The organism is Gemmobacter serpentinus, from assembly GCF_008973825.1.
Lineage (GTDB): Bacteria > Pseudomonadota > Alphaproteobacteria > Rhodobacterales > Rhodobacteraceae > Gemmobacter > Gemmobacter serpentinus.
Genome location: NZ_WCHR01000021.1, coordinates 1 through 55,345, shown reverse-complemented (window position 1 = coordinate 55,345; position 55,345 = coordinate 1). Strand labels below are relative to the sequence as shown.

Here is a 55,345-nt window from a genome sequence, read left to right as displayed (position 1 = left end):
CAGAAGCCGGTGCCAAAGCGCGCCTTTGCGGCCTCGGGCATCGGCTGGCGCGCGCCGCGCCACAGCCCGATGGCCATCCACAGCAAATAAAGCCCGCCAAAGATCTTCAGCGCCAGATAAAGCATCGGCACGATGGTGAAGATCACCGTCAGCCCCAGAATGGCGAACAGCCCCCAGAGCGAGGCCCCGAAGGCCAGTCCGATCCCATAGGGCAGCGCCACGTCGCGGCCGCGTGCAAAGGCGGTTTGCGTCGCCGCGATGATCGCAGGGCCCGGCGACAGGATCGCGAGCGTCATGCTCGCGATCAGGATCAGGAATGGCTCAATCCCGCCCATCAATGATCCTTGCGCCCGGTTACGACATCGATATCGGGCGCATCCACCGCCTTCATGCCGACAACATGATAGCCCGCATCCACATGCAGGTTCTCGCCGGTGGTGCCCGATCCCAGATCGGACAGCAGATAGAGCGCGGCCTTGCCGACCTCTTCCTGCGTCACATTGCGGCGCAGCGGCGAATTCAGCTCGTTCCATTTCATGATATAGCGGAAATCGCCGATGCCGGAGGCGGCCAGCGTCTTGATCGGGCCGGCGGAAATCGCGTTGACGCGAATACCGTCCTTGCCCAGATCTTCGGCCAGATATTTCACCGATGCCTCCAGCGCCGCCTTGGCGACGCCCATCACATTGTAATGCGGCATGACCTTTTCGGCACCGTAATAGGTCAGCGTCAGCAGGCTTCCGCCGGGGGCCATGATCGCGGCGGCACGCTGGCACACAGCGGTAAAGCTGTAGACCGAAATATCCATGGTCATCGAGAAGTTGCCGCGCGATGTGTCGACATAGCGGCCGCGCAGCTCGTTCTTGTCGGAGAATCCGATGGCGTGCACGACAAAGTCGATCTGGCCCCAGATTTCCTTGATGCGGTCAAACAACCCGTCAAGCGAGGCTTCGCTTGCCACATCGCATTCGATGAAGGTGGAGGAGCCGATGCTTTCCGCCAAGGGCTGCACGCGCTTGAGCAATGCATCCCCCTGATAGGAAAATGCAAGTTCCGCGCCTTGGGCGGCACAGGCCTGGGCAATGCCCCAGGCGATAGACTTGTCATTCGCAAGCCCCATGATGAGGCCGCGTTTGCCCGCCATCAGTCCAGAAGCCATGAAATCCCTCAATTCTCGCGTGGTCTGGCGTGCAGGTGTAGGGCAATGCGCGCAAGGCATCAAGGGCGCGTGGCGCGGGTATCGAAAGCCGCCGCCTTTGCCCCCCTAGTGGCTTGCAACTGGCGCGGGGGCGGGTGCAATCTCGCCCTCGGGGCGGGGCCGGGTTGCCTTGTCCGCCGCAAGGAGGTGCGTTTTGGACAGATCGGGAATTTTCGCGGGCGACAGCCCCTTCGTGCTGGCGCAAAGCTGGCTGGCCGAGGCCACCGCATCCGAGCCGAACGATCCCAATGCCATCGCGCTGTCCACCGTCGATGCGCAGGGGCTGCCGAACAGCCGAATGGTTCTGCTGAAGGAGATCGAGACCCGCGGCGAGGGCGGCGGTGCATTTGTCTTCTACACCAATTACGGCAGCGTGAAGGCCCAGGAGATCGAGGCCAGTGGCAAGGCGAGTTTCGTGATGCACTGGAAATCGCTGCGCCGCCAGATCCGGGTGCGCGGTCTGGTCTCGCGAGAGGATGGACCGCAGGCGGATGAATACTATGCCAGCCGCAGCCTGCAATCGCGGTTGGGGGCCTGGGCCTCGCGACAAAGCCAGCCTCTGTCATCGCGAGGGGCGCTGATGGCCGAGGTGGCGCGCCAGACCGCCAAGCAGGGCCCGATCCCGCGCCGCCCGCCGTTCTGGGGAGGCTATCGCATTCGACCTCTGGAGGTGGAGTTCTGGGCGGATGGGTCCTTCCGGTTGCATGACCGCTTCCGCTGGGTCAGGCAAGACCTGTCCAGTGGCTGGAATATTGAACGTCTCAGCCCATAAATTTCACGCTTCGTGAAATTTCGTTGTCATACATCCATGCATTTTCGCTTGAATACGCCGACCGATTAACGGATTGACTATGTGAAGGGTCAAACTGGGGAACGGCTCTGACTATGTCTGAAGAAACGATCGCCATGCCGCGTGAGGTGCATGGCAAAGTGAAATGGTTTGATCCCGCCAAAGGGTTCGGCTTCATCGTCGCCGATGAAGGGGGTGCAGATATCCTTCTGCACGCGAATGTGTTGCGCAACTATGGGCAAAGCACGGTCGCGGATGGGACGGGTATTGCGGTCAAGGTGCAGAACACGCAGCGCGGGGTTCAGGCAGTGGAGGTTCTGACCATCGAACCCCCCGCCGGAGTGGCCTTTCCGTTGGGTGAAGATCACGCCATGGCCACGCCTGAGGAAATCGCCGCGCGCCCGATGGAACCGGCGCGCGTCAAATGGTTCGACAAGGGCAAGGGCTTCGGCTTTGCCAATGTCTTTGGCCGCCCCGAGGATGTCTTCATCCATATCGAGGTGCTGCGGATGTCCGGCTTTGCCGATCTGGCAGCGGGGGAGGCTGTTTGCCTGCGTATTATTGATGGGAAGCGCGGTCGTATGGCCGTTCAGGTCGTGTCGTGGGAAGCCGCCGCGCGCAAGTAAAGCTGGGATTGGCGCTGGCGCTCTTGCTGCCGGTGCCTGTCCTTGCGGAAGTTTGCGACCCGGATCGGGTCGATCTGCGCGGAGCCTTTGGCTCCGCGCGCTTTCGCGTTGAGGTGGCCGATGATGCGGCAGAGCGTGCGCAGGGCCTGATGTTCCGCGAGGCGATGGCTGCCGGGGCGGGTATGCTTTTCGTTTATGACAGCCCGCAGCGCCCCTATTTCTGGATGAAAAACACGCTGATCCCGCTCGACATGATCTTTGTCGATGAGACGGGTGTGGTCACACGGGTGCATGAAAACGCCGTGCCGCATGACGAGACGCCGATTGATGGCGGCCCGGATGTGCGCTTCGTTCTGGAGATCAATGGCGGACTTGCTGCCCGTCTGGGCATCGCGCCGGGGGATCAGTTGCGTCATCCGACGATCACGGCGGGTGTGTGGTCCTGCGCTGTCGAATAGGTCTTTCCTTCCGCAGATCAAGCGGCTACAGAGACCGCAGTCGGGGCGTAGCGCAGCCTGGTAGCGCGACGGTTTTGGGTACCGTAGGTCGCGAGTTCGAATCCCGCCGCCCCGACCATCTTCCCAATCAAGCTTGAATATGCCAGCGACCGGGCCCATTGCTGCGGCGCGGGCCGATTATTCTGCCTGTGTGTATTTGCGTTTTGCAGCGCAGATTCGCGCTTCGCGAAATTTTTTCATTCGAGATATGCCTAGAATTTGTGCATATGGATGGGTTTCGCACTTTGTTGGAAAATTTCGGCAGTGTTTCGCCCAGCGGGTTTTGGAATGAAGGCAATGTCCTGCGTTGTGCGGGGGCGGCGCAGTTCCTAGATTGGGTCTGCATTTCTGTCCCGGGATACGCCATGCGCCCTCTTGCCCCACGCCGTCAACGGCGCTTGCCAGATTGGCTTTCGCAATGACTGCGCAACCCAGGATCAAATTGCATCTTCCGGCCCATATGCTGGACCATGGTGCTGCAAGGATGCCCGTCTTTTACGGTCGGGTCACGGCGGGGCTGCGCAGCCTTGGCGCGACGGTGGATCTGGTCCATCGCGACATCTATGCGCTGCAGGCCGGGCCGCAGGGGGCCGATATCGATCTGGTTCATGCGACCGCGGTCGGACGGGCGCAGGCGCTGACGCTGGGCACCGCCTATCTTGACCGCTTTCATTACATGGACCCGGACGGGATTTTTTTTGAAAGCACGCTGGCCCGGGCGCGGTTCCGGCCCGAACAGATCCCGCAGCCGCAGGCGCAGCAGTTTCTGGCGCAGTTGCGCGATCAATATGTGACACCGCGCCGGTCGCGCCATGTCCAGCCAGAGGCGGTAGAGACCTTCGGTCAGGGTCATATCGCGCTGTTCCTGCAAGATCTGTCTGACCCGGTCGAACGTGCCCGAAACATGACTGCGCCCGAGATGGTCGAGGCGGTGCTGGCCCATCGTGACGGGCGTGATCTGGTGGTGAAGCCGCATCCGCGCAACAGCGGCCCGGAAAGCGAGGCGATCCTGCGGCGGCTGCAGGGGGTGCCGGGGGTGCGGATCAGCCATGCCAATCTGCATGACATCCTTGCAGGGGCGGCGGTCTCCGTCTCGATCTCGTCTTCGGTCGGGCTGGAGGGGATGCTGCACGGCGTGCCGGCGGTCTTCTTCGGCGCGACCGACCTGCATCATGCCGCGGTGACGGTGCAGCGCGCCGCAGACTGGCCCGCCGCCTTGCAGACCGCGCTCGGCACCGACTGGCCCCATGCGCAGTTCCTGCTTTGGTTCCTCAGGCGGCGCAATCTGGATGCGCGCCGCCCCTTCATGGACCGTGTGCTGGAACGGATCACCCATGTCGGCGGCGATCTGGCGGCGCTTGGCCTGCCATCCCAGCCGCCTGAAGGGTTTAGGGTCTAGGCCATTTGCAAAAGGGCCGGTGCTGATTGGTCCTTTCGCGCTTACCGGAGAATGGAACAGCCGCGATCAGATCTGCCGAGATCAGATCTGCACCAGCAGAAAATCGCCGCCCTTGTCAAAATTCAACGAGTTGGGGGCCACATCCAGCAGGGTCAGCGTCATGCCAAGCAGGCTGACCTCACAATCCCCCTTGGCATAGCGAAAGCGGATCGCGACATCGCTGGGATCGCTGTCCCCAAGCTGGATCTGCACCTTGTCGACACCGCTGACAAAGTCGGTGATCGTGTCATTGCCGTGGCCCACTCGCAGCACAAAGGTATCGGCCCCAGCCCCGCCTGTCAGCCGGTCATCCTGTGTGCCGCCAATGATGGTGTCGCGGCCAAGTCCCCCCATCACCGTGTCGCGGCCGTCATCGCCGCGCAGCATGTCATTGCCAGCCTCGCCACTGAGCCAGTCATTGCCAAAGCCGCCCAGAAGGCGGTCGTTGCCCTCTTTGCCGTTCAGGCGGTCATTGCCCTGGCCGCCGATCAACTGGTCATTGCCCGCATCTCCGGTGAGGCGGTCATTCCCTGCATCCCCGCGCAGGGTATCGTCTCCGCCGCCGCCACGGAGATTGTCATTACCGTTCCCGCCATAGATCGCATCGTTCCCGCCCCGGCCCAGCACGAGATCCGCGCCGCCGAAGCCGCGCAAGCTGTCATCGCCTGCGCTGCCGGTGACACTATCGGCCCCACCCAGAAGGGCCTGCATGAAGGCGATCTCGGGTCCGTTGAAGCGGTCAAACAAGGTGGAGGCCACATCCAGGACAAGCCCGGTGATGCTGGTCTGCATCACACCGCCCGTGCTGTCGGTGATCCGGACTGCGCCCAGTTCCCCACCCGAAAGCGTGAAATGCAGTGGGCCGCCGGTTGAGGCCGTCATGACCTCCAGCCCTATGCCATAGAAGGTGGTCGTGCGGCCCCCCAGCGTATAGGCGACGCTGCTGTCATAGGTGACGCCCGCAATCGGGATCGCGATATCCGTGGTGACCAGAACATCCGTGGTCGCAGCCGGCAGCGCGGCGAGGCCGAAACCCAGCATGTTTGCCGGGGTCATAATTTTTACAGAGGCAGCAGGGGCTGGCATCTTACGCTCCAAGACAAAAACCGATGAACCAAATGTTGAAAAGGCTACGCCTCAATCGGAGATTCGCATAGGGTCCGATCATACGGGGTTGGCCCCGGCCTGTTGCGCGTCATCTTGGCTTCGGCCGTCTCAGATTGGGTTTGCGCAGGTTCGGGCGTCGCGGGGCATGTCGGCTCGGGTTCGGATTCTTCCGCCTCCAACCTGTTCCGCATCGGTCTGATCGCGGCGGTCAGACCAGCTCTTTTACCGCCTCCATCGCCACATAGGTGGAGGTGGCGGCGACATGGGGCAGGGCGCTGATCCTTTCGGCCAGCACCCGGCGATAATCGGCAATATCGGCGGTGCGCACCTTCAGAAGATAATCAAAGCGGCTGGCAATCATATGGCATTGCTCCACCTCGGGGATGGCGCGCACCGCACGGTTGAAGGCCTGAAGCGCCGCCTCGCGGGTATCCGACAGCCGCACCTCGACAAAAGCCACATGCGCAAGGCCCATGGCGATCGGATCCAGCATGGCGCGATAGCCGGCAATCACCCCGGTTTCTTCCAGCCGTTTCAGCCGCGCCTGTGTCGGGCTTTTCGACAGCCCGATGCGGCGGGCAAGTTCGGTCGCGGCGATCCGTCCATCGGCGGCAAGGATGCGCAGAATCGCTTCATCATAGGAGTCCAGCGCGGGGCGGGCGGATGGCATGTCATATCCCCTGATTAATGGTCGATTCGCCCGACATGCTGCCCATCATCGGGAAAATCGCCTGCAAACTTCGCGCTATTCTGGCGCAAATGCAATCGCGCCAATCAAGGCGCTTGCGGCGGGATTGAGATGATGGACAACAGCTGGTCGGTGATCGAGACGGGAAGCCTGCGGGATGAGGCGGCGCTGGTGCGCGACCTGATCGCGGAAACGGGGCTGGACGGAGCCGCGCGCGCCCGGATCAGCGCCAGCGGTGCCGATCTGGTGCGCCGCATCCGCGCCTCGACCAAGCCGGGGCTGATGGAGGTCTTTCTGGCCGAATATGGCCTGTCCACCGATGAGGGCATCGCGCTGATGTGTCTGGCCGAGGCGCTGCTGCGCGTGCCGGATGCCGAGACGATGGATGCGCTGATCGAGGACAAGATCGCGCCGTCCAATTGGGGCCGCCATCTGGGCCATTCGGCATCAAGCCTTGTGAATGCCTCGACCTGGGCGCTCATGCTGACCGGCAAGGTGCTGGAAGAGCGCGAGCCGGGTGTGGTCGGCCATCTGCGCGCCGCCATCAAACGTCTGGGCGAGCCGGTGATCCGCACCGCCGTGGGCCGCGCGATGAAGGAAATGGGCCGCCAGTTCGTCTTGGGCGAGACCATCGAGGCCGCGATGAAGCGCGCGCAGGAGCTGGAAGCCAAGGGCTATACCTACAGCTATGACATGCTGGGCGAGGCCGCCCGCACCGAGGCCGATGCCCGGCGCTATCACCTGTCCTATTCCAAGGCGATCACCGCGATTGCGACCGCCGCCAAGACCCGCGATATCGGCATCAATCCCGGCATCTCGATCAAGCTGTCGGCGCTGCATCCGCGCTATGAGGTGGCCAAACGCGCCCGCGTCATGACCGAACTGGTGCCGCGCGTGCGGGCGTTGGCGGGGCTGGCCAAGGCCGCAGGGCTTGGCTTCAACATCGACGCCGAAGAGGCCGACCGCCTGCAATTGTCGATGGAAGTGATCGAGGCGGTTCTGGCTGATGAAAGCCTGGCTGGCTGGGATGGTTTCGGCATCGTGGTGCAGGCCTATGGCCGTCGCGCAGGGCCGGTGCTGGACTGGCTCTATGCGCTTGCCACCAAACTGGATCGCCGCATCATGGTGCGTCTGGTCAAGGGTGCCTATTGGGATGCCGAGGTGAAGCGCGCGCAGGTGATGGGGCTGGACGGCTTCCCGGTCTTCACCCGCAAGCAGGCAACCGATGTCAGCTATATCGCCAATGCGCGCAAATTGCTGCGCATGACCGACCGGATCTATCCGCAATTCGCGGGCCATAATGCCCATACCGTTGCCGCCGTGCTGGACATGGCCGAGGTCGAAGGCGTGCGGTTCGATCAGTTCGAGTTCCAGCGCCTGCATGGCATGGGTGAGCGTCTGCATGATATCGTGCTGACCGACCGCAAGGCGCGCTGCCGCATCTATGCGCCGGTTGGCGCGCATCGCGACCTGCTGGCCTATCTGGTGCGCCGCCTGCTGGAAAACGGCGCGAATAGCAGCTTTGTGAACCAGATCGTCAACGAGGATGTGACGCCCGAACAGGTCGCGGCTTGCCCGGTGACCTTCATGGAAAGCGTGGATCCGGTGGAAAGTCCGGCGATCCGCCCGGCGCGGGCGCTGTTCGGTGCCCGGGTGAACTCCAAAGGGTTCGATCTGACCGATACCGCAGACCTCGCGGTGATCGAGGCCGCGCGCGCGCCATTCGCGGACACCATCTTTGACGCCCGCCCGCGCATCGCCGGCGCGGTGGCCGGTGGCCAGCGTCTGGACGTGCTGAACCCCGCCACCGGCGCGCGGGTCGGCAATGTCATTCCGGCCGCAGGCCCCGATGTGGAAACCGCACTGGCCGCCGCCGCCGCATGGGATGCCGCGCCCGCGCAGCGCGCCGAGGTTCTGCGCCGCGCCGCCGATCTCTATGAAGAAAACTTCGGCCAGATCTTCGCGCTTTTGGCGCGCGAGGCGGGAAAGACGCTGGCCGATGCCGTGGCCGAACTGCGCGAGGCGGTCGATTTCCTGCGCTATTACGCCGATGGTGCGGCCATGCTGACCGCTCCGGCGCGCGGGCGTTTCGTCTGCATCAGCCCGTGGAACTTCCCGCTCGCGATCTTCTCGGGGCAGATTGCGGCGGCGCTTGCCGCAGGCAATGCCGTGCTGGCGAAACCGGCCGAGCAAACCCCGCTGATCGCGGGCCTTGCCGTCGATCTGCTGCTGCAAGCAGGGGTTCCTGCGACGGTGCTGCAACTTCTGCCTGGTGACGGGGCGGTCGGTGCGATGCTCACCTCGGATGCCCGCGTCGATGGCGTGGCCTTTACCGGCTCCACCGAGACCGCGCTGAAGATCCGCCGCGCCATGGCCGAAAACTTGAACCCGGCGGCGCCGCTGATCGCCGAGACCGGCGGGCTGAATGCAATGCTGGTCGACAGCACCGCGTTGCCTGAACAGGCGGTGCGCGACATCATCGCCTCCAGCTTCCAGTCGGCCGGGCAACGCTGTTCGGCGCTGCGTTGCCTCTATCTGCAGGAAGACATCGCGCCGCATGTCCTGGACATGCTGCAAGGTGCCATGGCCGAGCTGCGTCTGGGCGAACCCTGGAGCCTTGAGACCGATGTCGGCCCGGTGATCGATGCCGAGGCACAGGAAGGCATCGCCGCCCATATCGCGCAGGCCCGTGCCGAGGGGCGGTTGATCGCGGAAATGGCGGCCCCGGATCAAGGCACGTTCATCGCCCCGACCGTGATCCGCGTCGCGGGCATTGCCGAGATGGGGCGCGAGATCTTCGGCCCGGTCCTGCATGTCGCGACCTTCAAGGCGACGGGGATCGATCGGGTGATCGCGGATATCAATGCAACCGGCTATGGTCTGACTTTCGGGTTGCATACCCGCATCGATGACCGGGTGCAGCGCGTGGTCGATACGATCCGCGTCGGCAATACCTATGTGAACCGCAACCAGATCGGGGCGGTGGTGGGCAGCCAACCCTTTGGCGGTGAAGGGCTTTCGGGCACCGGCCCGAAGGCGGGCGGGCCGGAATATCTGACCCGTTTCACCAACGAAACCGCGCCGGTGCCCGGCAGCGCCGAAGGCCGCGCGACCGAGGCAGGGGTGCAATCTGCCCTCGATGCCGCAGCCCCCGCGCCCGGCGCGCTGGCGGCGCTGGATCTGCCCGGCCCGACCGGCGAAAGCAACCGGCTGTCCTTCTTCGCGCGGGATCCGCTGATCTGCCTTGGTCCCGACCGTGCCTCGGCGCAGGCGCAGGGCGATGCGGTGCGCGCGCTTGGCGGCGTGGCGGTCGAGGCGGCGGGGCTGGATCCTCAGGCGCTGACCCGGCTCAAGGGCTTTTCCGGCGCGATCTGCTGGGGCGATGAGGCCCGTGCCTATGCCCGCGCTCTGGCGCAACGCGAAGGCCAGATCCTGCCTTTGATCGCAGGCCTGCCCGACAAGGGTCATGTCGTGCTGGAACGCCATGTCTGCATCGACACCACCGCATCGGGCGGCAATGCCCAACTGCTGGCGCAGGTGTCCGAAGTCTGACACGGACCCTGTTGCGATGGATCCGGCAGGGGGGGCTTGCGCCCCCTGTTGGGCGCGCGCCCAATTGACCAGAGCGCAGGCGGAAGGCCTGCGCCCGACCCGAGGATTCATGGGAAAAGAAGACCTGGGGTCGGGGTCTGCCATGCCTGTGGCGCGTTGAGTGGCGCAAGCCCGTCCCGCCTTTCATCTGTTTCCAAATATCCTCGGGGGGCAGGGGCCGCAGGCACCGTCGGGGGGCAGACAGCCCCCCGCCTTTCGCGACCGCTTGACGCGGGCGTCGCGATCATCAAGCCTGCACCCATGTTTCCAATCCGCGACCATAACCCTTCGGGGCGTATCCCGCATGTCACCCGGCTGCTTGTGCTGCTGAATGTGGCGGTGTTTCTGGCCACCTGGTTCCTGCCCGACAGCGATTATGGCCGCGACCTGATCCTGTATGACTGGGGGGTGGTGCCGGCGCGACTTTTGCAGGAAGGCGATATCAGCCGGGTGTTCAGCTCCATGTTCCTGCACGCAGGCTGGGCGCATATCTTCGGCAATATGCTGTTCCTGTGGATCTTCGGCGACAATCTGGAGGACCAGTTCGGCCATATGGGCTTTCTGGTCTTCTACCTGCTGGCGGGCGTGGCCGCTGCCATGGCGCAGGTCGCGTTCGAGCCGGGATCAGGCATCCCCATGGTGGGGGCATCTGGCGCGATTGCGGGGGTGATGGGCGGCTATCTGCTGCTTTATCCGCGCGCCAAGGTCGATGTGCTGTTCTTTTTTCTGATCTTCTTCCGCATCCTGCCGATTCCGGCCTGGGGTGTGCTGGGCTTCTGGTTCGCCTCGCAGCTGATCGGGATGGTCGGCCCGGTGGAACTGGGCGGTGTCGCCTATTGGGCCCATGCCGGGGGTTTTGTCGCCGGGCTTGTGTTGGCGCTGCCCTTCTGGTGGCGGCGCGGCGGGCGGCAGTTCTGGCAGCAAAGCGACGGCCATCCGGCGCATCCGCCAGTCACATACCAGCGAAGCTCGATCCCGGTGATCGGGCGCAATCGTTAAGGGCAGGGCGGCAATATAGGTAGGACGGCATTGCGGGCAGGGGGCAAATATTCGTCGAATATTTGCGGCCCCCAAGATGCGCGCATTGGCGGCCTCAGCCCCGGATGATCTTGCAGAGTTGTTCGAACAGCGGCTCATTGGCGCAGATGACCGAGCCGTCATTGACGATATGGTGATGCTCGCGCACCGGGCCGACCAGGCCACCGGCCTCTTTCACCAGCAGAACGCCCGCCGCCACGTCCCAGGGCTTCACGTTCAGCTCCCAATAGCCGTCATAACGTCCGGCCGCGACCCAGGCGAGATCGAGCGCGGCCGCACCAAAGCGGCGCATCCCGGCGGTGCCCGGCATCAATCGCGCCAGATCCTGCAATGAGGTCGGCAGGCCCGGCTTCACGCCGAAGGGGATGCCGGTCGCAAACAGCGCCTCATGCATATGGCGGCGGCCCGACACGCGCAGGCGCTTGTCATTCATCCAGGCACCATTGCCCTTTTCGGCCCAGAACAGCTCGTCCTTGGCGGCGTCAAAGATCACGCCTGCGACGATCTCGCCCTTGTGCTCCAGCGCGATGGAAACCGCCCAATGCGGGATGCCGTGCAGGAAGTTGGTGGTGCCATCCAGCGGGTCGACGATCCAGCGCCGGGTCGGGTCGGCACCGGCCACCTCGCCACCCTCTTCGCCAAGAAAGCCATAGGTCGGGCGGGCCCCCAGCAGTTCTTCCTTCACGATGCGTTCGGCCTCGCGATCGGCCTTGGAGACAAAGTCGCCCGGCCCCTTGGTCGAGACCTGCAGGTTTTCCACCTCGCGGAAGTCTTTCACGAGGCTGCGCCCGGCCTTGCGGGCCGCCTTGATCATCACGTTCAGATTGGCGCTGCCCTGCATTGGCGTTCCCCGTCCCGGTCTCTGGTGCTGTCGGCTGTTCAGACCGGGGCTTCTAGACGATGCAGCGGCGCTTGTGAAGGGGCACCGCCCGACAGAACGCCGTCAAAGCAGGATGTCACGCGCGACCATGCTGTCGATGCCCAAAAGGCCGATGCGGAAATCCATCACCCCATCGCCATTGCGGTCCCCCTCCAGGATCTCGTCCGAGAAGCGCAGCTGACCCTTGGCCCCCGTGAAGGCCTTGTCGCCAATGAAGGTGAAGGCCTGATCGCCGGCGCGCGTGGGGTCGGCATCGATGCCGCGCAGGTCGATCTTGTCGCCCTGGGCGCGGTTGAAATCCATCACGATATCGATGTTGTTCGAGGCCACGCGCGCCTCGGTATGGCTGCGCCAGACGAAGGTGTCTGCTCCGCCCCGGCCGGTCAACTGGTCAAAGCCTTCGCCGCCGGTCAGGCGGTTGGCACCGCTCTGGCCAAAGATCGCGTCATTGCCGATGGTGCCGATCACATTCTCGATCTGGCGCACGAATTCCACCCGGTTTGCCCCGGTCTGCACCTTGCCCGCCTGCAGATCGATGGTCAGGCCGCTGCCGCGCAGCGAAGTGTCATGGTCGCGGGCTTCATAGCTGATCGTATCGCTGCCATTGCCGCCGATGAACGTGTTCTGCCAGCCGACCGAGATGAACAGATCATTGCCCTTGTCGCCGGTATAGGTGCTTTTGAAGGTCGAGACGGCGATCGTGTCATTGCCGTCGCCGCCGCGCACCGTATCGCCCCGGTCGGTCGAAAAGCTGCCGAAGCCTTCGCCGGCATAGGTGTCATTGCCCTTGCCCAGCAGGATGATATTGCCCTGTTCCTTCAGATTGTGGACAGCATCATTGCCCGCGCCCGCGTCAACGCGGTTGTTTCCGCCGAAATCATCGGTGCGGTTCAGGATCACGATGTCCTTGCCGCCCTTCATGAACAAGGTTACTTCGGTGTTCTGCACAGACCCGCCTTGGGTGAATCTGTTTGCGGCATCGTTGAAGCGGATCGTGCGGCCCATGATGGTCTCCCCTGGTTGCGATGATCCTATCATGTCAGGGTTGCATCTGTATCGCTGTTCCGCAGGGAACAGGCCTCAATCGCGTTGCAATTTGACTGCCTCGGACCGCATCAGGCGCAGGAAATGCGCCATGAAGGGCTGGGTCGCGTCCGCATTGCGGGTTGCGGCATACATCCGTTTGGTCACGGTCTGGGGCCCAAGCGGGCGGGTAACATAATCGGGCTTGCCGCGAATCTCGCGCATCACCCAGTCGGGCAGCACTGAAACCCCGCGATTGGACCCCACCAGCATGAAGATCACGGCGGTCAGGTCTGCCTGCCGGTGCTGGCGCGGCTCTACCCGTGCGGGTGTCAGCAGTTCGGTAAAGATATCCAGCCGCTCGCGCCCGACCGGATAGGTGATCAGGGTCTGGTCGCGAAAATCCTCGGCGGTGATATAGGCTTTCTCCGCAAGCGGGTTCTGGGCCGAGGCCACCAGGGTCGGGTGATAGTCAAAGAGCGGATTGAACAGGATCCCCGGCATCTCCACCGGGTTGGACGAGATCACCAGATCGACCTCCTCGCGGTCGAGCGCGGGCAGGGCATCGAAGGCGAGCCCCGCACGGATATCGACGTCAATATCTGGCCAGACCTTGCGGAACTGCTCCAGCACCGGGAACAACCAGTCGAAACAGGCATGGCATTCCAGCGTCAGATGCAGCCGCCCGGTCTTGCCCGAAAGCAGGGCGCGAAACTCTTCTTCCAGCCCCTCGACCTCGGGCAGCACCCGTTCGGCCACCCGCAGCATACGCTGTCCGGCGGCGGAAAGCCGCATCGGCTTGGACCGCCGCACGAACAGTTCCACCCCGGCCTGATCCTCCAACCCCTTGACCTGATGGCTGAGCGCGCTTTGCGTCATGTTCATCATCTCTGCCGCCCGGGCAAGGCCACCATGTTCGTGGATCGCGCGGATAGTGCGCAGGTGACGCAATTCAAAATACATGAAGATTTCTCATGTTCATGTTGAGCATTATGAATTTGTCTCACATCCTGTTTTCGGGCACAAGTCTTGGCAAAAGAAAGCAGGATCCGATCCATGACCGCACCGCGCATCTCCTTCGAGTTTTTCCCGCCGCAGACGCTGGATGCGTCGTTCAAGCTGTGGGAAACGGTGCATATGCTGGCGCCGCTGAAGCCGGAATTTGTTTCGGTCACCTATGGGGCGGGCGGCACCACGCGCAAGCTGACCCATGATGCGGTGACCACCATCGGCAAGAATACCGGGCTGCGGGTGGCGGCCCACCTCACCTGCGTCGATGCGACCCGCGCCGAGACGCTGGAGATTGCGGAGGCCTATGCGAGCGCCGGCGTCACCGATATCGTGGCGTTGCGCGGCGATGCGCCCAAGGGGTCTGACGGGTTCAAGGCCCATGCCGATGGGTTTGCCAATAGCGTGGAGCTGATCGAGGCGCTGGCCGCGACCGGCAAGTTCACCCTGCGTGTCGGGGCCTACCCGGAGCCGCATCCCGAGGCCAAGGATACGATGCAGGATGTGCGCTGGCTGAAGCGCAAGATGGATGCCGGGGCCTCTGCCGCGCTGACCCAGTTCTTTTTCGAGGCCGACACCTTCCTGCGCTTCCGTGATCTTTGCGCGAAGGAAGGCATCACCCAGCCGGTCATTCCGGGTATCCTGCCGATTGCCAGCTTTTCGGGGCTGAAGAAATTTGCGGCGCGCTGCGGTGCCAATATCCCCGCGGCGCTTGATCTGGCCTTTGAGGCCGCCGCCCGCGACGGGCGCGAAGACGAAGTGTCGGTGGAGCTATGCACCGATCTCTGCCGCAAGCTGATGACGGAAGGGGTGGAGGATCTGCATTTCTACACCCTGAACCGCCCGCATCTGACCGCCGAGGTCTGCGCGGCGCTTGGTGTTGCGGGCGCGTCTGCCGCGCTTGGCAAGGTGGCCTGAAACAATCGCCTTGGCGCGAAGAGGGCAGAGGAATAACGGGCTGCGACCTCTGGCCGCAGCCTTTTCATTTGCATCGGGGCGCGGCGCGGTTGCAGGCTCGGTTCAAGGTTTATCTCAGACCTTTGTTTTATCGTGAGGTGCCACCCATGCCTTCGGCCCCGTCCGCAGCACATCCTTCGCCTGAAATCGAGCGCGCGCCACGCAATTTCGCCTGGCAGGAATTCACCGCGATCCCGCGCTATCAATTCCTGATCGAGCTGGCCTTGCCGCTGCCCTGGCTTCTGCTGTCGGTCTGGCTTTACAATGGCAGCCTGTGGTTTCTGGGTCCGATTGCCAGCTTTTTCTTCTTCCTCTGCTGTCTGCGCCTGAACCATGAGGCGATCCACAACAATCTTGGCCTTGCGCGCCGCTGGGACCATGTGGTGATGCATGGGCTTGGCGCGCTGATGATGGGATCGAACCATGCCGATGCCTTTTGCCATTTGCAGCACCACAAGGACACGCTGGGCGCGGATGATCATGAAGGCCATTGCGCCACCATGCCGGCATGGCAGGTGCTGCTTTACGGGCCGCGCTTTCCGGTCGATCTGAACCTTGCCGCCTGGCGGCAGGGCGGTCCGGTCTGGCGCAGGCGGTTGCTGATCGACTGGCTGCTGGTTGCGGGCTTTGGCGCGCTATGTCTTTCCAGCGGCCTGCGGGGGCTGCAATTGCATGTGCTGTTCATGCTGCTGGGCCAGTGCATGACGGCGTTCTTTGCGGTCTGGATCACCCATCAGGGCACCATCGGCACCGGGCTTGCCGGGCGCAGCCAGCGCGGCCCGATGGCTTGGCTTGCCTATCAGATGTTCTATCACCGCGAACATCACCTGTTTCCCAAGGTGCCGGTCAGCCGGTTGAAGGATCTGGCGGAACGGCTCGACCGCGATGTGCCGGGTTATGCCGCCGCGCGTCTGCCCGTCACCGAGGTTCTGGACCCGGCACCCGCGCCCGCTGTGCGGGCCGCGACCGGGGCACAAGGCGCAAGCCAAGAAGTCCGGTGATCAGCGCCAGATAGATCATGGGTTCCGCCGCCCATGCCTTCATCACCCAGATGAAATGCGCCGCCGCCAGCAGCGCGGCCGGATAGACCAGCCGGTGCAGCCGCTGCCATGCGGCCGCCCCCATGCGCCGGATCGACAGGTTGTTCGATGTCAGCGCAAGTGGCAGCAGCATGAGGAACGCGGCCATGCCGAGGATGATATAGGGGCGCTTCACCAGATCATTGCCGATCTCGGACCAGCGGAATTGCAGATCCAGCGTCACCCAGACGAATAGATGCAGCCCCGCATAGACAAAGGCCAACACCCCGATCTGACGGCGAAAGCGCATCAGGTTCAGCCCGACAAAGCGCCTGAGCGGCGTGACGCACAGCCCCGCCACGATCAGTTGCAATGCCACCTCGCCCAAGCGGTGCTCGATTGTCTTGACCGGATCGACGCCCAAGGCCCCATTGACGGTCTGCCAGATCAGCATCAGCAGCGGCAGACTGCCAAGCGCATAGACCATCCATGGCCGAACGGGGCGCAGCGCGCGATGCAGCGCCTCCATCAGTAATCCACCGCCAGATCCTGCCCGGCGTAAAGCCCGGCCACCAGATCGCCATAGCCATTGAATTTCAGCGTATCGACACGCTTGGCAAACAGGCCCCCGCCAATCCGCCGCTCCGACGCCTGCGACCAGCGCGGGTGATCCACCTCCGGGTTCACATTGGCATAAAAGCCGTATTCCTTGGGTTGCAGCATCTGCCAGGTGCTGACCGGCTGCTCATTGGTCAGGCTGATTTTCACAAGGCTTTTGGCGGATTTGAAGCCGTATTTCCACGGCACCACCAGCCGGATCGGCGCCCCGTTCTGCTTGGGCATCGCCTCGCCATAAAGCCCGGTCGCAAGCAGGGTCAACGGATGCATTGCTTCATCGATGCGCAGCCCCTCGCGATAGGGGAAATCCAGCAATCCTGCGGCCACGCCGGGCATCTCATCGGCGCGGGCCAGGCTTTCAAAGCGCACATAGCGCGCGCCCGGTTGGACGCCAACGCGCGCCAGCACCGAGGCCAGCGGCACACCGATCCAGGGGATGACCATCGACCAGGCCTCGACACAGCGGAAACGGTAAATGCGTTCCTCCAGCGCGATGCCTTTCAGCAGATCGTCAGGCGCGTAATCGCCGGGCCGGTCGACCAGCCCCTCGACCCGCACCGACCAGGGCGCGGTGGTCATGGCCCCGGCATGGCGGGCCGGATCGGATTTGTCGAAGCCGAATTCGTAGAAGTTGTTATAGCCGGTGATGTCCTCAAGGCTGTTGGGAGCCTCATCGGTCGAATAGGGGCTGGGTGTGGCCGCGATCTTCGCGCCCGCAATGCCCGCAAAGGCCAATGTGCCAATGCCCAGCCCGGCGGTGGCCAGAAAACGGCGGCGGTCCAGAAAGGCCGCGCGTGGTGTGACATCCGACCAACGCAGCCCGGTATTCCAGCGTTCCGCCATCGCCTGCTCTCCCTTGCAACTGACGCCAAGGATGCGCCCGGCGCGACGATCCGGCAAGGGCCTCACACTTCAACTCCGCGTGGCCGGGATTTCGAGCCGGGACGCAGTGGTCAGGGTTTGTGCGGGTGAGAGTGAAGGGCGGGCGGGATGGCGGATGGTCGGAATGATGCGCAGAGGCCTGGCCTTTCGCCCTTGGCGCCAAGACGATTTGAGTGTTCGGACGGGGATCAGGCGGAAAGATCCAGCCAGAGCCGGATCAATGCGGCCTCGGCGGTCTCAAGTCCGCCATTGGCGACACCCGTCGCCCAAAGGCCCGCGCCTGCCGCATAGGCACCGGGCTCCAGCCCGCCTTGCAGGCATTGGCTGACGGCGCGGATGCGGGTTCCGCGCTGCACCGCCTCGGCCAATACCTGCAACAGTGCAGGCTCCGCCATCATCGTGCCGGCCCCGAAAACCCGCAGAACCGCCCCGTCCAGCTCCGCGAGCATGGCACGCAGCGCGCCGACGGGCAGGCCGGGGCTCAGCGTCAGCACCGCGACACGCGCCGCACCGAAGCGCGGGTTTGCGCGCGGCCAGGCGGGGGGCTGCGGCACAGCGGTAAAGGCACCTGCCGCATGGCTGTCGGTCTTGACCAGCCCGTCCGCCGGCAAGAGCCGCCCGGCAAAGGCCAGCCAGACACCGGGGTCCGCCTCGCGCGCGGCTTGCAAGGCCAGATCCAGATTGGCCTCGCCATCCCCGCCCATGCCAAGCGGCTGCATTGACCCGCATAGCACCACGCGCCGTCCGCTGCCCGCCAGGGCCTGCGACAAGGCCGCGCCGGTGAACGCCATGGTATCGGTGCCATGGGTCAGGATCACATCTGCGCCGGGATGCGCGGCGATCAGATCCAGAAACAGGTTCCAATGTGCAGGGCCCACATCGGCACTGTCCAGCAGCGGGTCAAAGGCATGGGTTTCCAGCCGGCCGCCCGGTGCCAACCGCGCCGCAACCGCCGCCTCCAGCTTGCCGGGCACCGGCATCAGGCCCTCCGGCCCCGGTCCCATGCCAATGGTGCCGCCGCTATGGATCAAAAGCAGTGTCATCGCCGTTTCCCCCCATTCAGTCCTGGCCCCCGTCCTTGATCTTTTGTCCAAGGCTTTGCGCCCGCGTTCCGGGGGCCCCCGTCGCGTCCCTCCTGCCATGCCACATGCCCTGAAACAACACCGCAGTTCTTACCATTTTCTGCCCATGAATATCCCGGCATCCGGGGCCGCGCCCCGGTCCATCCTTTACCAGAGGCGTGGCATTGGCCAGAACTCTGGCCAGCCACCGCCACTCCGGCTAATCTCGCCCGCAAAACGAAAAGGCAGATGATGAAACCGATCCATATCCTGAATGGCCCCAATCTCAACCTGCTGGGTCTGCGCCAGCCCGAGATTTACGGGCACGAGACGCTGGCCGATGTGGCCGCGCGCTGCGCAGCCCTTGCCAGCGAGCTGGGGGTGAGCGTGGCCTTCAAGCAATCGAACCACGAGGGGGAGATTGTCGAGATGATCCATTTGGCCCGGCTGGAGGCTGCGGCCATCGTCATCAACCCCGCCGCCTATACCCATACTTCGGTTGCCATTCTGGATGCGCTGAACACCTTTGAGGGTCCGGTCTTCGAGGTGCATATCTCTAATGTCCACAAACGCGAGGGTTTCCGCCACCATTCCTATGTCAGCCTGCGTGCCGACGGGGTGATCGCGGGCTGCGGCACCGAAGGCTATCTGCTGGCGCTGCGGCGTGCGGTCTCGGTGCTGCGCGGCTGATGCGGTTTCGATGGCATGGGCAGGCGCGGCTTTGCGACGCGGCGGGGCTGTGGCACCAGGCGGGCAAGCCCGCCGCCGCACCTTGCGCTTTGCAGGATCGGCCAGCAGCCCTTGCCTTGCAGACGGCACTTGGCGCGCCTGCCTTCCGCATTGGCGGTGATGGACCTGCGCCTGAGGGCGAGGGCATGTTCGAGACCCTGACAGGCGGCAGCAGCGGCACGCCCCGCCGCATTCGACGCAGCCAGCAAAGCTGGATCGCCAGTTTCGCCGTCAATGCGGGTCTGTTCGGCATTGAACCGGGCAGCGCGGTCGCGACTCTCGGTGATCTGGTGCATTCGCTGGCGCTCTATGGTGCGGTGGAGGCCCTGCATCTGGGGGCCGAGCTGCATCATCTGGCGGGCCTGCGCCCGGACCGTCAGGCCCGCGCCTTGGCGGATCGCCGCATCCGCCTGCTTTATGCCACGCCCGCACAGTTACGCGCGCTGATCGAGGCCGGACAGGATTGGCCCGATCTGCGGCATGTGGTGATCGGTGGGGCGCGGCTGGATCCGGGGTTGCGCGCGGCGCTGTCGGGCCGCAGCGATGCCATGGCGCATGAGTTTTACGGCGCGGCAGAGACCAGTTTCATCGCCATTTCCGATGCCGCCACGCCCCGGGGCAGCGTGGGGCGCCCCTATCCGGGAGCGGAGATCCGCACCGATGCGGCGGGCCGGATCTGGGTGCGTTCGCCCTATCTTGCGGCATCCTATGCAGGCCCGCCCGGATCGGCGCTATGGCAGGATGGCTGGGTGTCTCCGGGCGAGGCCGGGCGGCTGGAGGATGGGTTCCTCTGGCTTGATGGTCGCATTGGGCGGCAGGTGAAGATCGCCGACCAGACCGTGCAACCCGAGGAAATCGAGGCCGTTTTGCTGGCATGGCCCGGCATCCGCGCGGGTGCGGTGCTGGCGCAGCCGGATGCGCGGCGTGGTGCGGTTCTGGTTGCCTGCTATCAAGGCGCGATTGACGAGGCGGCGCTACTGACGGCGCTGCGCCAGTCCTTTGGGCCATTGAAGGCACCGCGCCGCTTGCATCTCTGCGCCGAATGGCCGGTGCTGCCCTCGGGCAAGACCGATCTCACGGCGCTTCAGGCCCGTCTGACATGAGTGGGGTCTGGATCATCGCCGCGCGGCGCAGCCCGGTCATGCCGCGGGGCGGGGCCTTTGCGGAGCTTGCGCCGCATGAACTGGCGGCCCCGGTCATCGCGGCCGTTCTCGCGGATGCCGGTCTTGCGGCGGATGCGGTGGATGAGCTGATCCTGTCCAACGCGCTTGGCGCGGGCGGCAATCCGGCGCGGCTGGCGGCATTGGCGGCGGGACTGCCCGACCGCGTCGGGGGGCTGTCGATCGACCGGCAATGCGCGGGCGGGCTGGATGCGATCCGGCTGGCCGCCGCCATGGTCGCCGCCGGTCAGGCCGAGGTGGTGCTGGCCGGGGGGGCGGAAAGCTATTCCCGCCGCCCGTTGCGCTTGGCGCAGATGCCGGGGCTGGACCCGCAGCCCTATGATGCGCCGCCCTTCACGCCCTGGCCCGACCGTGACCCGGACATGACGCAGGCCGCTGCCGATCTGGCGGCGCGACTGGGCATCAGCCGGGCCCGGCAAGAGGCCTGGGCCACGCGCTCTCATCGATTGGCCCTGGCCGCGGACCAGCCGGAGATCGTGGGCCTGGCCGGGCAGGGGCGCGATGGCTTTGCCCGTGCGCTGTCGCCCCGGCTGCTGGCGCGCGCCCCGGTTCTGACAGGGGATATCACATCGGCCACGACGGCTGTCGCGGCCGATGCCAGTGCCTTCGTGCTGGTCACCACTGCAAGCCGGGCCGCCAAGGCCGGTCGCGCCGCCCGTATCCTTGCGGCCCGCACCCTTGGTTCCCGGCCCGATGCGCCGGGCCTGTCGCCAGTGCCGGCCATCCATGCGGCCCTGTCGGATGCCGGACTGCAACCCGCAGGTCTGGAACGGATCGAGATGATGGAGGCCTATGCGGTGCAGGCGCTGGCCTGTCTCGACGCCTGCGCCTTGTCCGAGGATCGGGTGAACCTGAAAGGCGGGGCGCTGGCGCGCGGCCATCCCATCGGTGCCTCCGGCGCGATCCTTGCCGCGCGGCTGTTTCATGATCTGGAGGCCGGGCCGGGCCTTGCGGCCATCGCGGCGGCGGGGGGTGTCGGCGCGGCGCTGATCCTGCAAGGCCGGGCCTGATGCCGGCAGCGATCTGACAGCGAGAAAGACGGGCCAAGGAGAAAGACAGGCCACCTACAAAGACTGGCCAGAACGCAGTGTGGCAATGCAAGGCGGCCCCGCGAAGGGGGCCGCTAATGGTCACACCCGGAGGATCTCAGGCCCGTGACAGGACCGAGGCGGGGCGCATCCGGGCCAGACCCTGGGTGATCCCGGCAGCAAGGCCGGATTTCAGCAAATCACCGGCCAAGAAGGGCAGGGCCAGCATCGCCGCTTCGGGCAGGCTCTTGCCAAGGATCGCGGCCATGCCAAGGATGCCGCAGAGATGCATGACGACAATGCCGCCGAGGACGGCACCTGCGAAGGCCGCGACTCCGATGGAGATGCGCCAGCGCTCCACCACCAGACCGGCGGTGAAGGCCGCCAGCGGGAAACCCACCAGGTAGCCGACGGTGGGCGAGGCAAAGACGCCCAGGCCCCCGCGTCCGCCCGCCAGCAGCGGCAGACCGGCCGCAACCAGTGCGAGGAACAGCAAGACCGCCAGCGCGCCGCGTTTGGCCCCCAGCACCGTGCCGCACAACATGATGCCCAGCGATTGCGCGGTGATCGGCACGCCGGACACCAGGTCGATCTTCGGCACTAGGCCAAGCACGGCGATCAGCGCGGCAAACAGCGCGATATGGGTCAGATTGCGTTCCATCGTCTCTCCTGAAAGTCTTGATTTCTTGCGGGAAATGCTAAATTCGTCTCGGCATTGCTAAAGACCGCCGCGCGCGCGCAGGGCCTCGGCCACATGATCGGCATCGTCCAGCGCGGCCAAGGCCAAAGGCAGGACGATCTGGGCACCTACCCGTCTGGGGCTGCGCGCCCGCCATGCCTGCCGCAATTGACCTGCCTTGTCCAGCAGAACCGGCACGAAGCGGATCACCAGCGCCATGGCCAGCGCAAGAACACGCGGGCGCAGCCCCAGATGGACCAATGGCGCCAAAAGCCGCTCCAGCACCGCAAGCATGGCATCGAGCCGGGTGGTCATGGTCACCAGATTGGCCAGCGCCACCGCCGACAGCATCCGCCCGGCCAGCAGCAGGCCCTGACGCGGCTCCGCCAGCCACAGATGCCACAGCGCAAGGATCAGGAAAAACGGCCAGAGCGGGTGCAGAAGCCGCAAGCCTTGCGCGGCAAAGCGTGCGCCCTGCGCCAGATATGCCAGCATCAAGGCGGCCACCACAAGCCCCATGATCCATGGGTCCTTGATGGCAAAAATCAGCACCGTGCCAAGCGCCACCATGGCCAGCTTGACGCCCGCCGGCCAGCGATGCAGCCAGGTTTCAACCGGCGAGGTGAGTGTCAGCATCCAGATCCCCCAGTCGCGCCATCTCGGCCCGGAAAGCAGGCAGAACCGCCTCAGGTGCGCCATCTGCATGGATGCGCCCGCCCTCCAGCCAGATCACCCGGTCACAGGCGGTGACCGAAGCCGGATCATGGCTGATGGTGATCACCTGCTGCGAAAGCCCGGCAATGCGCCGGGTGAGCCGCGCCTGCGTCGGCAGATCCAGCGCCGCAAAGGGCTCGTCCAGCAGCAGGATCGCGGGCTGCATCAGCAGGACGGCCATCAGGCAGAGCCATTGCTTCTGGCCCTGGCTCAGACTGGCCACCGGCACCGGCGCCCAGTGCAAACGCGCCTCGGCTTCCAGCATCATCCGAACCCGCGTTGCGGCCTCTGCGCCCGTTTGTCCCTGCTGACGCAAGCCGAAGGCCAGCTCCTCCTCCACGGTCGGGAAGATGATCTGGTGGTCGGGATTCTGGAACAGGATCCCAAGCGTCGAAAGCATGGCCTTGCGGTCACGCGACGGATCAATGCCCGTCACGCGCACCTCGCCCGCGGTGGGGGGGATCAGCCCCGCCATCAGGCGCAACAACGTGCTCTTGCCCGAGCCGTTGCGCCCGACAATCCCGATCCGTGCCTCGGTCAGATGCAGATCAATCCCGGTCAGGATGGCTTTGCCTGCAACGGCATAGCCTGCATCGCGCAGCGTGAGGCCGGCTGGGGATATGCTGGTTTCGAGGGTTACGCGCTCCATGCCATCTGATAGCCGCGGCGCTGCATTGCGGCAAGTGCGCAAGCAGGGCGCAAGCCATGGGCGCGAAGGGGGCGCGAAGGGGGGCGCTGCCCCCCTGTCGACCGGATTGCCCGAACCAGAGGTCAGGCAATCCCCCCGGAGTATTTGGGCAATCAGCAAAGCGATCAAGCAGCGCGGGCCCGGCAGCCGCAAAACCACCTGGCAGGGCCAAGCCTGGTGGCCGGATGATGGCCTGCTCTTTGCAGCTTGCCCAAATACTCCGGGGGTGCGGGGGCTGGCCCCCGCTGGTTTCAGGCTCAGCCCTGGCGGGCTGCGGCGACCGCGGCTTCCAGAATCTCCATCGCTTCGGCGAAGATCGCATCGGGGATGGTGATGGGGGCAAGGAAGCGCACCACATTGCCATAGACACCACAGGTCAGCAGGATGAGGCCGCGTTTCTGCGCCTCGTTCTTCACCCGGTTGGTGAAATCGGCATCGGGTGCCTTATTGCCCGGATTGGCGAATTCCACCGCCACCATGAAGCCCGGGCCGCGGATCTCGGCCATTTCGGGGGTGGTGGCGCGGATCGCCTCCAGCCGCTGTTTCAGGCGCGAGCCAAGCTCCTTGGCGCGGTCACAAAGCTGCTCTTCCTCGATCACATCCAGCACGGCATGGGCCGCAGCCACCCCCAGCGGGTTGCCGCCATAGGTGCCGCCCAGCCCGCCCGGATTGGCGGCATCCATGATCTCGGCCCGGCCGCAGACGGCGGCGATCGGCAGGCCACCACCCAGGCCCTTGGCCATGGTGGTCAGATCGGCCACCACATCATAGCCATGCATCGCGAACATGGTGCCGGTGCGGGCAAAGCCGGTCTGCACCTCATCGGCGATCATCACGATGCCATGCTCGTCACAAAGTTTGCGGATGGCGCGGACCAGATCGGCCGGGGCCGGGTAGAAGCCGCCTTCGCCCTGCACGGGTTCGAAGATGATCGCGGCCACCCGTGCGGGATCGAGATCTGCCTTGAACAGTTTGGTGATCCCCGCCATCGCATCGGCGGTGGTGATGCCGTGCAGATCCTGCGGGAAGGGCACATGATAGACATCGGGCATCATCGCGCCGAAGCCCTTCTTATAGGGCTCGACCTTGCCTGTCAGCGTCATTCCCATGAAGGTGCGGCCGTGGAAGGCCCCCCCAAAGGCGATCACCGCATTGCGGCCGGTATGGATACGGGCGATCTTCACCGCGTTTTCCACCGCCTCGGCGCCGGTGGTGACGAAGATGGTTTTCTTGGCGAAATCGCCGGGGGCTGCGGCGTTCAGACGTTCAGCCAGACGGATATAGTTCTCATAGGGCAGAACCTGATGGCAGGTATGGGTGAAGCGCGTCATCTGTTCGGCCACAGCGGCCATGACCTTGGGGTGGCAATGCCCGGTATTGACCACCGCGATGCCTGCCGCAAAGTCGATATAGCGGTTGCCCTCGATATCCCAGATCTCGGAATTCAGCGCCCGGTCGGCATAGATCTGGGTCTGCATCCCCACACCGCGCGCCACCGCATCGACCCGCCGCTTTGCCACATCGCTGTTCTGCATCTTATGTCCCTTTCAGGCCCGCCACGGGCTGTTCGGCGGTATTTTGATCAAAATACCGCAGCCCCGCAACCTGATTTGCGACATGCAATGATGCGTAAAACGCATGGAAACGCCGCCGGGGCGACAGGCAGGGCCGCGGGTTTTCGTCGAAAACCCGATCAGGCCCCGAAATGCGAGAATCGATAGGGGGAGACGCCGTATTTCTTGCGAAAGCTCTTCGAGAAATGGCTCGAAGAGGCATAGCCGCAGGCGACCGCCACCTCGGTCACGCTCATATCGGTTTCCGCCAGCAGGGCGCGTCCGTGCTGCAATCGCAGGTCGTTCATGTAACGCACTGGCGTGACGCCGAGATAGCGGTTGAACAGCCGCTCGATCTGGCGCCGCGACACGCCCAGATGATCGGCGCAGGCATCGAGATCGAACTCTTCCTCGATCCGCGCCTCAAGGAAGGCCACGGCCTTGATCAGCTTTTCGTTGCGCGTGCCCAGGCGTGCGGCCAGAGAGGTGATCTGTTCATCCTCTTCGGTGCGTCGCTGGGTCAGCAGGCACATATTCATGACCTCCTGGCTCAAGCCCGCGCCATAACGGTCATGGATCAGCTTCAGCATGAGGTCAGCGGCCGCCATGCCGCCCGCGCAGGTCACGATCCTGTCCTCGATGCAGAACACCTGGCGGGCGGGGTTCAGATCCGGGAAGGTTTCGCAAAACCCGCTGAGGTTTTCCCAATGCAGTGTGAAACGCCGCCCCTTGAGGATTCCGGCCCGCGCCAAGGCATAGGCCCCGGTGCAAAGCCCGCCCACCGTGCGCCCGCGCCGCCATTGCCCGCGCAACCAGTCGGCCAGCGATGCCGTGATCCGGGTTTCCGGCTCCACCCCGCCGCAGACCAGCACATAGCCGGGCGGCGGGCTTTCCGGCAGGGTGCCTTCGGTCATGACCTGCACGCCATTGGAACAGGTGACGGGCTTGCCATCTTCGGAGAAGGTCTGCCAGCGGAACAGGATCTGCCCGGTCAGCTGGTTGGCCACGCGCAGGGGTTCGATGGCCGAAGTGAAGGCCAGCATGGTGAATTGCGGCACAAGAACGAAGGTCACCGAGACAGGTTCGGAGACCTTGGGCAGCGTCACATGGGCCACGCCACGCGCCACGAACTTGCGACTGTCTTCGGGTTCTGCCGGTGCTTTCATCCCTTTGGCGTAGCGCGCCGCGCAAGCGCCCGCAAGCGGGCTGAACGGGACAGGGCGGTGCTGCGTGATTTTTCCTGCGAGCCGGGCGAATCTTTACTGCCTGTTAACCAGTGATCGCGCAGTCTGACCCGGCGAATGAGGAGCAGAGGATGGTTGCCGGGCCGGTGCGTGACACCCCACACCCCAAACGACCCCACAGCGATCGGGATCGGCTGGCATCCCTGCGCCTCATTCGTTCCCGCAGGGTCGGTCCTGCGACCTGGCACCGGCTGATCGCCGAACATGGCAGCGCCATTGCGGCGCTGGAGGCCCTGCCGGAAATTGCCCGCAAGGCTGGGGTTGATCGCTATGAACCCTGCCCGGAAGGCGTAGTGATGGCCGAGATGCGGGCGGCTGCCGCCATTGGCGCGCGGATGCTCTGCCATGGCGAGGCGGGCTATCCCGAGGCTTTGGCGGAAATCTCGGATGCGCCGCCAGTTCTTTGGCTGCGCGGGCGGGCGGAATTGCTGGCGCGGCCGATGGTGGCGCTGGTCGGGGCGCGCAATGCCTCAAGCCTTGGATTGCGCATGGCGCGGCGGCTGGCCGAATCGCTGTCGGAAACGGGCTTTGTCGTGGCCTCCGGTCTTGCGCGTGGCATCGATGCGGAGGCGCATTCAGGTGCGCTGGCAGGGGGCACGGTTGCGGTGCTGGCCGGGGGGGTCGATCATGTCTACCCGCCCGAGAATGCCCCCCTGATGCAGCGCATCGCGGAGGAGGGCTGTCTTCTTTCGGAACAGCCCCCGGGCTTGGAGGCGCAGGCCCGCCATTTTCCCTTGCGCAACCGCATCATATCCGGCCTCGCGCGCGCGTTGGTGGTGGTGGAGGCGGCAAGCCGCAGCGGCTCGCTCATCACCGCGAAAGAGGCCGCCGATCAGGGGCGCGAGGTGTTCGCGGTCCCGGGCCATCCCTTCGATGCCCGCGCCGCCGGCTGCAATCAGCTGATCCGCGAAGGCGCAACATTGGTGCGATCTGCCGCCGATGTGATCGAAGCGGTCGGCGGGCAGATTTCCGGGGCGCGGTCCCCGTCATCGGGTCGCCCTATGTCGGCCCATCTCGCGGCACATTCCGTGCCGGGCGGAACCTTGCCGGGACCTGCGCCGGTGCGCAGGCCCTTGCGGGAGATTGCGGCCTTGCATCGGCTGATCTTGGATCGGCTGTCGCCCAGCCCGGGTGCCGAGGATCAACTGATCCGGGATCTGGATGTGCCCGCACAGGAGGTCTTGCCGCAGATCCTGCAGCTGGAACTGGAGGGAGAGTTGCGTCGCCAGCCCGGCGGATTGCTGAGCCGTGGATGAAGCTCTGTGCCGGGATCAACTCAAGCGGCGGTCGGGAACCCGGCATTTCTGGTCCGCAGCAATATCAGAACACGTCTTTGTCACAGCCCTAAAGGAAGGAAATGCGCATCGATATCGAGGTGACCTCGGACCTGCACATCGATGTGGCGTTGTAGGCAATGCTTGGAAAGGTGACTCCATTCCTGATGGCTTCGATGAAAGACGGTATGATAGAGCCCGCAGCCGGATGTCGCAGGCAAGGCACGCGGCAGAAAGGGGCCTTGGGCTATGGCCCTTGATCTGGCGCCAAGCCAGGCCTCGGATCAAGGGCAGGGGCCCGGTCCGGTTACTGCCCGGATCGCCCAGCCCCATTGCGCGCAATAGGGCTCGCCCGCATACCAGACATCGGTGGCACCAATTGCCCAGTTTACCGCAACCCATGTCTCGCCGGATTTCTGCAGCATCACCTGCAATGTCGGATGGCCATCCACCCGATCAATCAGATCCTCGGCCATGTCGTCACGCGCCACCATCGGGGCTTGATCCAGCGCGATGGCGGCACCGCCCGGGCGTTGCGCCAGCAGGCTTGCCCAACCATAGCTGCCCTCCACCATGAGATCCTGCACGACGAATTCGACCGGCGGGCCAAGGTTCCATTCCGCAATCGGGCGGATCGCATCCAGCATCGCCTTGCGCTCGGCCGAGCCGCGTTCAGGGCGTTCAAATCCCAGGGCGGCGGGCGCGCTCAGCACCAGAACGATCAGGGGGATCAGCATTTGGTGCATGGCATACCTTGGGGTGGGGGGCAGCAAAGATGCAGCACATTGGCCGGTTTTTCCCCCTGCGTCAAAGCCCCGCCTCCCCCTGTCCGGGCTTGACGAATGCCCCCCGCCTTGACATGGGGGCGGGGTCGCACACATCTTTTCGGCGCCCAGCACGGGCTGGGCGCAAGAGGTATTCATGGCAGTTGTCGTCGTCGAGTCTCCGGCCAAGGCCAAGACAATCAACAAATATCTTGGCTCCGACTATACGGTTCTGGCCTCCTATGGCCATGTCCGTGACCTGCCGCCGAAGGATGGATCGGTCGATCCCGAACATGATTTCGACATGAAATGGGAGGTGGCGGCTGACAGCAAGAAGCATGTCCGCGCCATTGCCGAGGCCCTGAAAACCGATGACACGCTGATCCTTGCCACCGACCCTGATCGCGAGGGCGAGGCGATTTCGTGGCACTTGCAAGAGGCGCTGGCCCCGAGCTTGAAGAAGGGCAAGAAGGTCAGCCGCGTCACCTTCAACGCGATCACCAAGGATGCGGTGACGCAGGCGATGAAGAACCCGCGCGATGTCGATGTGGCGCTGGTCGATGCCTATCTGGCGCGGCGTGCGCTGGATTATCTGGTGGGCTTCACGCTGTCGCCAGTGCTGTGGCGCAAGCTGCCGGGGGCGAAATCGGCGGGCCGGGTGCAATCCGTCTGCCTGCGTCTGATCGTTGAGCGCGAAATGGAGATCGAGGCGTTTCGTGCGCGGGAATATTGGTCGGTCGGGGCTGCGTTCAAGACGCCCCGCGGTCAGGAATTCGAGGCGCGCCTTGTTTTGCTTGGCGGCAAGAAGCTGGACAAATTCGACATTCCGACGGCTGAGGCCGCCGATCTTGCCGTGGCCGCCATTCAAAATCGAACATTCCGGGTCGAGGCGGTCGAGAAAAAGCCTGCCAGTCGCAACCCGTTCGCGCCCTTTATGACCTCTACCCTGCAGCAAGAGGCCAGCCGCAAATTCGGCATGGGCGCCAAGGCCACGATGTCGGCGGCGCAGCGGCTTTATGAGGCCGGCCATATCACCTATATGCGGACCGATGGCATCGACATGGCACCTGAGGCGGTGACCGCTGCGCGGGAGGCGATCCGGTCAATGTTCGGGGCCGATTACCTGCCCGACGCCCCGCGCATCTACAAGAACAAGGCCAAGAATGCGCAGGAGGCGCATGAATGTATTCGCCCGACCGACATGGCGGCGCGGCCCGAAAGCCTGTCACTGGCCGAGGCCGATCAGCGCAAGCTCTATGATCTGATCTGGAAGCGCACGATTGCCAGCCAGATGGCGGCCGCGCGGCTGGAGCGCACTTCGGTCGAGGTCACTTCGCCCGATGGGCAGGTGGGGCTGCGCGCGACCGGGCAGGTCATGCTGTTCGACGGCTTCCTCAAGGTCTATGACGAGGGCCGTGACGAGGATGGCGATGATGAGGGCCGCCTGCCGCAGATCATGCAGAATGACGCGCTCGACCGCCAGTCGGTGACGCCGGAGCAGCATTTCACCCAGCCGCCGCCGCGCTATACCGAGGCCACGCTGGTGAAGCGGATGGAAGAGCTGGGCATCGGGCGCCCCTCCACCTATGCCTCGATCCTGACCACGATCCAGGACCGTGAATATGTGCGCCGCGACAAGAACCGCCTGATCCCGGAAGATAAAGGTCGCCTCGTAACTGCTTTCCTTACCAACTTTTTCCGCAAATATGTGGAATATGATTTCACGGCGGAACTGGAAGGCGAACTCGATGACGTCTCCGCCGGGGAGCGCGATTACAAGGAAGTGCTGGCACGGTTCTGGCGCGATTTCTCGGCGGCTGTGTCGGAAACCTCGGATCTGCGCATCTCGGAGGTGCTCGACAAGATCGACGATTTTCTCAGCCCGCATCTTTATCCGCCGCGCGCCGATGGTGGGGATCCGCGTGCCTGCCCGACCTGCGGCAATGGCCGCCTGCATCTGAAGACCGCGCGTTCGGGTGGGGCCTTCATTGGCTGTGGAAATTACCCGGAATGCCGCTACACCCGGCCGATTTCGGTCGGCGATGACAGCGGCGCGATCAGCCCGGATGGCAAGATTCTGGGCCAGGATGTCGATGGGCTGCCGGTCAGCCTGCGCGCCGGGCGCTTTGGCCCCTATGTGCAGAAGGGTGAGGTGACGGAGGAAACCCCGAAGCCGCCGCGCGCCAGCCTGCCGAAAGGATGGTCGCCGGAAAGCATCGATCTGGAACGGGCTTTGCTTCTGCTGAACCTGCCGCGCGCCATCGGGCCACACCCCGAAGACGGGGTGCTGGTCGAGGCCGGGATTGGCCGCTTTGGTCCCTATGTGAAGCATGACAAAGTCTATGCCAACCTGCCGGATGTCGAAGAGGTCTTCACCATCGGCATGAATCGCGCGGTCGAGGTTCTGGCGCTGAAAGCCAGCCGGGGTGCCGGGCGGGGGGCTGCGGCACAGCCCTTGCGCGAATTGGGCGATCACCCCGATGGCGGCGCGATCTCGGTCATGCCGGGGCGCTATGGGCCCTATGTCAAATGGGAAAAGGTGAATGCCACCTTGCCCAAAGAGGTGACGCCGGAGACGGTGACGCTGGAACAGGCGCTGGCGCTGATCGCCGAAAAGGCCGGGAAGTCGGGCAAGAAGCCGGCCCGCAAGGCCGCAGCAAAGCCGAAGGCCGATGCGGCGGAGCCCGTGAAAAAAGCGCCTGCGAAAAAGGTCGCCGCCAAGAAACCTGCCGCGAAAGCCGCAGCGGATGGGGTCAAGAAATCTGCCGTCAAGAAAACTGCGGCGAAAAAGCCCGCAGCCGAGGCAGAAGGCGACGTGGTGGAGTGATCCACCACCGCCTGACAGGCGCGACGCCTGGCGGCTAAATTTTCTGTCTTCAAATATCCTCGGGGGGCTTGGGGGGCAGACAGCCCCCCAATGATCCCGGTCGGCATCGATCGCGCTTCAGGCCGCGCGCGGATCGACCAGCCGCGCCAACACATCCCGCGCGATGATCGTGCCGATGACCGCGCCGCTTTCGGTCACGGCCAGTTCCTCGATACCATCGCGGATCTGCGCCATCACCGCGCGCACTGGCAGGTCTGCGGTGACCGCATGGCCCGCCGAGGACGGGCCGGGCCGCATTACATCCCGCGCGGTCAACACGCTGAGCGGGTTCATATGCGCCACAAAATCCTGCACATAGTCATTGATCGGGTTGGCGATGATCTCGCGGGCAGTGCCGCATTGCACGATGCGCCCGCCTTCCATCAGGGCGATGCGGTTACCGATCTTGAAGGCCTCGTCCAGATCATGGCTGACAAAGATGATGGTGCGTTTCAGGCGCTTTTGCAGATCCAGCAGCTCATCCTGCAGCTTGCTGCGGATCAGCGGGTCCAGCGCCGAAAACGGCTCATCCATCAGCAGGATCGGGGCCTGGGTGACAAAGGCGCGCGCAAGGCCCACGCGCTGCTGCATCCCGCCGGACAGGTCGCCGACCTTGCGATCGGCCCATTGGCTCAGGTTGACCAGCGCAAGCTGCTCATCCACCGGCTTCTTGCGCGCCTCGACTGGCATCCCGGCAAGTTCCAGCCCAAGGCCCACATTCTCGCGCACCGTGCGCCAGGGCAGCAGGCCGAATTGCTGGAACACCATCGCGATGCGCGACAGGCGCAACCGACGCAGCGTCTCGGGATCAGCCTTGGTGACCGAGACCATCTTGTCGCCGTCCGATACCCGCACCTCGCCGCGCACCACCGGGTTCAGTGCGTTCACCCCGCGCAAGAGTGTGGATTTGCCGGAGCCGGACAGGCCCATCAGGACAAGGATCTCGCCCTCATCGACCTTGAGGGAACAGTCATGCACCCCCAGAACCTGGCCCGTGGCGGCCTGCACTTCGGCGCGCGACTGCCCCTTGTCCATCAAGGGCAGCGCACGGTCGGGGTGGTCGCCAAAGACGATGGAGACGCGATCAAATTCAACGGCCGTCATTTGCGCGTCACCCTCAGCATACGGTCCAAAATGATGGCCACGACAACGATGACGAGACCGGATTCAAAGCCAAGCGCGGTGTTGCCCTGTCCAAGTGCACGCACCACCGGGATGCCAAGCCCGTTTGCCCCCACCATGGCTGCGATCACCACCATGGAGAGCGACAGCATGATGGTCTGATTGAGGCCGACCATGATCTGGGGCAGGGCCCAGGGCAGTTCCACCTTGAACAGTTTCTGGCGCGGCGTTGCGCCAAAGGCGGTTGCCGCTTCGACGAGGGCCTGTGGCGTCGACGAAACGCCGAGATAGGTCAGCCGGATCGGGGCGGGCAGCACGAAGACCACGGTCGCAAGCAGGCCCGGCACCATGCCAAGGCCGAAAAACACCACAGCGGGAATGAGATAGACGAAGGTCGGCAGCGTCTGCATCAGATCCAGCACCGGCGAAAGTGCGGCATAGAGCTTGGGGCGATGCGCGCAGGCGATGCCGATCGGAATGCCCACCGCCATACAGAAAATGCAGGAATAGAACAGCAGGACCAGTGTTTCGGTGGTCGGCTTCCAATAGCCTTGGTTCAGGATGAAGAGAAAGCCCAGAAGCACCAGAACACAGAGCTTCCAGGACCGCTGCCGCCACCAGGTGAAGGCAAGAAGCAACGCCACCACGATCATGGGATGGGGATATTGCAGCAGGCTCAACGAGCCGTCGATCAGCCGTGTGAGCAGGTCACTGATCGAATCGAACAGCCAGCCAAGATGCGTCTTCAGCCAGTCCACCGCCGTCTTTGCGACGCGTCCAACCGGAATTTTGGGAAAGTCGAGCCAGTCCATTACCGCCTGCTATAGAGGAATGAAAAAAGGGTGCGCGCGCCGCGCAGGAAACAGCCTGTGAAAATCGTGGCGAAGGACATGCCCTCGCCACGAAAGCACGACAGGCGCCGTCAAACTCAGTTCAGAGCGGCTTCGACTGCGGCCACCGCATCGCCACCGTCCTTGGTGGTCACGCCGGCAAGCCAGGGCTTCCAGGTCTCGGGGTTGGCCTTGAGCCAGGCTTTCGCCGCGTCGCGCGGTTCAGCCCCGTCATTCAGGATCGCGCCCATGATCTCGTTTTCCATCGGCAGCGAAAACTCAAGATTTTCCAGGAACTTGCCCGTATTGGGGCATTCGGCCACATAACCCTTGCGGGTATTGGTGGCGACGATCGCACCGCCGAAATCAGGGCCAAACACCTCATCACCCCCAGCAAGATAGGTGATCTCGAAATTGGCATTCATCGGATGGGGTTCCCAGGCAAGGAACACGATGGGCTTTTGCGCGGAAGAGTTGCGGTCAACCTGCGCCAACATGCCCTGTTCCGAGCTTTCGACGATCTCAAAGCTGCCAAGCCCGAACTTGTCGGCCTGGATCATGTCGAGGATCAGCCGGTTGCCATCATTGCCGGCTTCGATGCCGTAGATCTTGCCGTCAAGCGCATCCTTTTGCGCCCCGATCGCGGCGAAATCGCTGATGCCAAGCGCCTTGCCGGCCGCATTGGTGGCTAGGGTGTATTTGGCCCCGGTCAGGTTGGTGCGGACGGTATCGACCGAACCCGCCTCACGGTAGGGGGCAATATCGCCCTCCATCGTCGGCATCCAGTTGCCAAGGAAGACATCGATATCGCCTTCAGCCAGACCGGCATAGGTCACCGGCACCGACAGGAGCTTGGTCTCGGTCTCGTAGCCCAGGCCCTCCAGCACGACGCTTGTCGCGGCGGTGGTGGCGGTGATGTCGGTCCAGCCGACATCCGAGAAGGTGATCTTGTCGCAGCCCTCGGCATAGGCGGTGCCCGTGAAGGCGAAAGCGGCGACAGAGGCCAGAAATGCGGCTTTGAAGTTGGTCATGGTCGACTCCCTGTGGTCGTTTGGGTCATCAGCGTCTGACGCGCTTTTTGTTGATTGACGGATCAATAAAAAACACGCTACCCCGGTTTGGCAAGAAGTTTCTGACGGATTTGCCAGAATGCCGAAGATTGGGATGGAGCCTATCCGAAAGGCCGCGCTGGTCAAAGCGACCATCGTGGAGATCGGGCGCGCCGGGTCGCTGGATGTGACGGTCAGTCAGATCGCCAAGCGGGCAGGGATGTCCTCGGCCCTGGCGCATCACTATTTCGGGTCGAAGGAAGATATCTTCCTGGCCGCAATGCGACATATCCTGTCGCTTTATGGCGCAGAAGTGCGCGGCGCGCTGGCTGCGGCCAGTGATGAACCCGAGGCGCGGCTGCGCGCCATCGTGCGGGCCAATTTCAGCGCCGGCAATTTCCGGCGCGAAGCTGTCGGTGCCTGGCTCAATTTTTATGTTCTGTCGCAGACCGTGCCCGAGGCACGCCGCCTCTTGCGGGTCTATCAGCGCCGCTTGCGCTCGAATTTGATGCATTCGCTGCGCCCATTGGTCGGCGCGCGGGCGGATGGGGTGGCGGCCGCCATGGGGGCGCTGCTGGACGGGGTCTATCTGCGCGAGGCGCTGAAGGAAGGGCCGCCCGATTCGGGGACGGCTGTTGCGGTGGTGATGGAGTTTCTCACCTCCGAACTCGGAAAACGGATATGAAGGGGATCGCCATGCGGGCACAGCCCAAAGCCAGCCATTTCGTGAATGGTGCCTATGTCGAGGATAAGGCCGGGGCCGAGATCGAAGTGATCTATCCTGCCACCGGCGAGGTGATCGCGGTCTTGCACGAGGCGACGCCTGCGGTGATCGAGGCCGCACTTGCCGGGGCAGAGGCCGCGCAGAAGGCTTGGGGGGCCACGCGCCCGGTGGAACGCGCCCGCATCCTGCGCCGCGCCGTTGATCTGATCCGCGCCCGCAATGCCGAATTGTCGGAGCTGGAGACGCTGGATACTGGCAAGCCCATTCAGGAAACAGAGGTGGCCGATTGGCCATCGGGCGCGGATGCCTTGGAATATTTCGCGGGGCTTGCACCAACCGTGACCGGCGAGACGATCCCGCTGGGCGGCGATTTCGTCTACACTATCCGCGAGCCGCTGGGGGTTTGCGTGGGCATCGGGGCCTGGAACTATCCAAGCCAGATCGCCTGCTGGAAGGCCGCGCCCGCGCTGTCGCTGGGCAATGCGATGATCTTCAAACCGTCCGAGGTGACGCCGCTTGGTGCGCTGAAACTGGCCGAGATCTTTATCGAGGCCGGGATGCCCGCAGGCCTGTTCAATGTGCTGCAGGGGCGCGGCGCGGTGGGGGGCGCATTGGTGACCGATCCGCGCGTGGCCAAGGTCTCGCTGACCGGATCGGTGCCGACGGGGCGGCGTGTCTATGCCGCCGCCGCAGAAGGAATGCGCCATGTCACGATGGAGCTGGGCGGCAAGTCGCCGCTGGTGGTGTTTGATGACGCCGATATCGAAAGCGCCATCGGCGCGGCGATGCTGGGCAATTTCTACTCCGCCGGGCAGGTCTGCTCCAACGGCACCCGGGTTTTCGTGCAAAAGGCGATAAAGGAACGCTTCCTGACCCGTCTGGCCGAGCGCAGCGCCGCGATCAAGCTGGGCGATCCGCTCGATCCCGAAACCCAGATGGGGCCGCTTGTGTCCTCCGCGCAGCGCGACAAGGTGCTGGCCTATATCGAAAAGGCCAAGGCGGAAGGCGGGCGGCTGGTGACCGGCGGGGCGGCGGCGGATCTGAATACCGGCTTCTATGTGCAGCCCACCGTCTTTGCGGATATCACCGATGATATGACGCTGGCGCGGGAAGAGGTCTTCGGTCCGGTCATGGCGGTCCTGGATTTCGACAACGAGGCCGAAGTGATCGCGCGCGCCAACGCCACCGAGTTCGGACTGGCGGCGGGGGTCTTCACTGCCGATCTCGCGCGCGGGCACCGCGTGGTCGGGCAGTTGCAGGCGGGCACCTGCTGGATCAACGCCTATAACCTGACGCCGGTCGAGGCACCCTTTGGCGGGGTGAAGGCCTCGGGCGTGGGGCGTGAAAACTCTCGCGCCGCGATTGAACATTATACACAGGTCAAGTCGGTCTATGTCGGCATGGGCCCGGTTGAAAGCCCCTACTGATGGCCAGCGATTACGTCATTGTCGGCGCGGGCTCTGCCGGATGCGCCATGGCCTATCGTCTGGCCGAGGCCGGGCGTTCGGTCACCGTGATCGAGTTCGGCGGCACGGACGCCGGGCCCTTCATCCAGATGCCCGGCGCGCTGTCCTATCCGATGAATATGGGCATCTATGACTGGGGCTTTCAAACCGAGCCCGAGCCGCATCTGGGCGGGCGGGTGCTGGCCACGCCGCGCGGCAAGGTGATCGGCGGGTCGTCGTCGATCAATGGCATGGTCTATGTGCGCGGCCATGCCCGCGACTTTGACCATTGGGCCGAACAGGGCGCGCAGGGCTGGTCTTACGCCGATGTGCTGCCCTATTTCCGCCGGATGGAAAGCTGGCATGGCGATACCGGCGAGGGCGAGTATCGCGGCGACAGCGGCCCCTTGCATGTGACGCGCGGCCCCCGCAGCAATCCGTTGTTCAATGCCTTTATCGAGGCGGGGCAACAGGCGGGCTATCCCGTGACCGCCGATTACAACGGACGCCAGCAGGAAGGCTTTGGCGCGATGGAAGCGACGATCTGGAAGGGTCGCCGCTGGTCCGCCGCCAATGCCTATCTGAAGCCTGCGATCAAGACCGGGCGGGTCAAGGTCGAAAAGGGTTTTGCCCGGCGCGTGGTGATCGAGAACGGACGCGCCACCGGGGTGGAGATCGAGCAAAAGGGCCAGGTGGTGGTGATTCCCGCCGCGCGTGAGGTCATCATCGCGGCGTCCTCCATCAATTCGCCGAAATTGTTGCTCCTTTCCGGCATCGGCCCCGCGGCGCATCTGGCCGAACATGGTGTGCCGCTGGTCGCGGATCGCCCCGGCGTGGGGCAGAACCTGCAGGACCATCTGGAACTTTACCTGCAATTCGCAGCCAGCCAGCCGGTCAGCCTGTATAAATACTGGAATCTCTGGGGCAAGGCCTGGGTGGGCGCGCAATGGCTGTTCACGGGCGGTGGCATCGGGGCCTCGAACCAGTTTGAAAGCTGCGCTTTCATCCGCTCCAAGCCCGGGGTGGATTATCCCGATATCCAGTATCACTTCCTGCCGATTGCCGTGCGCTATGACGGCAAGGCAGCCGCCGAGGGCCATGGTTTCCAGACCCATGTCGGGCCGATGCGGTCGGCCTCGCGCGGGTCGGTTTCGCTGCGGTCGGGTGATCCGCGTGTCGCACCGAAGATCCTGTTCAATTACATGAGCCAGGACTCCGACTGGGATGATTTCCGCCGCTGCATCCGCCTGACCCGCGAGATCATCGGACAGGATGCCTTCAAGCCCTATCTGAAATCCGAGATCCAGCCCGGCATCGGGTTGCAATCCGATGACGAGTTGAACGGTTTCATCAAGGAACATGTCGAAAGCGCCTATCACCCCTGCGGCACCTGTCGGATGGGGGCGGCCAGCGATCCGATGGCGGTGGTGGACCCGGAGGCCCGCGTGATCGGGGTGGAGGGGCTGCGGCTTGCCGACAGCTCCATCTTCCCGCGGGTGACCAATGGCAACCTGAATGCGCCCTCGATCATGACCGGCGAGAAGGCCGCCGATCATATCCTTGGCCGCACAGCATTGCCGCGTTCCAATCTGGAGCCCTGGATCAATCCGGGCTGGCAGGTGAACCAGCGCTGACAAGAGGCCCCTTCGGGGGCCTTTTCTTTTGGAAGGGGCTTACGGGGCACGCCCGTGTCTTTTCGGGAAACTTGATCCGCATCAAGGCCGAGGGCGTGAGCCGGGCCTAACCTCAAGCGTGCAAGACCCAAGGAAGGAGACACGCGCATGTCCAACACCCCGCATGAATTGCTGGAGGAATTTCCGGCTGAGGCCCTGCGGATTTCGGCGCTGAAAGAAACGGATGCCCATTTTGCCCGGCTGGTCGAGGAATACCATCAGGTGAACCGCGCGGTGCATCGCGCCGAGACACGGGTGGAGCCGGTCTCGCCGGAACGTGAAACCGAGCTGCGCAAGACCCGCGCCGCGCTGAAGGACCAGATCTGGCAGCGCATCGGCGGTTGATGATCAACCGGCTTGGAATTTGGGCAGGCTCTGGCGTTCAGGTGGCTCCGAATTTCGAGAGCCTCCGAATTTTCGACGAAAATTCGCACCCCGTCCGATGGCATTTGGGCGGGCGCTATTCTGCGATCTGATAGGGCAGGATGCCGCGCCGGTCGGGATCGACCTTCAACCGGCGTTCCAGCGGCGGGACGGAGCGCTGGTGGCAATCGCGCCGCTCGCAGATCCGGCAGGAAATGCCGATCGGCTCGAACTGACCGCGCAGGTCCAGCCCATCGGCATAGACCATGGCATCGGCGTGCTGCACCTCGCAGCCGATGCAGATCGCATAACGTCGCACCGGCGCGTTGAAGCTGCCACCCGGCTTGGAGACGTCCCGCGCCAGACAGAGGTAACGCACACCGTCCGGGGTTTCCGCCAGCTGGCGCAGGAATTGCCCGGGCGTCTCGAAGGCGCGGTGCACATTCCACAGCGGGCAGGCCCCGCCAAAGCGCGCGAATTGCAGCCGTGTGGCCGAATGGCGCTTGGTGATGGTGCCGGCCTGATCGACGCGCACGAAGAAAAAGGGAATGCCCTTTGATCCGGGGCGTTGCAGCGTCGACAGGCGATGCGCCACCTGTTCGATACTGGCACCAAAGATATCGGCCAGCCGCTCCAGATCGTGGCGTTCGGCCAAAGCTGCCTCCTGAAAGGCGCGGTAGGGCAGCAGCGCCGCCCCGGCAAAGTAATTGGCAAGGCCGATCTTGGCGATATCGCGCGCCTCGGGCGTGGCAAAGCGCGCAAGGTCCAGCGTCGCCTCCAGCAGCTCGTTCTGGGTGGTCAGCGCCACCTGATAAAGCAGCTGAAACCGCTGCGTCGGACCCGAGGCGCGGCCCGAAATAGCCAGGCGTTTGGCCCCTGCATCAAAGGCGCGCAACTGCCCGGTATCGGCAAATTGCAGATCGATCCCGGCCTTGGTCAGCGTGTCGGAGGCAATGAAGAGCGGATCCTTCCGAACGCCGCCGGGCATGGCGTAATGCTCTGCCGCGCGGTCGATGGCATCCAGATAGTTGTCGCAATAATGGAAGAAATCGCGCACCTCTTCCCAGGGGCTGGGGCGCAGCGCGGTGTCATCGCGCCCCAATGCCTCATCCAGCGAGGCCAGACGTTCATGCGTCTGCCGATAGGCGCGGTGCAGGTCCAGAAAGGCCCGCGCCAGTGCCGGCGCGTTGGAGGCCGCAAGCCGCAGATCGGCCAAGGGCGGTGCGGCGCTTTGGAACACCGGATCGGCCAGGGCCTCGCGCATGTCCGAGACAATGCGCTCAGCATCGCCCGCCGTCAGCTCGGTCACGTCAAAGCCGAATTCCTGCGCCAGCGACAGCACGACCGAGGCCGAGACCGGCCGGTGGTTGTTTTCCATCTGGTTGAGATAGGGCAGCGACACGCCCAGCTTGTCAGCAAAGGCCTTTTGCGTCACCCCGAGCCGCCCGCGCAATTCGCGCAACTTGACCCCGGCATACAGCTTCTGCGTGCTCATCGCGCCCCCCTGGCTCGGCCTGCCCCTCGGATCACGAGGCGGGAGCGTGCCTTGCTGATGCGCTCGGCGGGCGCGGGCACGCTTTGCTAATGCCCTTTTCGCCTTTGCAAAACATTGCTGTCAAGGGCACCCGGCATGGCCGGGTCAGGCTGTGAGGCCGATGCGCCGCGCGCGGGCCATGATCCAGAGAATGGCCAGAACCGAGCCGGCAGAGGTTGCGAACATCAGCACGGCCAGCGGCAATTCGCTGGCACCCGGATGCAGCAGCGCCCCCGCAAGGGCGGCAAGCGCCGCGCCACCGCCGATATTGATCGCACCGCCAAGCCCCGAGGCGGTGCCCGCCAGTTCGGGTCGCACAGAAAGGATGCCCGCATTGGCATTGGGCAGGCAGATGCCATTGCCGATCCCGATGATCAGCGTCAGCCCGAAGAAGGTGACCGGCCCGGTCATTTCTGCCAGTGATAGCAGCATGATCGCGGCACAGGTCAGCGTGGTGATGACCGTGCCGACCAGCACCATGCGGTTCATGCCGACGCGCATCGAATAGCGACCGGCCAGATAATTGCCCGCCGCATAGCCAAGGGCTGTCAACGCGAACAGCACACCGATCCTGGACGAACTGAGCCCGAAAACCTGATCGCCGACAAAGGGGGCCCCGCCCAGATAGGCAAAGAAACAGCCCGAGGACAAAGCCGCGGCCAGCGTATAGCCCCAGAAGCGTTGTGACGCCAAAAGCCCGGGATATTGCGCGAATTGCGCGGTGAATCCCAGATCCGACGGCGTCGAGGTTTCGCCCAGATCGCGCCAGCACAGCCAGGTGACGGCAGCCCCCGCGACCAGCAGCAGCGCAAAACTTGCCTGCCAGCCAAAAGCCTCATCCAGAACACCGCCGATCACCGGGCCGATCATCGGCACGATGCTCATCCCCATGGTGACATAGCCGATCATCGAGGCCGCGCGTTCGTCCGAGACCATATCGCGCACGATGGCGCGGCTGAGCACCATGCCCGAGGCGATTACAGCCTGCGCCATGCGGGCGATCAGGAAGGTTTCCGCCGTCGGTGCAACCAAAGTGGCGACCGTCGCGATCAGAAACAGGATCAGCGACCCCAGCACCACCTTGCGGCGGCCATAACGATCCGAGACCGGACCGATCAGGACCTGAAGCCCCGCCGACAGTGCCAGATAGAGTGCAACCGACAGCTGCATCGTCGCATAGGGCACGCCATACCACGCAGCCATCGAAGGCAGCGAGGGCAGGAAGACATTCATGCTGAGCGCCGAGATCCCCGCAAGCAGGGTGAGCGTCAGAACCGAGGGCGGGGTGGCCGGGTCCAGAAACCGGGCAGGGGGAAGATCACGCATGGAGATGGGCTAGGCGGTCGGTGCGCGCCTGTCCATCCTGTCTGCGACTACCACTTGTGGAAAATGAAGAATGCACCAAGCGCGATGAAGGAAAAGCCGAGGATGTGGTTCCAGGTCAACGGCTCTTTCAGGAAGAAGACCGAGAACACCCCGAAGACCAGCAAGGTGATGACCTCTTGAATGGTCTTCAGCTCTGCGGCCGAGAAATGCGTGTGGCCGATGCGGTTGGCGGGGACCATCAGCATATATTCAAACAGCGCGATCCCCCAGGAGATGAAGATCACCGTGACCAGCGGCGCGCCTTTGAACTTGAGATGTCCATACCAGGCGAAGGTCATGAAGATATTGGAGGCCACAAGCAGGCCGATGGTGATGACGGGCACGGGCAGGGCAGGCATGGCATGGGCTCCGAAGGGGTTGCTGCTGCATGTTCTCGAAATTTTATCGCAACGCAATGGGGCGCGGGGGGCTGTGAAAGCGCACGACGCGCCGGTCATTGTCGGGCATCGCAGAGAAGGCCTTGGGCGGCAAGCGGCCGCATGTTCCGGCGGGGTGGCCTCCTTTGGTGGCGGTGGCAATGGGGGATTTCCGGCGCGGCTGCGCGGCGCGATGGCCACCCTTGGGGGCCAGCGGTTGTCATGGTGAATTGGCGGCGCAGTCTGCGGCGCGGAGCGCGGCAACAAGTTGCATTGCTGGCGGTGGGCGAATGCAGGGGCGAATGGCTAAAGGGATGCCGTCGCCCGATCATGCTGGGGCCGGGCACGCAAGGCAGTGTCTGCAAGGCAGCCGATACAAGACAGGGCAGGCAAGGCCGGGCTGTACGGCAACGGACTCGCACGGCCAGATGCGCAACCCGTTCCCGCCAAATCAAGATCATGCGCGGCAGGGCGGGCGGATCCTGCACCTGGTTTAATTTGATCAAATTCTTGCGCCCGCCCTGGAAACCCCCTAGACTGAAGGCAACCACGCGAATCCGCTTCTGGATTCCGGCGCGAACACGACGAGGCTTGCCATGAACAAGATCACCAATCATCTGCCCACCGCCGAGCTTCAGGCGCTGGACGCGGCGCATCACATGCACCCGTTCACCTCGGACGGGCAATTGGCCAAGCGTGGCGTGCGTGTCATCACCGGGGCGAATGGCGTCTATCTGAAGGACAGCGAAGGCAACAAGATCCTTGATGGCATGGCCGGTCTGTGGTGCGTGAATGTGGGTTATGGCCGGGATGAGCTGGCCGAGGCCGCCGCACGGCAGATGCGCGAGCTGAGCTATTACAACACCTTCTTCATGACCACCCATGTGCCCGCCATCGCACTGGCCGCGAAACTGGCCGAACTGGCCCCGGGCGATCTGAATCATGTGTTCTTCGCCTCCTCCGGGTCGGAGGCCAATGACACCAATATCCGCCTTGTGCGCCGTTATTGGGACATCAAGGGCCAGCCCGAGCGCCGGGTGATCATCGCCCGTCGCAACGGCTATCACGGCTCCACCATGGGGGGCGGCAGCCTGGGCGGCATGGCCTATATCCATGCGGCGGGCGGCAAGATCGACGGAATCGAGCATATCGGTCAGCCGCATTGGTGGGCCGAGGGCGAAGACATGACGCCCGAGGCCTTCGGCCTGATGCGCGCGCAGGAGCTTGAGGCCAAGATCCTTGAACTGGGGGCCGACAAGGTCGCGGCCTTCATCGGCGAGCCGGTGCAGGGTGCCGGTGGCGTCATCGTGCCACCCGCGACCTACTGGCCTGAGATCCAGCGCATCTGCGAGAAATACGGTGTGCTGCTGATCGTGGACGAGGTCATCACCGGCTTTGGCCGCACCGGCAACATGTTCGGCTGCCAGACCTTCAACATCAAGCCGCATATCATGACGGTCGCCAAGGGCCTGTCCTCGGGCTATCAGCCGATCGGTGCCTCGATCGTCTGCGACGAGATCGCCCATGTCATCGGCAATGACGAGGATGACTTCAACCACGGCTATACCTATTCCGGTCACCCGGTGGCGGCGGCGGTGGCGCTGGAAAACCTGCGCATCATCGAGGATGACGGCATCGTCGATCACGTCCGCAACGTGGCGCATCCCTATCTGGCCGAGAAATGGCACGCGCTGGCCGATCATCCGATGGTGGGGCAGACGACGCTGGTCGGGTTGATGGGCAGCCTGCAACTGACGCCCAACAAGGAAAAGCGCGCGAAATTCGCCGCCAAACCCGGCCGGATCGGCTATATGGTGCGTGAGCGCTGCTTTGCGAACAACCTGATCATGCGCCATGTCTATGAGCGGATGATCATCTCGCCGCCGCTGGTCATCACCCCGGAGGAGATCGATATTCTGGTCGCACGGGCCCGGCTGTCGCTGGATGAGGCCTATAAGCAGATCCGTGACGAGGGCCTGTGGCAGGAAGCGTGATTCGCGCAAAGTCGAAGAAAATCGAATAAAGGACGGGCGCGACATGTCGCGCCCGTTTTCGTTTTGGGCATTCTGCCTATGGAAATATCTGTTCCGCGCGGATTTGCATGAAGAAAATGTAACGGAGAGATGACAGACTCGTTGCGCGACGAAAAATTCCGCGCTTAGATCGGGGCTGTAATCTGCCTGTTACATGCATGGCGCAAAACCGTCACGCAAGGCCAATAAGACGCGAATGTCACCAACAGGGCCCGGGCGGCCCAAGGGAGATGGGATGATGATGAAGAAAACCACCGCAGCTGTCACGCTGGCGGCGCTGCTGGCGTCGACCGGCATGGTCTCGGCGCAGTCGCTGGCCGAGATCGAGGCGGCCGCAAAGGCCGAAGGCATGTTGACCACCATCGCGCTGCCGCATAGCTGGTGTGGCTATGGCGAGGTGATCGCGGGCTTCAAGGCGAAATACCCTGAAATCACCGTGAACGAGCTGAACCCCGATGCCGGTTCCGCCGATGAGGTCGAGGCCGTGAAGGCCAACAAGGACAACAAGGGTCCGCAGGCCCCGGACGTGGTTGACGTCGGTCTGGCCTATGGCCCGTCGATGAAGGCCGAGGGCCTGTTGCAGCCCTATAAAGTGTCGACCTGGGACGAGATCCCGGACAATATCAAGGATGCCGAAGGCTATTGGTATGGCGACTATTACGGCGTCATGTCCTTCATCGTGAACAAGGATCTGGTCGAAAACGTCCCGACCGACTGGGCCGATCTGACCAAGCCGGAATATGCCGGCCAGGTGGCACTGGCGGGCGATCCGCGCGCCTCGAACCAGGCGATCCTTGGCGTTCTGGCCGCTGGCCTGTCGAAAGGCGCTGCCGCCGGTGAGGCCGCTGGCAAGGCCGGTCTCGACTACTTCGCCGAAGTGAACAAGGCTGGAAACTTCGTGCCGGTCATCGCCAAGGCAGGCACCATTGCCCAGGGCGCGACCCCGATTGCCATTGCGTGGGACTATAACGCCCTTGCCTGGCGGGATGAACTGGCCGGCAACCCGCCGGTCGAGATCGTCGTGCCGAAAACCGGCGTTCTGGCTGGCGTCTATGTTCAGGGCATCTCGGCCTATGCGCCGCACCCGAATGCCGCGAAACTGTGGATGGAATACATCTATTCCGACGAAGGCCAGAACCTCTGGCTGAAAGGCTACTGCCACCCGGCGCGCTTCAATGCGATGGTCAAGGCTGGCAAGGTCCCGCAGGAGCTGATCGACGCGCTGCCGCCGGCCGCTTCCTATGAGGCCGCCTATTTCCCGACGCTGGAAGAGGTGGATGCTAACAAGGCCGCCGTCACCGGCGCATGGGACGGCGTTGTCGGCGCGAACGTCCAGTAATCGCATTTGACTGCAAAAGGCCCCGGCCCGGAGATGTTCCGGGCCGGGGTTGCTTGTGACAACCATATCCAAGAACAACAACAGTCGCACGCGCGACAGGGGACGCCTCACGCATGAGCTCCGTGCCGATCACCCGGCGGTTACCGCTGACATGGCTGGGGCTGCTGCCCTTCCTGATTTTCGCCACGCTGTTCCTGATCCTGCCCACGATGCATATCGTAATCGGCGCATTTCAGGACCGCAGCGGTGCCTTCACCTTGCAAAACATCAAGGATCTGAACACCGGCACGATCCCGTCCAGTTACTGGGTCTCGGTCAAGATCTCGCTCGCCTCGGCGCTTCTGGGCTGCCTGATCGGCTTTGGCATGGCGGCGGCTGTCACCTTCGGCGCGGTGCCGCGCTGGATCCGTTCACCGCTGATGACATTCTCGGGCGTGGCGTCGAACTTTGCCGGTGTGCCGCTGGCCTTCGCCTTTCTGGCGACCTTCGGGCCGGTCGGGCTGGTCACGGTCTTCCTGCGCAACAATTTCGGCATCGTGCTGCAACGCGATCTCGGCTTCTCGATCCTCAGCTTCTGGGGTCTGACCATCACCTATCTGTTCTTCCAGATCCCGCTGATGATCCTGATCATCACCCCGGCGCTGGAAGGGTTGAAGCGGGAATGGCGTGAGGCGGCCGAGGTTCTGGGGGCTACAGCCACGCAATATTGGCGCATGGTGGCGCTGCCGATCCTGTTCCCGTCCCTGCTGGGCACGTTTGCACTGCTGTTTGCCAATGCCTTCGGGGCGGTGGCGACCGCAATCGCATTGACCGGATCCTCGCTCAATATCGTGCCGATCCAGCTGTTTGCGCAGATCCGGGGCGATGTGCTGGGTAATCCCAATCTCGGTTACGCCATGGCCTTTGGCATGATCATGGTCACGGCGGTGGCCAATGTCCTTTACATCTGGCTGCGCGTGCGCGCTGAAAGGTGGCTGAAATGAGCCTCTGGGCCCGCATCACAGGCTGGATCGTCCTGATCTTCGGCCTGACCTATTTCGCGCTGCCGCTGCTCGGCCTGACCGAGTTTTCGCTGAAGGCCCGGCGTGGCGTCTACAGCCTTGACGCTTATACCAAGATCATCGGCGACCCTGAATTTCAGGCGACCTTCACCTATTCCATCATGATGGCGCTGGTCACCATCCTGTTCGGGGTGCTGCTGGTGGTGCCGACCGCCTATTGGGTGCGCCTGAAGATGCCATGGGCGCGGCCCTATGTGGAATTCATCACGCTGCTGCCGCTGGTGATCCCGGCCATCGTAATCGTGTTCGGCTACATCCGGCTGTACAACACCTCCAGCTGGCTGCCGATGACCGGCACGATCATGGGCACCAATCTGCTGCTGGCCTTCGGCTATACCGTCCTGGCGCTGCCCTATATGTATCGCGCCGTGGATACGGGGATGCGCACCATCGATGTGGCGACCCTGACCGAAGCCGCGCAAAGCCTTGGCGCCGGATGGGCCACCATCCTTGCCCGCGTGATCCTGCCCAATGTCATCCCGGCGGTCTTGTCGGGGGCCTTCCTCACCTTCGCCATCGTGATCGGCGAATTCACCCTTGCGGCGCTGCTGAACCGTCCGGCCTTCGGGCCCTATCTGGCCCGGATCGGCGCGAACAAACCCTATGAGCCTTTCGCGCTTTCGGTCATCGCCTTCGGCATCACCTGGGGCTGCATGGGGCTGATCCAGTTCGCCAACCGTCTCTCCAAACATACGAAAGCCGCGCAATGAGCTTCCTCGACATTTCGCATCTCGAAAAAGCCTTCGGCACCAACCGCGTGGTGAAGGATTTCAGCCTGAGCGTCGAGAAGGGCGAGTTCATCTCGCTGCTCGGGCCGTCCGGCTGTGGCAAGACCACGGTGCTGCGCATGGTGGCGGGGTTTGAACAGCCCAATTCCGGCGCAATCACCATCGGCGGCAGCAATGTCGTGGGCAAGCGTCCGAACCAGCGCAATATCGGCATGGTGTTTCAGGCCTATGCACTGTTCCCGAACCTGACGGTGGCCGAGAATGTGGGCTTTGGCCTGAAGATCAAAGGGGCATCCAAGGCCGAGATCACCGCGCGTGTGCAGGAAATGCTGGCGCTGATCGGTCTGCCGGACAAGGGGGCCTCCTATCCGTTCCAGCTGTCGGGCGGGCAACAGCAGCGCGTGGCGCTGGCCCGCGCCCTGGCGCCCAAGCCGCAGGTCCTGCTGCTGGACGAGCCGCTTTCGGCGCTGGATGCCAAGGTGCGGGTCAGCTTGCGCAACGAGATCCGCGCCATCCAGCGCGAATTGGGCATCACCACCATCTTCGTGACCCATGATCAGGAAGAGGCGCTGTCGATCTCGGACCGGATCGTGGTGATGAATGGCGGCATCGCCGATCAGGTTGGCACCCCGTTCGAGATCTACAATCGCCCGAGCACCCGGTTCGTGGCGAATTTCGTGGGCCAGCTGAATGTGTTCCGCGCCGATGAGGCCGGTCGCATCGGCGGCGTCTCCATGGGGCAGGGCGATTTCGCCGCAAGGCCCGAGGCCGTGCATCTGGGGCGCGCCAGCGGCGCCGATATCGTGCTGCCCGCGACGGTGACCGAGGTGCATTTCCTGGGTTCCGTCATCCGGCTGACAGCGGATGTCGCGGGCACGCGGGTCTCGCTCGATACCTTCAACCGCGCCGATGCGCCGCCGCCCGAGGTGGGGGCGGTGGTCGAACTCAGCCTTGCCGCGCGCGATCTGATCCAGCTCGGGGCTTGAAGAAAGGGGGCGCTTGCGCCCCCTTGCCGCAAGTGCGGCCCGCCAAGGGCGTGCGCCTGACCTGAGATGTCTGAGGCAGGAAGAGACAAGGGGCGGGCCTTACAGCCTTCTTTTCCTGAATATCTTCAGGGATTGAATTGGGTCGCAGACCCGGAAGGGGGCGTAAGCGCCCCCTTTCTTCGTCTTGCATCCGGGCGCTGCGGGCGCGATGGTTCGCGAAATCGCAACGGAGCCGTAAATGCGCTTTGCCACCATCACCCTGCCTGGAAGGGGCGAGACGGACCGGCTCCTGGCCGGGCTGGCCGCGCGGCTTCTGGAGGACGGGGTCGCCTTGGCGGGGGCGGTGCAGCACAATCTTGATTGTGGCGATGATTGCGAGATGGAGTTGCAGATCCTGCCCGATGGGCCAGTGATCGGCATCAGCCAGAAGCTGGGTGCGGGGTCGCAAGGCTGCAAGCTGGATACCGGCGCGCTGGAAGGGGCGGTGGCCGAGGTCTCAAGCCGCATGGCAGGCGCGCGGCTGTTGATCGTCAACAAATTTGGCAAGCACGAGGCCGAGGGACGCGGCTTTCGCGATCTGATTGCGGCGGCCTTGGCCGAGGATCTGCCGGTGCTGATCGGGGTGAACAAGATGAATATGGCGTCTTTTCAGGATTTTGCTGGCGATCTGGCGCAGCCGCTCTCGCCCGATGCGCTGGAAGACTGGCTTGCGCAGGTACTGGCATGAGCGCGCGGGTCGCCATCCTGACCGTCTCGGACCGCGCGGCGGCGGGGATCTATGAAGACAAGGGCGGCCCCGCCATCGAGGCCTGGCTGCGCGCCGCCATCACCTCGGATCTGGATATCCACCGCCAGATCGTGCCGGATGGTCGCGACAGCGTGGCGGATGCCTTTCGGCATTGGGCCGATGTGGCCGGGGCGGATCTGATCCTTGCCACCGGCGGCACCGGGCCATCCCCGCGCGACATGACGCCCGAGGCCATGGCGGATGTGGTGGAGCGTGATTTCCCGGGTTTTGGCGAGCTGATGCGGGCGGTATCCTTGCGCGAGGTGCCGACGGCGATCCTGTCGCGGCAGGGGGCGGGGACGCGCGGGCGCTGCCTGATCATCACCCTGCCGGGCAAGCCTTCGGCCATTGCCACCTGTCTGGATGCAGTGTTCCCGGCGGTGCCCTATTGTCTGGATCTGATGGGGGCGGGGCGCATCGAGACCGATCCCGCGATCTGCAAGGCGTTTCGTCCGGCAAAATAGTGCGGCTCAATTGGCCAGCACCAGTGCTTCGGCGATCATCGCGGGGACACGCGTGTGTTCCCCGATGGCGGGCAGCAGCTTGCCGGTAAAACCGGCCTCTGTCAGCGCCGCGGGCAGATCCTGCGCCACATGGCCGGCGCGGGTGGCAAACAGCGGCAGGCAGAGCGCGGGGCCAAGATCGCGGGCTTGATCGACCACAAAGGGGGCCTCTTCGAGATAGCCGGTGACGATGCGAAACCGCGTGACCTCACGCAGTTGCGCCGCCAATTCCTCGGTCCGGGTGGCAGAGGCGCGGGAGGCCTGACTGCCATGGGCGGCCAGCAGCAGCGTGGTATCGGGCGGCAGATGCTGCGCAAGGGCTGCCTGTTCTGCGACCTTGGCCAGCAGGGGCAACAGGCGCGGATGATGGCCGAAGGCCGGGGTCTGGCGCGGCGAAACCATCCCGGCCTCTGCCAGACGGCGCGGCAATTGCTGGCGGGTGAACCAGCCCTCGGCCATGAAAAACGGGAAGATCAGCGCATCGGGTTGCGCCGCGACCGCCCTGTCCAGCGCGCCGGGCAGGGCCAGCGTTGTGCCGCGCAGGCACCATCCGGGCAGATAGGTGCCAACGCGGGCGGCCAGCGCCTGCAGGGCCGCCTCTTGCGGTTCGGGATCGGCGGGCGATCCATGGGCGATGATAAGCGCATTCTGCATTGCCTCAAGATAGGCGGCTGCGGCGCAATGTCCACCCAAGGCGGGCCTGTCCGACCTTGCGATGGCCCGGTGCGGGCGGCAGGATCAGCGGGACGAAAGGGTATGAGAATGGCGGAATGGTTTGAATTCGCGCTGGCGCTGACGGCGTTCCTGCTCAGCCATCTGATCCCGGCGCGGCCCGGTCTGCGCGCGGCGCTTGTCGCGCGGCTGGGACGGGCGGGTTATGGCGCGGGCTATGGCATCCTGTCGCTGTTGCTGCTGGTCTGGGTGATTGCGGCGGCGGGGCGCGCGCCTGTTGTTCCGCTATGGGATCAGGAACAATGGATGCGCTGGCTGGTCAATCTGGCGATGCCGCTGGCGGTGCTGCTGGTCTGCCTTGCCATTGGTGCCGCCAACCCGCTGAGCTTTGGCGGAAAATCGGGTGGCTTCGATCCGGCACGGCCCGGGATTGCGGGCGTGGTGCGCCATCCGCTGCTTTGGGCGCTGCTGCTTTGGGCCAGTGGGCATATGCTGGTGAACGGCGATCTGGCCCATGTCATCCTGTTCGGGGTCTTTGCCGGTTATGCGCTGCTTGGCATGGGCATGATCGACCGGCGCAAGCAGGCGCAATGGGGGCGCGACATGTGGATCACCCGGGCTTCCGGCACAGGGGCGTGGCCCTTCGGCGGCAATTGGCGCTGCTATCGCCCCGCTTGGTGGCGCGTGGCGCTGGCGGCCTGCCTTTGGTTGGCGCTGCTGCATCTGCATGAGCCGGTGATCGGCGTGATGCCCGCGCCGTAAGGCGGCCCTCAGGGCAACAGATCGGCCAAACGATCCAGCGGACGCAGCAGGGCGGTGCCGCGCGACGTGCGCAGGAAGGGGCGCTCCACCAGAACCGGATGCGCCAGCATTGCCGCAAGGATCGTGCTGTCGGATGTGCCTGCGTCCAGCAGGCCAAGATCGGCGGCGAGCGGGGCCTTGCGGCGCAGCGCCTGGGCCGGGGTCAGGCCCGCCTCTGACAGCAGGGCGGTCAGGTCTTCGCGGGTCCAGCCGGTTTCCAGATAGTGGATGATCTGCGGTTGCAGACCGGCAGCCTCCAGCGCGGCAAGCGCCTTGCGCGAGGTCGAACAAGCCGGGTTGTGCCAGAGGTGACAGGATCATGCATGGAAAATCACATGCCTGCACCTTGGCGCTTGGTCAAGCGGGTGGCCGCAACGGCCAATTCCCACCTTTATTGTCACGGGAAGTTTACCAGGCACTGTCTGCATTTGGTGCATTGTTGGACAATAGTCCAACGCGACCTTCAACCAGGTCTGACACGGTGCCGCAGGCGCGAAGCCGTGTTGCCGAGGCGGGGTTTCTGTGGCATGACACGAAAAATGGAAACAAGACTGACGAGTTCAGCATGACCGATTTCGCCGCCCGCCGCACCATGATGGTCGATACGCAGGTCCGCCCCTCGGATGTCACGAAATATCCGATCATCGCAGCCATGCTTGCGGTTCCGCGCGAGGCCTATGTGCCTGCCGCGCGCCGTGAGGCCGCCTATGTCGGCGAACATGTTGCGGTTGGTGCAGGCCGCGTCATGCTTGAGGCACGCACTTTTGCCAAGCTGTTGGACGCGCTGGATATCCAGCCCGCCGAGATCGTGCTCGATCTGGGGTGCGGGCTTGGCTATTCGACAGCCGTGATCGCCCGCATCTGCGAAGCGGTTGTGGCGGTTGAGGAAGACGAGACGCTGGCGACCGAGGCGCAGCGCACCCTGTCTGCCGAAGGCGTCGACAATGCGGCGGTGATCCATGGCAAGCTGGTCGAGGGTTCGGCCAAGGCTGGCCCCTATGATGTCATCATGCTGCAAGGCGCAGTTGAGACTGTGCCGGAGGCATTGCTGGCCCAATTGAAGGAAGGCGGGCGCATCGGCGCGCTGTTCATGGATGGTAATTTGGGCGAGGCCCGGGTTGGCTACAAGATCGACGGCCAGATGAACTGGCGCCAGGTGTTCAACGCCTCGGCACCGTTGCTGCCGGGGTTCAAGGCGCATCACGCCTTCACCCTGTAAGATTTACTACGCCCGCGACGGAAAGCGCGGGCGTCATCGTTATTCACCGGCGGTGCGCAGCGCCGGAAGATTGCCCGCAAGAATAAGGGCGCAGAGGCAGAACAGGAGCCAAGAATGGTCGGGTTGAAGCGGAAACTGGCGGCAACGGCTGCGGCAACTGTGCTGGCTTTTGCAGCAATGAGCCCGGCAGCATTGGCGGAAACCCTGGCCGATGCGCTGGTGTCTGCCTATCGCAATTCTCATCTTCTGGACCAGAACCGCGCGCTTTTGGCGGCTGCGGATGAGGATGTGGCGCAAGCGGTGTCGGCGGTGCGTCCGGTCATCACTTTTGCTGCGAACTACTACAAACAGCGCCGCTTGAACGATATCGGCTCGCCGGTGTTCAACGGCACGGGCTTTGACATTGTCCGCGCCGAGACCTTCGGCGAACAGACCACCGTTGAACTGGCGATCCAGTTGACGCTGCTGGATTTCGGTCGCAACAAGGCCAGCATCGCGGCGGCGAAGGAAACCGTTCTGGCGACCCGCGCTAGCCTTGTCGGCATCGAGCAGGACGTGCTTCTGACCGCCGTGCAGGCCTATGTGAATGTGCGCCTGACCGAAGAAATCCGGCATCTGCGCCAGAACTATGTGAACGTGATCGGTGAAGAGCTGAAGGCCACGCAGGATCGTTTCGATGTGGGCGAGGTGACCCGCACCGACGTGGCCTTGGCCGAGGCAACCCTGGCCGAAGCGCGGGCGGCGCTGGCCTCGGCGGATGGCGATGTGCGGGTGGCGCGCGAAAGCTACAAGGCCGCGACCGGCAAATATCCGGGCCGTCTGGCCGCCTTGCCGCGCGCGCCGAAACTGCCTGCCACGATGGATGCGGCCCTTGCGGTGGCGCGTCGGGAACATCCGAGCATGATTCGCCAGCAACATCTGGTGAAGGTTGCCGACCTGACGATCGAGCTGGCCAATGCCAATATGCGCCCGACGGTCACCGTGCGCGGGACGACCGCGCTCAGCGGAGGGGCAGGGGATTCCAACCATTACAACCAGCAAAGCCTTTCGCTGTCGATGAACCAGACGCTTTACGCTGGCGGGCGGCTGTCTTCGCAGCTGCGTCAGGCGCAGATGCAGCGCGAGGCGCAGCGTTCGGCGCTGCATCAGACGGCTGTGACGCTGGAGCAGAATGTCGGCACCGCTTGGGCCCAGATCGATGTGGCCGCGGCGCAGATTTCGGCGAATGAGCGTCAGATCGAAGCCGCTGTCGTGGCCTTCCAGGGGTTGCGCGAGGAAGCCAAACTTGGTGCCCGCACCACGCTGGAGGTGCTGGACGCCGAACAGGACGTGCTGGATGCGCGCGCGGCCAAGGTGCAGTCCGAGGCAGAGCGATATTTCTATGTCTATCAGGTGCTGTCCTCGATGGGCAAGCTGACGGTCAAGGATCTGAACCTTGGTATCCCGACCTATGATGTGACCGGCTATTACAATCTGGCCAAAGATGCGCCGGTGGTCAGCTTCCAGGGCGAAAGCCTGGACCGTGTGCTGAAGGCGCTTGGCAAGAACTGAGCGCCAGGTTTACCCCGACCTGCTGCTTGAGCAGCAAGCCGTTGCTCCTTCTGCGGAATTGTTAACCGATCCAGCGCCTCCTTCTTGCGGGAAGGGGGCGCTGTCGTTAATCTGGAAACAAATCGCAGGACGAGTGGAATGACAGAACCAATGACATCTGTAGAGATCGAGGATGTGCTGTCCTCCATCCGAAGACTGGTGTCCGAGGATCTGCGGCCTTCCCATGATCCGCGGGACGCCGGGCCGCGGCCTGGCCCCACCCCGGGGCCTGAGCTTCCTGCTTCCCGCTTGTTGCTGACGCCTGCGCTGCGGGTCGTGCCGCCGCTGCCTGCAGATGTGGATCGGCCGATGGTCACGCCGTCCGATATGCCAGACACCCCGCGCTCCGAGGCCGCCATGTCCGATCCCGCATCGCCCGATCCGCGCGCGGCGGAGCCCATGCCGATTGAAGCCGCCGCGGCGATGCCGATTGAAACCGTTGTGGCCCGCGTCGGTGCGCAAGTCAGTGACGATTGGGATACCGAGGCCGAGGCGGAGATGTCGCCGGTCTGGTCCGCGTTGCCGGTGTGGAACACCGAGATTGTCGAGGTCGATCTTGACCGGGTCGAAGAGGCCGAGGTCTTGCAGTTCACCTCACCTGACGCGGCCCGGCTGGAAGAGGCCTGGCGCGACGGTGCATGGGCCGAGGGACCGCAAAACTCTGTCGCAGAGCCGGATGCTTCGGAGGCCCTCGAGAGGGAGTCCGCGTTTGTTGATCCTGCGCCCTATATTGAGGTCGATGAGGCGGGCTATCCGGTTGAGCCGGAAATGGGCCGCAGCCCCGGCGATCTGGCTGAGGCGGCTGTGCTGGAGGAATTGCGCGGATTGGAGGATGAGCTTGCGGCCTCGGTGGCGGCGGCTTCCCCCAAATCCGACCTCTTCGCACCGCAGGATAGCGATGATTTCGATGAAGAGGCGCTGCGTGAAGTGGTGCGCGATATGATCCGGGAAGAGCTGCAGGGGGCCCTTGGGGAGCGTATCACCCGCAATGTCCGCAAGCTGGTCCGCGCCGAGATCAACCGCGCCCTGGCGAGCCGGGATCTGTCCTGATTTCCTTCGGTGGGGGCGTGTCGCGATAGTGCCCATGCCCATTCTTGGCGCGCCTGATCGATTGGCGGGCACATGCCGGGCCAACCCCGGGGCAATGCCTTAGATAATCATTGATCTTCTGGCCGTCCTGCTTTGGCTGCGGCGTCAGTTCTCCCCTCAACTGTGCCAGATAAATGCAAAACGCGCCCCTGTGGGCGCGTCATGCATTTCGCTGTCACCGGATCCGGTTCGGCATCTGCCGGGCAGGGGGCAGGCCGGATAGGGGATCAGGCGGCTTCTGCTTCCAACTCGGCGGCGTGGCGACGCTCGCTTTCCTCGCGCGACAGCGCCACCGAGGTGCGCACGCCCTTGGAGACGAATTCCATCAGGCCCTTGACCACACGCTCATTCGGGTCGATCCCGGCGCAGGACAACACCTCGCGCCCGTCCCGCGACCGCGCCCAGCGGGCGATCTGCTCGGGGCCATTGCCATATTTCTTGTCATCCGCAATCGCGTCGTCAAGCGCAGCAAGAACCACCGCGGCAAACAGCTTGCGCGCGCGTTGACCTTGCTCGTAGTTGAACGCGGTGCTGTCGATGAAGTCAGCCATATCAGTCTTCCTGTTCTTGCTCTTGCATGATCCGGCGCTCGCGGAATATGACCTTTTCGCGACGATTCGGTATTCCACCTTTTGCATAATTGCTATGCGTCTTGCGCATGGCTTGCCTGGAAATCATACCGTATTTAGTCGGTGCGCCGCAGAGTGCCAGACGAGATATAGGTTCGCGCGTCATAGGTTCAAGGATTGGTCGAATTTTCGCCATAATTGACCGGACTGCGGCGCATTGTGATGCAGGGCATGATTGAACCATCTGATCGGCATTGTTGCAGAAGTCCGGCTGCGGCTAGACGCGCCCCTTTCCCCGTTGGGTTCAGGCCACGCGTTCGATCTCGGCAGTGCCGAGTGCATTGA

The 55,345-nt window shown here is 64.0% G+C and carries 52 protein-coding genes, 1 tRNA gene and 1 pseudogene (1 of these 54 cut by a window edge); 29 read left to right on the top strand and 25 right to left on the bottom strand.

Translation table 11 applies throughout. The features are described from left to right. On the bottom strand, nt 1-335 hold the 5' portion of the coding sequence (locus GBJ34_RS14390) for a LysE family translocator (RefSeq protein WP_151719917.1). It extends 304 nt beyond the left edge of the window; only the first 335 of its 639 coding nucleotides appear in the window; it begins with the start codon at nt 333-335; the stop codon falls past the left edge of the window. Further along, nucleotides 335-1,159 carry an enoyl-ACP reductase FabI gene (fabI, locus tag GBJ34_RS14385; protein ID WP_151719916.1) on the bottom strand — a complete coding sequence of 275 codons (825 nt, stop codon included), beginning with the start codon at nt 1,157-1,159 and terminating at the stop codon, nt 335-337. The genes GBJ34_RS14390 and fabI overlap by 1 nt, the downstream gene beginning before the upstream one ends. A 193-nt stretch (nt 1,160-1,352) precedes the next feature. Here fabI and pdxH point away from each other — a divergent pair, with 193 nt between their 5' ends. From pdxH to GBJ34_RS14360, 5 genes are all read left to right on the top strand, one after another. Next, nucleotides 1,353-1,970 carry a pyridoxamine 5'-phosphate oxidase gene (gene pdxH, locus GBJ34_RS14380; RefSeq protein WP_151719915.1) on the top strand — a complete coding sequence of 206 codons (618 nt, stop codon included), beginning with the start codon at nt 1,353-1,355 and terminating at the stop codon, nt 1,968-1,970. 113 nt (nt 1,971-2,083) lie between these two features. Further along, complete coding sequence (locus GBJ34_RS14375) at nt 2,084-2,614, top strand: cold-shock protein (protein WP_151719914.1); 531 nt, start codon at nt 2,084-2,086, stop codon at nt 2,612-2,614. After that, entirely contained in the window at nt 2,590-3,072 is a 483-nt protein-coding gene (locus GBJ34_RS14370; RefSeq protein ID WP_226341189.1) for a DUF192 domain-containing protein, read from the top strand. Before GBJ34_RS14375 ends, GBJ34_RS14370 begins: the two co-directional genes overlap by 25 nt. 41 nt (nt 3,073-3,113) lie before the next feature. After that, nucleotides 3,114-3,190, top strand: a tRNA-Pro gene (locus GBJ34_RS14365). Between the two features lie 339 nt (nt 3,191-3,529). Beyond that, nucleotides 3,530-4,510: a hypothetical protein gene (locus tag GBJ34_RS14360; protein WP_151719913.1), complete on the top strand. Its 981-nt coding sequence runs from the start codon at nt 3,530-3,532 to the stop codon at nt 4,508-4,510. An 81-nt stretch (nt 4,511-4,591) separates the two neighbouring features. Here the strand turns inward: GBJ34_RS14360 and GBJ34_RS14355 are convergent, their stop codons facing one another. Further along, the gene (locus tag GBJ34_RS14355; RefSeq protein WP_226341188.1) at nt 4,592-5,605 is read right to left on the bottom strand and encodes a calcium-binding protein; all 1,014 of its coding nucleotides are present in this window, start codon (nt 5,603-5,605) and stop codon (nt 4,592-4,594) included. 259 nt (nt 5,606-5,864) lie between these two features. Then, nucleotides 5,865-6,326 (bottom strand): Lrp/AsnC family transcriptional regulator, encoded by a 462-nt coding sequence (locus GBJ34_RS14350; protein ID WP_151719911.1) that lies wholly within the window; start codon nt 6,324-6,326, stop codon nt 5,865-5,867. A gap of 132 nt (nt 6,327-6,458) precedes the next feature. Between GBJ34_RS14350 and putA the strand changes: the two genes are divergently transcribed. Continuing rightward, nucleotides 6,459-9,896, top strand: a complete 3,438-nt coding sequence (putA, locus tag GBJ34_RS14345) for a bifunctional proline dehydrogenase/L-glutamate gamma-semialdehyde dehydrogenase PutA (RefSeq protein ID WP_404811433.1) — start codon at nt 6,459-6,461, stop codon at nt 9,894-9,896. 300 nt (nt 9,897-10,196) lie between these two features. Then, on the top strand, nt 10,197-10,934 hold the full coding sequence (locus GBJ34_RS14340) for a rhomboid family intramembrane serine protease (RefSeq protein ID WP_151719909.1): 738 nt from the start codon (nt 10,197-10,199) through the stop codon (nt 10,932-10,934). 94 nt (nt 10,935-11,028) lie between these two features. Here GBJ34_RS14340 and GBJ34_RS14335 read toward each other — a convergent pair whose 3' ends face one another. The 3 genes from GBJ34_RS14335 to GBJ34_RS14325 all read right to left on the bottom strand — a co-directional run bounded on the left by GBJ34_RS14335 (nt 11,029) and on the right by GBJ34_RS14325 (nt 13,839). Further along, nucleotides 11,029-11,814, bottom strand: coding sequence for an inositol monophosphatase family protein (locus GBJ34_RS14335; RefSeq protein WP_151719908.1), 786 nt, complete (start codon nt 11,812-11,814; stop codon nt 11,029-11,031). Between the two features lie 102 nt (nt 11,815-11,916). Continuing rightward, on the bottom strand, nt 11,917-12,858 hold the full coding sequence (locus GBJ34_RS14330) for a calcium-binding protein (RefSeq protein WP_192931228.1): 942 nt from the start codon (nt 12,856-12,858) through the stop codon (nt 11,917-11,919). 75 nt (nt 12,859-12,933) lie between these two features. Beyond that, nucleotides 12,934-13,839 (bottom strand): LysR family transcriptional regulator, encoded by a 906-nt coding sequence (locus GBJ34_RS14325; protein WP_151719906.1) that lies wholly within the window; start codon nt 13,837-13,839, stop codon nt 12,934-12,936. Nucleotides 13,840-13,932: 93 nt separating this feature from the next. Here GBJ34_RS14325 and metF point away from each other — a divergent pair, with 93 nt between their 5' ends. Both metF and GBJ34_RS14315 read left to right on the top strand, forming a co-directional pair. Beyond that, entirely contained in the window at nt 13,933-14,802 is an 870-nt protein-coding gene (gene metF / locus GBJ34_RS14320; protein WP_151719905.1) for a methylenetetrahydrofolate reductase [NAD(P)H], read from the top strand. A gap of 146 nt (nt 14,803-14,948) precedes the next feature. Then, on the top strand, nt 14,949-15,842 hold the full coding sequence (locus GBJ34_RS14315; RefSeq protein WP_151719904.1) for a fatty acid desaturase: 894 nt from the start codon (nt 14,949-14,951) through the stop codon (nt 15,840-15,842). Here the strand turns inward: GBJ34_RS14315 and msrQ are convergent. From msrQ to GBJ34_RS14300, 3 genes are all read right to left on the bottom strand, one after another. Next, nucleotides 15,760-16,389, bottom strand: a complete 630-nt coding sequence (msrQ, locus tag GBJ34_RS14310; protein WP_151719903.1) for a protein-methionine-sulfoxide reductase heme-binding subunit MsrQ — start codon at nt 16,387-16,389, stop codon at nt 15,760-15,762. The two genes, GBJ34_RS14315 and msrQ, sit on opposite strands and share 83 nt — an antisense overlap. After that, nucleotides 16,389-17,321 (bottom strand): protein-methionine-sulfoxide reductase catalytic subunit MsrP, encoded by a 933-nt coding sequence (msrP, locus tag GBJ34_RS14305; RefSeq protein WP_151719902.1) that lies wholly within the window; start codon nt 17,319-17,321, stop codon nt 16,389-16,391. Before msrP ends, msrQ begins: the two co-directional genes overlap by 1 nt. Before the next feature lie 227 nt (nt 17,322-17,548). Further along, entirely contained in the window at nt 17,549-18,403 is an 855-nt protein-coding gene (locus GBJ34_RS14300) for an asparaginase domain-containing protein (protein WP_151719901.1), read from the bottom strand. Nucleotides 18,404-18,670: 267 nt separating this feature from the next. On the opposite strand from GBJ34_RS14300, the gene aroQ reads away from it, so the two are divergent. The 3 genes from aroQ to GBJ34_RS14285 are packed head-to-tail and all read left to right on the top strand — an operon-like array spanning nt 18,671 to nt 21,341. After that, the gene (gene aroQ / locus GBJ34_RS14295; protein ID WP_151719900.1) at nt 18,671-19,111 is read left to right on the top strand and encodes a type II 3-dehydroquinate dehydratase; all 441 of its coding nucleotides are present in this window, start codon (nt 18,671-18,673) and stop codon (nt 19,109-19,111) included. Next, the gene (locus GBJ34_RS14290; RefSeq protein ID WP_151719899.1) at nt 19,111-20,253 is read left to right on the top strand and encodes an AMP-binding protein; all 1,143 of its coding nucleotides are present in this window, start codon (nt 19,111-19,113) and stop codon (nt 20,251-20,253) included. Before aroQ ends, GBJ34_RS14290 begins: the two co-directional genes overlap by 1 nt. Then, nucleotides 20,250-21,341: an acetyl-CoA C-acyltransferase gene (locus tag GBJ34_RS14285; RefSeq protein WP_151719898.1), complete on the top strand. Its 1,092-nt coding sequence runs from the start codon at nt 20,250-20,252 to the stop codon at nt 21,339-21,341. The genes GBJ34_RS14290 and GBJ34_RS14285 overlap by 4 nt, the downstream gene beginning before the upstream one ends. A gap of 136 nt (nt 21,342-21,477) precedes the next feature. On the opposite strand, the gene GBJ34_RS14280 is transcribed toward GBJ34_RS14285, so the two are convergent. From GBJ34_RS14280 to GBJ34_RS14260, 5 genes are all read right to left on the bottom strand, one after another. After that, nucleotides 21,478-22,020, bottom strand: a complete 543-nt coding sequence (locus GBJ34_RS14280; protein WP_151719897.1) for a biotin transporter BioY — start codon at nt 22,018-22,020, stop codon at nt 21,478-21,480. 57 nt (nt 22,021-22,077) lie between these two features. Beyond that, the gene (locus tag GBJ34_RS14275; RefSeq protein ID WP_151719896.1) at nt 22,078-22,674 is read right to left on the bottom strand and encodes an energy-coupling factor transporter transmembrane component T family protein; all 597 of its coding nucleotides are present in this window, start codon (nt 22,672-22,674) and stop codon (nt 22,078-22,080) included. Further along, a complete protein-coding gene (locus GBJ34_RS14270) occupies nt 22,649-23,401 on the bottom strand; it encodes an energy-coupling factor ABC transporter ATP-binding protein (protein WP_151719895.1) in 753 nt (250 codons plus the stop codon). The genes GBJ34_RS14275 and GBJ34_RS14270 overlap by 26 nt, the downstream gene beginning before the upstream one ends. 296 nt (nt 23,402-23,697) lie before the next feature. Beyond that, nucleotides 23,698-24,975 (bottom strand): 4-aminobutyrate--2-oxoglutarate transaminase, encoded by a 1,278-nt coding sequence (locus GBJ34_RS14265; RefSeq protein WP_151719894.1) that lies wholly within the window; start codon nt 24,973-24,975, stop codon nt 23,698-23,700. 158 nt (nt 24,976-25,133) lie between these two features. Further along, nucleotides 25,134-26,159, bottom strand: a complete 1,026-nt coding sequence (locus GBJ34_RS14260; RefSeq protein WP_151719893.1) for a GlxA family transcriptional regulator — start codon at nt 26,157-26,159, stop codon at nt 25,134-25,136. A gap of 149 nt (nt 26,160-26,308) precedes the next feature. Between GBJ34_RS14260 and dprA the strand changes: the two genes are divergently transcribed. Beyond that, nucleotides 26,309-27,493, top strand: coding sequence for a DNA-processing protein DprA (gene dprA, locus GBJ34_RS14255; RefSeq protein ID WP_151719892.1), 1,185 nt, complete (start codon nt 26,309-26,311; stop codon nt 27,491-27,493). A gap of 302 nt (nt 27,494-27,795) precedes the next feature. Here dprA and GBJ34_RS14250 read toward each other — a convergent pair whose 3' ends face one another. Next, nucleotides 27,796-28,248 (bottom strand): hypothetical protein, encoded by a 453-nt coding sequence (locus GBJ34_RS14250; protein ID WP_151719891.1) that lies wholly within the window; start codon nt 28,246-28,248, stop codon nt 27,796-27,798. 184 nt (nt 28,249-28,432) lie between these two features. Here GBJ34_RS14250 and topA point away from each other — a divergent pair, with 184 nt between their 5' ends. Then, nucleotides 28,433-31,102: a type I DNA topoisomerase gene (gene topA / locus GBJ34_RS14245; protein WP_151719890.1), complete on the top strand. Its 2,670-nt coding sequence runs from the start codon at nt 28,433-28,435 to the stop codon at nt 31,100-31,102. 117 nt (nt 31,103-31,219) lie between these two features. Here topA and choV read toward each other — a convergent pair whose 3' ends face one another. The 3 genes from choV to choX all read right to left on the bottom strand — a co-directional run bounded on the left by choV (nt 31,220) and on the right by choX (nt 34,124). Beyond that, on the bottom strand, nt 31,220-32,245 hold the full coding sequence (choV, locus tag GBJ34_RS14240; RefSeq protein WP_151719889.1) for a choline ABC transporter ATP-binding protein: 1,026 nt from the start codon (nt 32,243-32,245) through the stop codon (nt 31,220-31,222). After that, the gene (gene choW, locus GBJ34_RS14235; RefSeq protein ID WP_151719888.1) at nt 32,242-33,075 is read right to left on the bottom strand and encodes a choline ABC transporter permease subunit; all 834 of its coding nucleotides are present in this window, start codon (nt 33,073-33,075) and stop codon (nt 32,242-32,244) included. Before choW ends, choV begins: the two co-directional genes overlap by 4 nt. Nucleotides 33,076-33,191: 116 nt before the next feature. After that, on the bottom strand, nt 33,192-34,124 hold the full coding sequence (gene choX, locus GBJ34_RS14230; protein ID WP_151719887.1) for a choline ABC transporter substrate-binding protein: 933 nt from the start codon (nt 34,122-34,124) through the stop codon (nt 33,192-33,194). 118 nt (nt 34,125-34,242) lie between these two features. Here choX and betI point away from each other — a divergent pair, with 118 nt between their 5' ends. The 4 genes from betI to GBJ34_RS14210 all read left to right on the top strand — a co-directional run bounded on the left by betI (nt 34,243) and on the right by GBJ34_RS14210 (nt 38,329). Further along, nucleotides 34,243-34,827 carry a choline-binding transcriptional repressor BetI gene (gene betI / locus GBJ34_RS14225; RefSeq protein WP_151719886.1) on the top strand — a complete coding sequence of 195 codons (585 nt, stop codon included), beginning with the start codon at nt 34,243-34,245 and terminating at the stop codon, nt 34,825-34,827. An 11-nt stretch (nt 34,828-34,838) separates the two neighbouring features. After that, a complete protein-coding gene (betB, locus tag GBJ34_RS14220) occupies nt 34,839-36,293 on the top strand; it encodes a betaine-aldehyde dehydrogenase (protein WP_151719926.1) in 1,455 nt (484 codons plus the stop codon). Then, nucleotides 36,293-37,945, top strand: coding sequence for a choline dehydrogenase (betA, locus tag GBJ34_RS14215; protein WP_151719885.1), 1,653 nt, complete (start codon nt 36,293-36,295; stop codon nt 37,943-37,945). The genes betB and betA overlap by 1 nt, the downstream gene beginning before the upstream one ends. A 147-nt stretch (nt 37,946-38,092) precedes the next feature. Further along, complete coding sequence (locus GBJ34_RS14210; protein WP_151719884.1) at nt 38,093-38,329, top strand: YdcH family protein; 237 nt, start codon at nt 38,093-38,095, stop codon at nt 38,327-38,329. A 115-nt stretch (nt 38,330-38,444) separates the two neighbouring features. Here GBJ34_RS14210 and GBJ34_RS14205 read toward each other — a convergent pair whose 3' ends face one another. From GBJ34_RS14205 to GBJ34_RS14195, 3 genes are all read right to left on the bottom strand, one after another. Next, the gene (locus tag GBJ34_RS14205) at nt 38,445-39,842 is read right to left on the bottom strand and encodes a helix-turn-helix domain-containing protein (RefSeq protein ID WP_151719883.1); all 1,398 of its coding nucleotides are present in this window, start codon (nt 39,840-39,842) and stop codon (nt 38,445-38,447) included. 144 nt (nt 39,843-39,986) lie between these two features. Continuing rightward, nucleotides 39,987-41,207 carry a multidrug effflux MFS transporter gene (locus GBJ34_RS14200; RefSeq protein WP_151719882.1) on the bottom strand — a complete coding sequence of 407 codons (1,221 nt, stop codon included), beginning with the start codon at nt 41,205-41,207 and terminating at the stop codon, nt 39,987-39,989. Nucleotides 41,208-41,254: 47 nt separating this feature from the next. Next, entirely contained in the window at nt 41,255-41,605 is a 351-nt protein-coding gene (locus tag GBJ34_RS14195) for a DMT family protein (protein ID WP_151719881.1), read from the bottom strand. A 614-nt stretch (nt 41,606-42,219) separates the two neighbouring features. Between GBJ34_RS14195 and GBJ34_RS14190 the strand changes: the two genes are divergently transcribed. From GBJ34_RS14190 to mog, 7 genes are all read left to right on the top strand, one after another. After that, nucleotides 42,220-43,617 carry an aspartate aminotransferase family protein gene (locus GBJ34_RS14190; RefSeq protein ID WP_151719880.1) on the top strand — a complete coding sequence of 466 codons (1,398 nt, stop codon included), beginning with the start codon at nt 42,220-42,222 and terminating at the stop codon, nt 43,615-43,617. 274 nt (nt 43,618-43,891) lie between these two features. Continuing rightward, a complete protein-coding gene (locus tag GBJ34_RS14185) occupies nt 43,892-44,995 on the top strand; it encodes an ABC transporter substrate-binding protein (RefSeq protein ID WP_404811432.1) in 1,104 nt (367 codons plus the stop codon). Nucleotides 44,996-45,108: 113 nt separating this feature from the next. After that, nucleotides 45,109-45,978, top strand: coding sequence for an ABC transporter permease (locus GBJ34_RS14180; protein ID WP_151719878.1), 870 nt, complete (start codon nt 45,109-45,111; stop codon nt 45,976-45,978). After that, nucleotides 45,975-46,766 (top strand): ABC transporter permease, encoded by a 792-nt coding sequence (locus GBJ34_RS14175; RefSeq protein WP_151719877.1) that lies wholly within the window; start codon nt 45,975-45,977, stop codon nt 46,764-46,766. The genes GBJ34_RS14180 and GBJ34_RS14175 overlap by 4 nt, the downstream gene beginning before the upstream one ends. After that, a complete protein-coding gene (locus tag GBJ34_RS14170; RefSeq protein ID WP_151719876.1) occupies nt 46,763-47,770 on the top strand; it encodes an ABC transporter ATP-binding protein in 1,008 nt (335 codons plus the stop codon). The genes GBJ34_RS14175 and GBJ34_RS14170 overlap by 4 nt, the downstream gene beginning before the upstream one ends. 238 nt (nt 47,771-48,008) lie before the next feature. Continuing rightward, nucleotides 48,009-48,497, top strand: coding sequence for a DUF2478 domain-containing protein (locus GBJ34_RS14165; RefSeq protein WP_151719875.1), 489 nt, complete (start codon nt 48,009-48,011; stop codon nt 48,495-48,497). Continuing rightward, the gene (gene mog / locus GBJ34_RS14160; RefSeq protein ID WP_151719874.1) at nt 48,494-49,021 is read left to right on the top strand and encodes a molybdopterin adenylyltransferase; all 528 of its coding nucleotides are present in this window, start codon (nt 48,494-48,496) and stop codon (nt 49,019-49,021) included. Before GBJ34_RS14165 ends, mog begins: the two co-directional genes overlap by 4 nt. Before the next feature lie 6 nt (nt 49,022-49,027). Here the strand turns inward: mog and GBJ34_RS14155 are convergent, their stop codons facing one another. Further along, nucleotides 49,028-49,714, bottom strand: a complete 687-nt coding sequence (locus GBJ34_RS14155; RefSeq protein WP_151719873.1) for a CbiX/SirB N-terminal domain-containing protein — start codon at nt 49,712-49,714, stop codon at nt 49,028-49,030. A 108-nt stretch (nt 49,715-49,822) separates the two neighbouring features. On the opposite strand from GBJ34_RS14155, the gene GBJ34_RS14150 reads away from it, so the two are divergent. After that, nucleotides 49,823-50,494: an NnrU family protein gene (locus tag GBJ34_RS14150; RefSeq protein ID WP_151719872.1), complete on the top strand. Its 672-nt coding sequence runs from the start codon at nt 49,823-49,825 to the stop codon at nt 50,492-50,494. Nucleotides 50,495-50,502: 8 nt separating this feature from the next. Here GBJ34_RS14150 and GBJ34_RS21235 read toward each other — a convergent pair. Then, a pseudogene (locus tag GBJ34_RS21235) lies at nt 50,503-50,823 on the bottom strand (ArsC/Spx/MgsR family protein); the annotation flags it as partial. 275 nt (nt 50,824-51,098) lie between these two features. Between GBJ34_RS21235 and GBJ34_RS14140 the strand changes: the two are divergent. The 3 genes from GBJ34_RS14140 (at nt 51,099) to GBJ34_RS20810 (ending at nt 54,392) form a co-directional block, all read left to right on the top strand. Continuing rightward, nucleotides 51,099-51,752: a protein-L-isoaspartate O-methyltransferase family protein gene (locus GBJ34_RS14140; RefSeq protein ID WP_151719870.1), complete on the top strand. Its 654-nt coding sequence runs from the start codon at nt 51,099-51,101 to the stop codon at nt 51,750-51,752. A gap of 114 nt (nt 51,753-51,866) precedes the next feature. Next, a complete protein-coding gene (locus GBJ34_RS14135; protein ID WP_151719869.1) occupies nt 51,867-53,303 on the top strand; it encodes a TolC family outer membrane protein in 1,437 nt (478 codons plus the stop codon). Between the two features lie 138 nt (nt 53,304-53,441). Further along, nucleotides 53,442-54,392 carry a hypothetical protein gene (locus tag GBJ34_RS20810; RefSeq protein WP_226341187.1) on the top strand — a complete coding sequence of 317 codons (951 nt, stop codon included), beginning with the start codon at nt 53,442-53,444 and terminating at the stop codon, nt 54,390-54,392. 266 nt (nt 54,393-54,658) lie between these two features. Here GBJ34_RS20810 and GBJ34_RS14125 read toward each other — a convergent pair whose 3' ends face one another. After that, the gene (locus GBJ34_RS14125) at nt 54,659-54,982 is read right to left on the bottom strand and encodes a DUF6280 family protein (RefSeq protein ID WP_149142367.1); all 324 of its coding nucleotides are present in this window, start codon (nt 54,980-54,982) and stop codon (nt 54,659-54,661) included. Between the last annotated feature and the right edge of the window lie 363 nt (nt 54,983-55,345).

Coding starts and splice junctions, on each gene's coding strand:
- fabI (WP_151719916.1), bottom strand. CDS start 1,159: ATGGCTTCTGGACTGATGGCGGGCAAACGCGGCCTCATCATGGGGCTT.
- GBJ34_RS14375 (WP_151719914.1), top strand. CDS start 2,084: ATGTCTGAAGAAACGATCGCCATGCCGCGTGAGGTGCATGGCAAAGTG.
- GBJ34_RS14360 (WP_151719913.1), top strand. CDS start 3,530: ATGACTGCGCAACCCAGGATCAAATTGCATCTTCCGGCCCATATGCTG.
- GBJ34_RS14355 (WP_226341188.1), bottom strand. CDS start 5,605: ATGACCCCGGCAAACATGCTGGGTTTCGGCCTCGCCGCGCTGCCGGCT.
- GBJ34_RS14350 (WP_151719911.1), bottom strand. CDS start 6,326: ATGCCATCCGCCCGCCCCGCGCTGGACTCCTATGATGAAGCGATTCTG.
- putA (WP_404811433.1), top strand. CDS start 6,459: ATGGACAACAGCTGGTCGGTGATCGAGACGGGAAGCCTGCGGGATGAG.
- GBJ34_RS14340 (WP_151719909.1), top strand. CDS start 10,197: ATGTTTCCAATCCGCGACCATAACCCTTCGGGGCGTATCCCGCATGTC.
- GBJ34_RS14335 (WP_151719908.1), bottom strand. CDS start 11,814: ATGCAGGGCAGCGCCAATCTGAACGTGATGATCAAGGCGGCCCGCAAG.
- GBJ34_RS14330 (WP_192931228.1), bottom strand. CDS start 12,858: ATGGGCCGCACGATCCGCTTCAACGATGCCGCAAACAGATTCACCCAA.
- GBJ34_RS14325 (WP_151719906.1), bottom strand. CDS start 13,839: ATGTATTTTGAATTGCGTCACCTGCGCACTATCCGCGCGATCCACGAA.
- metF (WP_151719905.1), top strand. CDS start 13,933: ATGACCGCACCGCGCATCTCCTTCGAGTTTTTCCCGCCGCAGACGCTG.
- GBJ34_RS14315 (WP_151719904.1), top strand. CDS start 14,949: ATGCCTTCGGCCCCGTCCGCAGCACATCCTTCGCCTGAAATCGAGCGC.
- msrQ (WP_151719903.1), bottom strand. CDS start 16,389: ATGGAGGCGCTGCATCGCGCGCTGCGCCCCGTTCGGCCATGGATGGTC.
- msrP (WP_151719902.1), bottom strand. CDS start 17,321: ATGGCGGAACGCTGGAATACCGGGCTGCGTTGGTCGGATGTCACACCA.
- GBJ34_RS14300 (WP_151719901.1), bottom strand. CDS start 18,403: ATGACACTGCTTTTGATCCATAGCGGCGGCACCATTGGCATGGGACCG.
- aroQ (WP_151719900.1), top strand. CDS start 18,671: ATGATGAAACCGATCCATATCCTGAATGGCCCCAATCTCAACCTGCTG.
- GBJ34_RS14290 (WP_151719899.1), top strand. CDS start 19,111: ATGCGGTTTCGATGGCATGGGCAGGCGCGGCTTTGCGACGCGGCGGGG.
- GBJ34_RS14285 (WP_151719898.1), top strand. CDS start 20,250: ATGAGTGGGGTCTGGATCATCGCCGCGCGGCGCAGCCCGGTCATGCCG.
- GBJ34_RS14280 (WP_151719897.1), bottom strand. CDS start 22,020: ATGGAACGCAATCTGACCCATATCGCGCTGTTTGCCGCGCTGATCGCC.
- GBJ34_RS14275 (WP_151719896.1), bottom strand. CDS start 22,674: ATGCTGACACTCACCTCGCCGGTTGAAACCTGGCTGCATCGCTGGCCG.
- GBJ34_RS14270 (WP_151719895.1), bottom strand. CDS start 23,401: ATGGAGCGCGTAACCCTCGAAACCAGCATATCCCCAGCCGGCCTCACG.
- GBJ34_RS14265 (WP_151719894.1), bottom strand. CDS start 24,975: ATGCAGAACAGCGATGTGGCAAAGCGGCGGGTCGATGCGGTGGCGCGC.
- GBJ34_RS14260 (WP_151719893.1), bottom strand. CDS start 26,159: ATGAAAGCACCGGCAGAACCCGAAGACAGTCGCAAGTTCGTGGCGCGT.
- dprA (WP_151719892.1), top strand. CDS start 26,309: ATGGTTGCCGGGCCGGTGCGTGACACCCCACACCCCAAACGACCCCAC.
- GBJ34_RS14250 (WP_151719891.1), bottom strand. CDS start 28,248: ATGCTGATCCCCCTGATCGTTCTGGTGCTGAGCGCGCCCGCCGCCCTG.
- topA (WP_151719890.1), top strand. CDS start 28,433: ATGGCAGTTGTCGTCGTCGAGTCTCCGGCCAAGGCCAAGACAATCAAC.
- choV (WP_151719889.1), bottom strand. CDS start 32,245: ATGACGGCCGTTGAATTTGATCGCGTCTCCATCGTCTTTGGCGACCAC.
- choW (WP_151719888.1), bottom strand. CDS start 33,075: ATGGACTGGCTCGACTTTCCCAAAATTCCGGTTGGACGCGTCGCAAAG.
- choX (WP_151719887.1), bottom strand. CDS start 34,124: ATGACCAACTTCAAAGCCGCATTTCTGGCCTCTGTCGCCGCTTTCGCC.
- betI (WP_151719886.1), top strand. CDS start 34,243: ATGCCGAAGATTGGGATGGAGCCTATCCGAAAGGCCGCGCTGGTCAAA.
- betB (WP_151719926.1), top strand. CDS start 34,839: ATGCGGGCACAGCCCAAAGCCAGCCATTTCGTGAATGGTGCCTATGTC.
- betA (WP_151719885.1), top strand. CDS start 36,293: ATGGCCAGCGATTACGTCATTGTCGGCGCGGGCTCTGCCGGATGCGCC.
- GBJ34_RS14210 (WP_151719884.1), top strand. CDS start 38,093: ATGTCCAACACCCCGCATGAATTGCTGGAGGAATTTCCGGCTGAGGCC.
- GBJ34_RS14205 (WP_151719883.1), bottom strand. CDS start 39,842: ATGAGCACGCAGAAGCTGTATGCCGGGGTCAAGTTGCGCGAATTGCGC.
- GBJ34_RS14200 (WP_151719882.1), bottom strand. CDS start 41,207: ATGCGTGATCTTCCCCCTGCCCGGTTTCTGGACCCGGCCACCCCGCCC.
- GBJ34_RS14195 (WP_151719881.1), bottom strand. CDS start 41,605: ATGCCTGCCCTGCCCGTGCCCGTCATCACCATCGGCCTGCTTGTGGCC.
- GBJ34_RS14190 (WP_151719880.1), top strand. CDS start 42,220: ATGAACAAGATCACCAATCATCTGCCCACCGCCGAGCTTCAGGCGCTG.
- GBJ34_RS14185 (WP_404811432.1), top strand. CDS start 43,892: ATGATGATGAAGAAAACCACCGCAGCTGTCACGCTGGCGGCGCTGCTG.
- GBJ34_RS14180 (WP_151719878.1), top strand. CDS start 45,109: ATGAGCTCCGTGCCGATCACCCGGCGGTTACCGCTGACATGGCTGGGG.
- GBJ34_RS14175 (WP_151719877.1), top strand. CDS start 45,975: ATGAGCCTCTGGGCCCGCATCACAGGCTGGATCGTCCTGATCTTCGGC.
- GBJ34_RS14170 (WP_151719876.1), top strand. CDS start 46,763: ATGAGCTTCCTCGACATTTCGCATCTCGAAAAAGCCTTCGGCACCAAC.
- GBJ34_RS14165 (WP_151719875.1), top strand. CDS start 48,009: ATGCGCTTTGCCACCATCACCCTGCCTGGAAGGGGCGAGACGGACCGG.
- mog (WP_151719874.1), top strand. CDS start 48,494: ATGAGCGCGCGGGTCGCCATCCTGACCGTCTCGGACCGCGCGGCGGCG.
- GBJ34_RS14155 (WP_151719873.1), bottom strand. CDS start 49,714: ATGCAGAATGCGCTTATCATCGCCCATGGATCGCCCGCCGATCCCGAA.
- GBJ34_RS14150 (WP_151719872.1), top strand. CDS start 49,823: ATGGCGGAATGGTTTGAATTCGCGCTGGCGCTGACGGCGTTCCTGCTC.
- GBJ34_RS14140 (WP_151719870.1), top strand. CDS start 51,099: ATGACCGATTTCGCCGCCCGCCGCACCATGATGGTCGATACGCAGGTC.
- GBJ34_RS14135 (WP_151719869.1), top strand. CDS start 51,867: ATGGTCGGGTTGAAGCGGAAACTGGCGGCAACGGCTGCGGCAACTGTG.
- GBJ34_RS20810 (WP_226341187.1), top strand. CDS start 53,442: ATGACAGAACCAATGACATCTGTAGAGATCGAGGATGTGCTGTCCTCC.
- GBJ34_RS14125 (WP_149142367.1), bottom strand. CDS start 54,982: ATGGCTGACTTCATCGACAGCACCGCGTTCAACTACGAGCAAGGTCAA.